The following is a 45037-nucleotide window of genomic DNA, read 5'->3' on the forward strand; positions in this document are numbered from 1 at the left end:
CTTGCGGCGCGCTATCGGGCACTGTCGGCGGATCATCTCGAGTACATGACGGAGGACGATGCCATCGCGATGGCGCAGTCCGGCACCGTCGCCGTGCTCCTGCCGGGCGCGTTCTACATGTTGCGTGAAACCCAAGTGCCGCCCATCGACGCGCTGCGGCGTCATCGCGTGCCGATCGCGCTCGCGAGCGATCTGAATCCCGGTACGTCGCCGGCGCTATCGTTGCGCATGATGCTCAACATGGGATGCACACTGTTTCGCCTGACGCCGGAAGAAGCGCTCGCCGGCGTGACGATTAATGCGGCGAGCGCGCTCGGACTGCGATCGACGCACGGCTCGCTCGAAGCAGGAAAGGCCGCGGATTTTGTCGCCTGGCGGATCGACAGGCCTGCTGAGCTTTCGTATTGGCTCGGCGGCGCGCTGCAAAATCGCGTCGTGCGTGGCGGCGCGGAGACTGATTTCGAGCGCATCGCGCGATGAAACAAAACGCCTCGTCCGGGCCGGGACGAGGCGTTGCGCCAGAAAAGAAACGATGAAGCGTGGCGTTACGTGCGCTTGCGGATCATTCCCCAGACGACGAGCAGGATGATGGCGCCGAGCACCGAGGCGATCCATCCCGCTGGCTGTCCCGGCTGATACCAGCCGAGCGCCCGGCCCACGTACCCCGCGATGAGCGAGCCGGCGATGCCGAGGATGATGGTCATGATCCAGCCCATGTTGTCGTCGCCCGGTTTGAGCGCGCGCGCGATGAGCCCGATGACGAGTCCGACGATCAAAGTGCCGATGAATGCAAACATGCGGTTGCTCCTTGACAGAGTTTTACAGTTTCTTGATTGCGTTGCCGATGGATTCCGGACGGTCCCGGTACGTTCAAAGTAGCACGGCGCAATGCGTTTGGGTAAGACACTGGCCGTCTGGCCAATCCTTGAAGCACGAACGATGCCCCGTGCATCGCCCAAGGTAAAATTCGTCGCATTGCCTCAATCCGTGCCTTGCTACGATATGACCGATTCCGAATTCCCCTCCAACGACGATACGATCCACGAAGATCGCCTCTGGCGCGACGACGGCTGGACCGCGCGCGTGATCAAGAACGAGGACGACGACGGCTGGGCCGTCGAGATGATTCAGGCGGGCGAGACGGAGCCCGCGCTCGTCGGACCGTGGACGATGGGCCGCGACAAGAAAAATCCAAAGCCGCTCGACGCAAACGCGTTTCGAACATTAGTCAAGACGGCGTCGGAAGTCTTGCGCCGGCACGAACAGCAGCGTCATGCAATGCTGAACAAGAATGTCACCGTCGATCTGCGGGGCGAGGACATTACCGTCACGCTGGAGATCGTTCCCGATGAGGACGATCCCTACGCGAATCTCAAAGCCTTCGATGCGTACGGCGCGCAGCTCGCGCACGTGCGCGTGTCCCCTTCATTCAAACTCAGCAAGGCGAGCGCCGAGCGATGGGCCGAGAACGAGTTCGCGAAGCCCAACTGAATCGCCCATTGTGCTCATCGCGCATGCCTAAAAGGAAAACGCCGTCTCACTTTCGTGAGACGGCGTCGGGAGAAGGATGCCGTGAGTCGGATCGGATCTCAGCGTTTCCTGACGACGAACTCGATCCGTCGATTGGCGAAACGTCCGCTCGCAGTATCGTTGTCGGCAATCGGATTGGCGTCGCCAAAGCCCGTGGCCGTGAGCGATTGCGGCGGTACGCCGTTTCGCACCAGGTAGCCCCGGACAGCCTCAGCGCGTTCCTTCGATACTTCGAGCTTCGCCGCTGCTGCACCTTGCGCATCCGAATAGCCCGCAATTTCGAGATTCACGATCGAACCCTTGGCGGCGCAGCTCTTGAGCAACTGCGCCGTCTCGCCGAGCGTGGAGTACGCGCTTTCCGGCACCTGTGCACTCGAGCGCGCGAAGTTGACAACCTGAAGGTCGAGTACCCGCGTCAGCTTGTCGCCAGAGCACGGCGTGTCAGTGGCGAGCAGGCTCTTCATCGCGTTGCGAAAGGATTGCGTTGCGGTGGCGACGGCGCCGTCTACGTCGAACGCCGCAACCTGGAACATGCCGCCGAGCGTGCCTTTCAGACGATCGGTCCAGCCGAGCTTCCCGTTCGCCGCCGTGCCGCTCAACTCGACTTTCGAGCCGCTGACCTTCGCTTCCGCACCAGGCACGGCCATGAGCGGGAAGAAGTCGTTCAGGCGCGAGAGCCAGGTTGCCGGGCGGGTTTCGGGAATGACCGAAACGTCCGCCGTGTAGGCCTTTCCGAAGCGGGCGGTCAACGTGTCGACCAGATGCTTCTTCTCTGCTTGCGTGCCCACGGTCGCCTCGATCGCCGGCACGCCTGCCGCGTTGACGCTGAACAACAACTGCGCGTCTTTCCAGGAGGCGGGCGCGGCCTTCGGCGCCGAGGCCGTTTCCGGCTCTGCCGCGGTTGCGACCGGCGTGTTCACAGGTGCCGCTACCGGCGCAGTGTCGGTGACCGGCGTAGTCGATAGCGCTGCGGACGACGCCGGCATTGACATGTCCGTGACGTGCTGCGTGGCCGGCGCGGCGCTCAGATCCACGCTGTCGCCATGCGTGAAGCCGCGGTAATAAACCAGCGCGAGAACGGCGGCCAGCACGGCAAAGAGCAGCCAGATCCACTTGTTCGAGCGTTTCGGCGCGGGTTTGCGCACCGGTGCGCGCATCGGGGGCGGCGCGGATTTTGAAGCTGGCGCAGTTTGCACGGGCGGAGCGGTCTGCATAACGGGCGCGGGCGCGGGTGCAACTGCCGCGGCCATCGCTACATCGCCATCCGTACGCGGCTCGAGGCTCGATGCGACCGTATCGAGCCGCGGCGTGATGCAACTCGTGAAGCCTTCTGTGTTACCGACGCCGATGGCTGTCGCGACCGCGTTCGACATCGACGAATTGATTTCGCCGACCTGATCGCGCAGCAGCTTGGGCACCTGCGGCAGTCCCCACTGCGCGAGCAGGAAGTGGCGCTTCATGATGCCGAACAGCACGGCGGCGACGATGCCCGCGAGCGCCGACGTGGCTTGCGTGGGAACGCCGGTTTCGGCCGAAACAGCGTCGGTCAGCGCATCGACGCGCTGGCCCGTCGCGAGCGCGGCAAGCGAATGACCATTGGCTTCGAGCTGCTTGAGTCCGCCGGTGGTCGCGATCACCTTGGATAAGTGATCCGCGATGTGGGCGTTGGTCTCCGACTGCATGATGACGGAATACACCGACTGCGAGCCGGGTACGAGCGTCGCCCGATCCATCAGCGATGCGACCAGGCCGGGCGCGATGCGTATCACGAGCTGCCGGACGATCTGACCGGGAATGCCGAATTGTTGCGACAACTGCTCGGCGATGGGTTCCGAGATCGCGGCATTGACCGCCTGGACCAGATTGATGCTCATCGACTGAGATTCCTTTCTACATGAACGCTTAACGCAAGCGCAAGTACGTAGCGGATTCTATATGCACAGGTATCCTAAAAAGAACCGTGCAAACTTCTTTACGAAAACGGTGCTTAAATGCGATTCGCGTTGTGCTTTTTAACGTGCGCGCAGGCTCAGTTCCGAGAAGAATCTGACGACGCGTCTGGCGGCGGCGCCGAGCGAGCCCGGCTCCGCGGGCGCGGGTTGCGCTTCCTTCACGGCAAGCGCGACGAACGACAGTATGGAATGCGACTGGATGAGCGTGCGGTACGACGCGTCGAGCGGCGACGTCCACGCGCAGCTGCGGCAATCGTGCTTGGGGCACGCGTTGCAGGGAGGTTGATTGCGGTTCATGGCGGAATCCTTCTGGGTATCCGCATATGATCTTCGATACGCTATCGTTAGGCGATCAGATACTTCCGATTGAACTCTTGGTTTTCATCTCGGAAATAGGACAAACTAACTCGATGAATCCGGGACTGTTTCAGCGCAAGGAGGCGGCGATGCACTATTTGTTGATTTACGATCTCTGTTCAGACTATCTGGAGCGCCGCGCGCAATTTCGCGACGCGCATCTCGCCCTTGCATGGGCTGCGGTCGAGCGGGGAGACATCGTGCTCGCTGGTGCGCTCGATGCCCCCGCCGATCGCGCGATGCTGCTGTTTCACAGCAATTCGCCCGCCGTCGCGGAAGACTTCGCAAAAAACGATCCGTACGTGACGAACGGGCTGGTCGAGCGCTGGGAAGTGCGCAAGTGGAACACGGTCGTGGGCACGAATGCGGCCACGCCCGTGAGATAGCGCGGCGCGGGCATCACGCGCCGGCGGTTTCTTCCTCGGGACGATCCCGGCGGGTGGGGCCGCGGCGCTGCGCCGAACGATAAAGGCTCGTCAGCGTGTCGTCGATTTGCTGCGAGCGCTCGAAGAGCGCCGCGAGCCAGTCGACGAACACCGACACGCGCGGCGTTGCCTGACGGCTTTTCAGAAACGCCACCGATACCTTGAGCGGCGGCGACTTCCATTGCGGCAGCAATTCGCGCAGTTGCCCCGAGCGCAGATACGGCTGCGCCGCGATGCGCAGCGGCTGGATCATCCCCAGCCCTTCGATGCCGCATGCGAGGTACGCATGCTCGTCGGCGACCTGCACGAAGCCGCGCATCTTCATGGTGACGGGCGCGCCGTCGACATCGAAATCGAAGTCGGCGGGGCGGCCGCTTTTCTCGGAGATGCAATTGACCGCGACGTGCTGCGCGAGATCGTCGAGTGTTTCCGGCGTGCCGTGCTTCTCCAGGTACGCCGGACTTGCGCACGTCACCTGTTCGAGCACGCCGAGCCGGCGCGCGATCAGACCCGAATCGGGCAATTCGCCGAGCTGCACGCTGCAATCGACACCTTCGCCGACGAGATCCACATTGCGATTGCCGATGCCGATCGACAGCTCGATCTGCGGATAGCGCGCATGAAACTCCGGCAGCGCGGGCACGACGATCGAGGTCGCGACGGTATCCGGCATCTCGACGCGCAGCCGTCCGCGCAGACGCTCCTCGCCCGCGCCGAAGCCGGATTCGAGCTCGTCGATATCGGCGAGGATTTGCGCGCAACGCTCGTAATAAGCGGCGCCATCGACGGTGAGATTCAGGCGCCGTGTCGTACGTGCGAGCAATTGCACGCCGACCAGCGCTTCGAGTTGTTGCACGGTCGTCGAAACACTCGCGCGCGGCATGCCGAGCGACTCGGCCGCACGCGTGAAGCTGTTCGTATCGACGACACGCGTGAAGACACGCATGGCATGGACGCGATCGATCACGTTGTGTTTTCCTTTTATGACGATTGAATGGCGATGCGCGAAAAAAAGCGTATCCACCGCGGCTATGAAGCGGCGGAAAAAAGGCGCATCGGCGATGGTTAGATCGTACGGACGGGAAGCGTCAACGTGAATACACAAAAATGGAGGATTCTTGCCTGATCCTTTCTGACGGCGCGAATCGCGCCATTTACAGCGCCGGCATTTCGCCGCGCAGACGGCCCGCGAAACCGGTCATGTCGGCGCCGGAGGGTGCCTGATAAAGGCGCAGCCCCATTTCCGGCAGGATCGACAGCAGATGATCGAATACGTCGCCCTGAATGCGCTCGTATTGGGTCCACGCGGTCGTCGCGGTGAAACAATAGACTTCGACCGGGATGCCCTCCGATTGCGGTTCCATCATGCGGACCATGATCGCCATGTCCTGGCGGATTTCCGGATGGCGTTGCAGATAAGCGAGCCCGTACGCGCGAAACGTGCCGATATTCGTGAGCCGCCGCCGGTTCGCAGGCTCGTTCGCGAGTTCGCCGAGATTGCGGTTCGCCTGCTCGACCTCGGTCTGCTTCTGTTCCAGATAATCGTGCAGCAGCCGAAAGCGCTTCAGGCGTGCGGTCTCTTCCTCGGTGAGAAAGCGCACGCATTGCGCGTCGATGCGCAAGGTACGCTTGATGCGCCGTCCGCCCGATTCGAACATGTGCCGATAGTTGCGATAGCTCTCCGAAAAGAGCTTGTACGTCGGCACGGTGGTCACGGTGTTGTCCCAGTTCTGGACCTTGACCGTATGCAGCGCGATGTCCTTCACGAAGCCATCGGCGGCGGCTTGCGGCATTTCGATCCAGTCGCCGATCCGCAGCATGTCGTTCGATGTCAGTTGCGTGCTCGCGACGAGCGACAGCAGCGTGTCCTTGAAGACGAGCAGCAGCACCGCGGACAACGCGCCGAGACCGGAGAGCATCCAGAGCGGCGAGCGGTCGATGAGAATGGACAGCACGAGCACGCCGCACACGAGCGCGAGCGCCAGCTTGCCGATCTGGATATAGCCCTTGATCGAGCGCGTCTGTGCTTCCTTGCTTTCCGCATAGACGTCCTGCCACGCGGACAGCGCGCTGCCCGCGGCGAAAAACAAGCAGACCCACGCGCCGCCGTGCGCGACGCGGCCGATGACCGTGGCCCAGTGGCCGATGCGCGGCACGTCGTCGATGCCGAGCGCGACGGTCGCGAACGGCACCGCGTACCAGAGGCGATGATAGGCGCGATGCTTGATGCACGCGCGGTCCCACTTCTGATGACCGGCGAGCACGAGCAGCCGATGTGCGACATACAGCACGATGCGCGCGACCACCCATTGCAGGAAGAGCGCGATCAGCGCGAGCGCGACGAGACCCGCGACGAGTTGCGCCCACGGATGAGCGGCGAGCAGATGCGGCAGGGGATCGGGAAGGAAGTCGAAATTCATACCGTTCGGTCAGGACTGGGAAGCGTGCGCATCGTGCGTCCTTTGCGACGCGACGCGCACCGTATTGTGCATGATCGTGCACGTTCGATGCATCGGTCGCGGCACGCTCGCGCGCCTTATCGAAAACCCGAGTTCGATGAAAATGAATTTTTTTTGGCGGGCTTTTCGAGTAAATATACTTTCATCGCGTTTGATTGCCATGAGGCCGCAGCGCATTCCATGTCCCGTTCACTATCGGTTCGTGCACCGGCGAGCACCGACGTTCTGATTTCCGCGCGCATCGCAGCGGCCATGCCGACGCTCACGCCCATCCACCGGCGCATGGGTGCGTTCGTGCTGGCGAACCTGTTCCGTTCCGCGACGATGCGCATCGACGAACTGGCGGGCGCCGTGGGCGCGTCGGTGGCGACGGCGAACCGTTTCGCGCGGGCGCTCGGTTTCTCGGGCTATCCGGCGTTTCGCGAGGCGCTCGTGCGCGGCTTCGAGGCGACCATCGCGCCGGTCGAGCGCTTGCGCACCGCGCTCGAATCGCCGGCGAGCGGCGCCGAAGTTTTCGATGCATCGCTCGCGCAGGCGGCAGCGAATCTGCGTCTTGCCCAAACATCCGTCGATGGCGCGAAGGCCGGCGCAATCGTCGACATGATCCTCGCCGCGCCGCGCGTCTTCGTGGTCGGCTATGGCGCGAGCGCGTTCCTCGCGGGACTGATGGAGCACGGACTCACGCCGTATTGCGCGAACGTCCAGTCGCTCGCGCTGATGGGCGGACCGTCGCATGCGGCGCGCAGGCTCTTCACGGCGTCGCGGGGCGATGTGCTGATCGCGATCGCGTTCCCGCGTTATGTCGACGACACCATCACGCTGGCGCGGCTTGCGCGCGATCACGGCTTGCGCGTCATCGCACTCACGGACAGCGCCGCGTCGCCGCTCGCGCCGGTCGCCGACGTGCTGCTCGCGATTCAGGCCGAGCGCAGGCTCGCGGCGAATTGCGACACGGCGGTGCTCGCCGTCATCGAAGCACTCTGCGATGCGGTCGCGCATCGGGCGAAACGCTCGGTCGAGGCGGCATCGGGATTGACCGAATTCGTGCTGCCGTGGCTCGTCGCGCCGTCGATCGTCAAAGCGCCACCGACGGTCCCCGCGCCGCGCCGTACGGCCGCGAAACGACACACTCACACGGAACCGCGCGAGACATGAACGCAACACCAGTCATTGCCGTTCACGGCGGGGCAGGCACGCTCCTGCGCCACGCCATGAACGCCGAAACGGAAGGGCGCTACCACGCGGCGCTCGGCGAAATCCTGAGCGCGGGCGAGCGCATTCTCGCCGCCGGCGGCAGCGCGCTCGACGCCGTCACCGAAGCCGTTCGTCTGCTCGAAGACTGCCCGCTCTTCAACGCGGGCCACGGCGCGGTGTTCACGGCAGCCGGCACGCACGAGCTCGATGCATCCGTGATGGACGGCGCGACGCTCGAAGCCGGCGCGATCAGTTGCGTGACGCGCGTGAAGAATCCCGTGCTCGCCGCGCGCCGCGTGCTCGACGTGAGCGACCACGTGATGTTCACGGCAGCGGGCGCGGAAGCGTTCGCCGCGGCGCAAGGGCTCGACTTCGTCGATCCCTCGTACTTCCGCACGGAAGCGCGTTATCAGCAATGGCTCAAGGCGCGCGGCACGTCGGGCACGATGCTCGATCACGATGCGATGACGAAGTTCGCGTTCGACAGCGATCCCATCGATCCCGACAGGAAGTTCGGCACTGTCGGCGCCGTCGCGCTCGATGCGAACGGCCATCTGGCGGCCGCGACATCGACGGGCGGCATCACCAACAAGCAGGCGGGCCGCGTCGGCGATGCGCCGCTGATCGGCGCGGGCTGTTACGCGAACGACGCGACTTGCGCCGTCTCGACCACCGGCACGGGCGAGATGTTCATCCGCATGCTCGCGGCGTACGACGTATCGGCGCAGATGGAATATCGCGGCGTGTCGCTTGAGGACGCGGCACACGATGTCGTGATGAACAAGTTGCCGCGCATCGAAGGACGCGGCGGCCTCGTCGCCGTCGACGCGAAGGGCAACGTCGTGCTGCCGTTCAACACGGAAGGCATGTATCGCGGCTATGCGCGAGCAGGCGAAGCGCCCGTCACGGCGATCTATCGATGATGAACGAGAGCTTGCCCGATTCCCGCGTGATCGACGTGCGCGACCTGTCGGTCTCGTTCCGTTCGCGCTCGCGCACGATCGAAGCCGTGCGCAACATCGCGTTTTCCGTGGATCGCGGCGAAACGCTCGCGATCGTCGGCGAATCGGGTTCGGGGAAATCGGTCACTTCGCTCGCGCTGATGCGTCTCGTCGAGCATGGCGGCGGGCGGATCGTCTCGGGCAGCATCGCGTTCAGGCGGCGCAACGGGCAAGTGCTGGACCTCGCGAAGGCGTCATCCGCGGCGATGCGCAGCGTGCGTGGCGCGGACATCGCGATGATCTTCCAGGAGCCGATGACATCGCTCAATCCCGTATTCACGGTCGGCGACCAGATCGCGGAAGCCATCGCGCTGCATCAGGGCAAGAGCCGCTCCGAGGCCCGCGCGGAAGCGCTGCGTCTGCTCGATCTCGTGCGCATTCCCGAATCGAAGCGCGTGTTCGCGCGCTATCCGCATCAGTTGTCGGGCGGCATGCGCCAGCGCGTGATGATCGCGATGGCGCTTTCGTGCAAGCCCGCGCTCCTGATCGCCGATGAGCCGACCACTGCGCTCGACGTCACGATTCAGGCGCAGATCCTGCAACTCGTGCGCGGGCTGCAGGACGAAATGAACATGGGCGTGATCTTTATCACGCACGACATGGGCGTGGTCGCGGAGGTCGCCGATCGCGTGCTCGTGATGTATCGCGGCGAAAAGGTGGAGGAAGCGCCTTCGGATACGCTGTTTCATGCGCCGACGCATCCCTACACGAAGGCGCTGCTCGCCGCCGTGCCGACGCTCGGCGCGATGCACGGCACGGATCGCCCCGCGAAATTCCCGATTCTCGGAGTCGAGCCGGCGGATATCGCGCCCGACGATGCAAGCGCGTTGCGGCCATCGGAAGCGGTCGAGAAGGAAACGCAGCCTGCCGTCGATGAAACCATCCGGCCGATTCTGCGCGTACGCGACCTGGTCACGCGCTTTCCGGTGAAGAGCGGTTTATTCGGCCGCACGACGGCGGCGGTCCATGCGGTCGAGCGCGTCAGCTTCGACCTGCGCCCTGGTGAGACACTCGCGCTCGTCGGCGAATCGGGTTGCGGCAAATCGACGACGGGACGTTCGTTGCTGCGGCTCGTCGAAAGCCAGAGCGGTTCGATCGAATTCGACGGACGCGACATCAGCAAGCTCGAAGGCCATGCGCTGCAGACACTGCGGCGCAATATCCAGTTCATCTTTCAGGACCCGTTTGCTTCGCTCAATCCGCGTCTGACAGTCGGCTTCTCCGTGATGGAGCCGTTGCTCGTGCATCGCGTCGCGAGCGGAAAGGAAGCACAGGCGCGGGTCGACTGGCTGCTCGAAAAGGTCGGCTTGCCGCCCGAAGCGGCGCAGCGGTATCCGCACGAATTCTCGGGCGGTCAAAGACAGCGCATCGCGATCGCACGAGCGCTCGCGCTGAATCCGAAAGTCGTGATCGCCGACGAATCCGTCTCCGCGCTCGATGTCTCCGTGCGCGCGCAGATCGTCAATCTGATGCTCGATCTTCAGCGCGAGCTGGGCGTGGCGTATCTCTTCATCTCGCACGACATGGCAGTCGTGGAACGTGTGAGTCATCGCGTGGCGGTGATGTATCTCGGGCAGATCGTCGAGATAGGACCGCGCGCCGCCGTGTTCGAAGCGCCGCGGCATCCGTACACGCGCAAGCTGATGAGCGCGGTGCCGGTCGCCGACCCGTCGCGCAGACATGCGAAACGCATGCTCGCCGCCGACGAGATTCCGAGCCCGATCCGCAAGCTCGGCGACGAGCCGACCGTCGCGAAACTCGTAGCCGTAGGACCAGACCATTACGTTGCCGAGCATCACGTAGGCGGCGCGTATTGATAACACCATGACGTCAAGCCAAGGAGTCCAACGATGCCGTCTTTCAAACTGCGCTCGATTCTCGCTGCAAGCGCATTCGCCGCACTGACCTCACTCGCGCCTGTCGCGTCGCATGCGCAAAGCACCGCCGTGATGGCCGTCGCTTCGACCTTCACGACGATGGATCCGTACGACGCGAACGACACGCTCTCGCAGGCGGTGGCGAAGTCCTTCTACGAGGGCCTCTTCGGGTTCGACAAGGACATGAAGATCCGCAACGTGCTCGCGACGAGCTACGAGGCGAGCCCCGACGCGAAGGTCTACACGATCCATCTGCGCAAGGATGTGAAGTTCCAGGACGGCACCGATTTCAACGCGGACGCGGTGAAGGCCGTCTTCGACCGCGTGACGAACCCGGACAACAAGCTCAAGCGCTACAACCTCTTCAACAAGATCGACAAGACCGAAGTGGTCGATCCATACACGGTGAAGATCACGCTGAAGATTCCTTTCTCGGCGTTCATCAACGTGCTCGCGCATCCGTCGGCGGTGATGATCTCGCCGACCGCGCTCCAGAAGTACGGCAAGGACATCGCGTTTCATCCGGTCGGCACGGGTCCGTTCGAGTTCGTCGAATGGAAGCAGACCGACGACCTGAAGGTGAAGAAGTTCGCGGGCTACTGGCGCAAGGGCTTGCCGAAGATCGACATGATCGACTGGAAGCCCGTGGTCGATAACAACACGCGCGCCGCGCTCATGCAGACCGGCGAAGCGGACTTCGCGTTCTCGATTCCCTTCGAGCAGGCCGCGACGCTCAAGGCGAGCCCGAAGGTCGACCTGATCGCGGCGCCGTCAATCATTCAGCGCTACGTGAGCATGAACGTGCTGCAAAAGCCCTTCGATAACCCGAAGGTGCGCGAGGCGATGAACTACGCGATCAACAAGGAAGCGCTCGTCAAGGTTGCGTTCGCAGGTTATGCCGTGCCGGCCGAAGGCGTCGTGCCGCCGGGCGTCGAGTATGCGACGAAGCTCGGGCCGTGGAAATACGATCCCGCGAAAGCGCGCGAGCTGCTGAAGGAAGCGGGTTATCCGAACGGCTTCGAAACCGTACTGTGGTCGGGTTATAACCACACGACGGCGCAAAAGATCATCCAGTTCGTGCAGCAGCAACTCGCGCAAGTCGGCGTGAAAGCAACGGTCGAAGCGCTCGAAGCGGGCCAGCGCGTGCAGCGCATCGAGAGCGCGCCCGATCCGAAGACGGCGCCGGTTCGCATGCTCTATATCGGCTGGTCGTCCTCGACGGGCGAAGCGGACTGGGCGATCTCGCCGCTGCTCGGGGGCACGTCGTTTCCGCCGAAGCTCTTCAATACCGCGTACTACAAGAGCGATCAGGTCGACGACGATCTCTCGAAGGCACTCGCCACGACGGATCGCGGCGAGAAAGCGAAGCTCTATGCCGATGCGCAAAAACGCATCTGGGCGGACGCGCCGTGGATCTTCCTCGTCACGGAGAAGGTCGTGTATGCGCGCAGCAAGCGTCTTTCCGGCGCATACGTGATGCCCGACGGCTCGTTCAGCTTCGACGAGATCGCGATCAAGTAATCGCTTTCGGCCGGGCTCCATCGCCCGGCCGCATCTGACTCAAAACGATGCTCAACTTCATCGCCAAACGCCTGTTAGGTCTTCTGCCGACGCTTTTCATCGTCGCGGTGCTGGTGTTCTTCTTCGTGCACATGCTGCCGGGCGATCCCGCACGGCTCGCCGCGGGCGGAGAAGCCGACGAAGCGACGGTCGCGCTCGTGCGCGCGGATCTCGGCCTCGACAAGCCGCTGCCGCAACAGCTCGTGAGCTTCTTCGGCAAGGTCGTGCATTTCGACTTCGGCATGTCTACGCGCAGCAAGCGGCCCGTGTCGACGGAAATCGCCGAGCGCTTCATGCCGACGTTGTGGCTCACGCTCGCGAGCATGGTGTGGGCAGTGATCTTCGGCATGGGCATCGGCATCGTGTCGGCGGTGTGGCGCAATCGCTGGCCGGATCGGCTGGGCATGACGCTCGCGGTATCGGGCATATCGTTTCCGGCCTTCGCGCTCGGCATGCTGCTGATGGAAATTTTCTCGGTGAAGCTCGGATGGCTGCCCATCGTCAATGACGGCACATGGAAGGGCTATGTGCTGCCGTCGATCACGCTCGGGGCCGCCGTCGCCGCCGTGATGGCGCGCTTCACGCGTGCTTCGTTCGTCGAGGTGCTCGGCGAGGACTTCGTGCGCACCGCGCGCGCGAAGGGTGTGCATGAACCGATGGTCATCGTGAAGCATTGCCTGCGCAACGCGATGATCCCCGTCGTCACGATGATGGGGCTGCAATTCGGCTTTCTGCTCGGCGGCTCGATCGTCGTGGAGAAGGTGTTCAACTGGCCGGGGCTGGGCCGCCTGCTCGTGGATGCGGTCGAGATGCGCGACTACCCCGTGATCCAGGCGGAAGTGCTGCTGTTCTCGCTGGAATTCATCGTCATCAATCTGATCGTGGATGTGCTGTACGCGATCATCAATCCGACCATTCGTTTCAAGTGAGGACGCGATGAGCGTGACAGCCGAAAGCGCGGTGCATGCGCCGCAAGAAATCCGCACGCCGTGGACGGAGTTCTGGCGCAAGTTCAGGCAACAGCACGTCGCGATGGTCGCGGCCGTGTTCGTGTTGCTGCTGGTCGTCATCGCGATCATCGCGCCGTATATCGCGCCATACGATCCGGAAAATTACTTCGATTACGATGCGCTCAACGCCGGTCCCTCGGCCGCGCACTGGTTCGGTGTCGATTCATTGGGCCGCGACATTCTGAGCCGCATACTCGTGGGCAGCCGCATTTCGCTGACGGCGGGGCTGGTCTCCGTCGTGCTCGGTGCGGTGATCGGCACGTTCTTCGGTCTGCTCGCGGGCTACTACGAAGGCTGGTGGGACCGCATCGTGATGCGCATTGCGGACGTGCTGTTCGCGTTTCCGGGCATTCTGCTTGCGATCGGCGTCGTCGCGATTCTCGGCAACGGCATGGTCAATGTGGTGTGCGCGGTCGCGATCTTCAGCATTCCCGCGTTCGCGCGGCTCGTGCGCGGCAATACGCTCGCGCTGAAGCATCTCACATACATTGAGGCGGCGAAGAGCATCGGCGCATCGGACTGGACGATACTCGCGCGGCATATTCTGCCGGGCACGATTTCGTCGGTGGTCGTGTACTTCACGATGCGCATCGGCACATCGATCATCACCGCGGCGAGTCTGTCGTTCCTCGGACTCGGCGCGCAGCCGCCTACGCCCGAGTGGGGCGCGATGCTCAACGAAGCGCGCGCCGACATGGCGATGGCGCCGCACGTCGCAATCTTTCCGAGCCTCGCGATCTTCTTCACGGTGCTCGCGTTCAATCTGCTCGGCGACGGCCTGCGCGACGCGCTCGATCCGAAGCTCGACCGGCCATGACGCATATCGGTTCGCTCGAAGCGGGTCCGCGCGGCACGATCGCCGACGTTGCGGGCGTGACGGTCGGTCATTGCACGCTCTCTGAGGGCGCGGTGCAAACGGGCGTCACGGTGATCCGACCGCACGATGGCGATGTCTATCGCGACAAGGTGCCGGCTGCCGCGTGCGTGATCAATGGCTTCGGCAAGAGCGTCGGGCTCGTGCAACTGGACGAACTCGGCGTGATCGAAACGCCGGTCGCGCTGACCAATACCTTCGGCGTCGGCACCATCGCAAACGCGCAGATTCGCGCGGCGATCGCGGCGAATCCGCGCATCGGGCGCGAGGATCCGAGCGTGAATCCGCTCGTGTTCGAATGCAACGATGGCTACCTCAACGACATGCAGGCGCTCGCGATTCACGAAGCGCATTACATGAGCGCACTCGATGCGTGCAGCGTCGATTTCGAACGCGGTGCGGTCGGAGCGGGGCGCGGCATGTCGTGCTTCGAACTGAAAGGCGGTATCGGTTCGGCATCGCGCGTCGTGCGGGTCAACGAGCGCGCGTACACGACAGGCGCGCTCGTGCTCGCAAACTTCGGCCGTCTGCCGCAACTCGTGATCGGGGGAGATGCCGTCGGAAAGACGCTGACGAAAGAAGCGAACGTGAAGCCCGAACAAGGCTCGATCATCATGCTGATCGCAACCGATGCGCCGCTCGACGCGCGTCGATTGCGCCGCCTCGCGATGCGCTCTGCCGCCGGCCTCGCGCGCACGGGTTCGGTGTACGGTCATGGCAGCGGCGACATCGCGCTCGCTTTCACGACCGCTTACACCGTGCCGCACGAGGCGGACTTCATCGCGGTGCCGCCGCTTGTCAGCGACACGCGGCTCGATCCTCTCTTTCAGGCCGCGGCCGACAGCATTGAACAAGCGATTCTCGATGCGCTCTTCAGCGCGGAGACGGTTGCCGGGCGCGACGGCCATCGGCGCATATCGCTCAAGGACGCATTGAGAACAAGACCATGAAAGTGCTGATCTCGGTGGATATCGAAGGCATCGCGGGCGTGTTTCATCCGGAGCAGACGCGTGCGGGCAACGCCGAATACGAGCAGGCGCGCCGCTGGATGACGCGCGAAGCGAATGCGGCTGCGCAAGGCGCGTTCGATGGCGGCGCATCCCAGGTGTGGATCAACGATTCGCACGGCGGCTTTCGCAACCTGTTGCCCGACCTGCTCGATCCGCGCGCGCGCCTCGTGCTCGGCAAGCCGCGCACGTTCGGCATGATGGCGGGACTGGAGGCATCGCCGGAAGTGGTCTTCATGATCGGCTATCACGCGCGCGCGCAAAGCCGCGGCATTCTCGCGCATACGATCAACAGCGCCGCGTTCGCGCGCGTCACGCTTGACGGCGAGGAAGTCGGCGAGGCGGGCCTTTACGGCAGGCTCGCCGAGGAACACGGCGCGTGCGTCGCGCTGCTCACAGGCGACGACGTGTTCGGCGCCCAGACGCTGCCCGCGTTTCCCGGCGCGCGCTTTCTATGCGTGAAGACCGCGCACGGCTATTCGAGCGGCGTGACCGAAACGCCCGCCGCGGCATGCGACGCGATCCGGCTCGCCGCGCGGGAGACGATCGAAGCAGCGGCGTCTTCAGTGCATGCCAAGCGTGCGGCGATCACCGGGCATCGCTGCGAACTGCGCGCGCAGACGACCGCGTTCGCCGATCTCTTTTGCCAATGGCCGACACTCGAGCGCATCGATGCCGTGACGCTCGCTTTCGATGCGCCTTGCGTCGAACATGTCGTACGGATACTCAACTGCCTTTCGGCAATGTCCTTCATGATACGGTGAGCGTTTGGACGCAGGGCCTGCGAGTATCGTTAGAATGGAGCCATTCGCGAGACTGGCTCCGGTCTTGACGTGTTTTTGCAGACGACGCTCATGCACACGGTGAAGCTCGAACACAATGACGACGAGGTGCTCGACCCCGCCGATCCCCAGCTCGTGGTGCGCGGCTCGCTTTTCATCGACGGCCACGATGCCGGGTGCTGGGAACAACGGCGCGACGGCACGTGGGTGGCGCATGTGCGGCACAGGGTCGGCTGGATCGTCGAGACGAGTCGAGGCGCACTGATCGACCGGCTCGCTCGCGAGGCATAACGCAGTTAATTTCGAATCGAACTCACACAAGTCATGTATCTGTCGATCATCGCCGTGGGGCTCGGCGGCGGCCTGGGATCGCTGCTCAGATGGGTCCTCGGCCTGCGCCTGAATGCGATTTTTCCGAATCTGCCGCTCGGCACGTTCGCGGCGAACGTCATCGCGGGCTACATCATTGGCGTGGCGGTCGCCTTCTTCGCACGCTTTCCGGATATCTCGATTGAATGGCGGCTATTCATCATCACCGGACTGATGGGCGGGCTCTCCACGTTTTCCACGTTTTCGGCCGAAGTGGTCGCGCATTTGCAGCAAGGGCGGCTCGGCTGGGCGCTCACTGAGATCGCGCTCCACGTTTGCGCATCGCTCGTGATGACCGCGCTCGGCATCGCGACGGTGGCAGTGGCTTCCTGAAGGACTCGCCGACCGCGCACTTCCCGCATCCGGTTTCCTCCGATTAGAACGTTTGCGCGCGCCCGTTTCCGATTCAATCCCGTACAGATTCCCGCGTTATCAACGCTAGACCCTCGCTGCCTCCGCAGCGGTTTTTTTATTGACAGTAAACGAAGGTGAAGAAATGCCAGGCCTGCCGCTCATCGAAGTCAGACCGTATCGTGCGAGCGATCTCGACGGTGTGATCGATCTGTTTCAACGCGCCGTTCGCGAAACGGCATCCGCCGATTACAACGAGGCGCAGATCGAAGCGTGGGCGCAAGCCGACCGGGACGAATGGGAACTCGCCCGCGCGAGCCGCCCGACCTGGATCGGGCTCGTCGACGGCGAACTCGCGGGCTTTGCCGATCTCGAAAAGAACGGTCTCATCGACATGATGTTCGTCGATCCGCTGCATCAGCGCAAAAGCGTGGCGACGTCGCTGCTCGCGCGCATCGAGGCCGAAGCCGACGAAGCCGGTCTGCAAACGCTGCATACCTACTCGAGCGTGACCGCGCGGCCGTTCTTCGAGTATTGCGGGTTCACGATGCTGCTGGCGCGGGCGGTCATCGTGCGCGAGCAGCGCTTCGTCCAGTTCGTGATGGAAAAGGTCTTGTAACGTCAAATCTGTATAGACAAGACGTGTCATGCTTGCCGGGATGATCCTAGTGATATCCCGGATATCCCCTTGTTTCGTCCTTCGAGCCCGTTTAGACTTGAGTCTAACTTGTATAGACAGGACGAATCATGATCACGCTTACGCCCGGAAAACTGACGCTCCCGCAACTGCGCCGCATCGCGCGCGGCTCGGATCCGCTTCAACTCGATCCGGCCAGCTTCGATGCCATCGACGCGAGCGCGCGCGCCGTCGCCGCGATCGCCGCGAAGGGCGATCCGGCCTACGGCATCAATACGGGCTTCGGGCGGCTCGCCAATACGCACATTCCGGCCGATCAGCTGGAGCTGCTGCAGAAAAATCTCGTGCTGTCTCATGCGGTGGGCGTCGGCGAGCCGATGTCGCGGCCGGTTGTGCGTCTGTTGATGGCGCTCAAGCTGTCGAGTCTCGGGCGCGGTCATTCGGGCATCCGCCGTGAAGTCATCGACGCGCTCATCACGCTCTTCAACGCCGACGTGCTGCCGATCATCCCGATCAAGGGCTCGGTCGGCGCATCGGGCGATCTCGCGCCACTCGCGCATATGTCGACGGTCCTGCTCGGCATCGGCGAGGTCACCATTCGCGGTGAGCGCGCGAGTGCGCTCGACGGCCTCGCGGTCGCGGGCCTCAAGCCGCTCACGCTGCAGGCGAAGGAAGGTCTCGCGCTGCTGAACGGCACGCAGGCGTCGGCGGCGCTCGCGCTCTACAACCTCTTCGCGATCGAGGATCTGTTCCGTACCGGACTCGTCGCGGGCGCGCTGTCCGTCGATGCGGCGGCGGGTTCCGTCGTCCCGTTCGATGCGCGCATCCACGAGCTGCGCGGCCATCGCGGGCAGATGGAGGCGGCGGCGGCCTACCGCACCCTGTTGAAGGGCTCGGGCATCAATCTGTCGCACGCGGACTGCGAGAAGGTGCAGGACCCGTACAGCCTGCGCTGTCAGCCGCAAGTGATGGGCGCGTGCCTCGACCAGATGCGCCACGCGGCCGACGTCCTCCTGATCGAATCGAATGCCGTCTCCGATAACCCGCTGATCTTCCCCGACACCGGCGAAGTGCTGTCGGGCGGCAACTTCCACGCGGAGCCGGTGGCGTTCGCGGCCGACAACCTCGCCCTCGCGGCCGCCGAAATCGGCGCACTCGCGGAGCGCCGCATCGCGTTGCTGATCGACGCCACGCTTTCGGGCCTGCCGCCGTTCCTCGTCCGCGATGGCGGCGTCAACTCGGGCTTCATGATCGCGCACGTGACGGCTGCCGCGCTCGCATCGGAGAACAAGACGCTTGCGCATCCTGCATCGGTGGATTCCCTGCCGACTTCCGCGAACCAGGAAGACCACGTTTCCATGGCGACGTTCGCCGCGCGCAAGCTCGGCGACATCGCGAGCAACACGGCGAACATTCTCGCGATCGAACTGCTTGCGGCCGCGCAAGGGGTCGATCTGCGCGCGCCGCATCGGACGAGCGCGCCCTTGCTCGAAGTGATGAAGACGCTGCGCGCGCACGTGGCGCATTACGACCTCGATCACTACTTCGCGCCGGACATCGCCGCGATCGCGACGCTCGTGCAGGAAGGCGCGATCGCGCAGCACAGCCCGTTCGCGTTCGCGTCGGAACAGCCTGTATGAGCACGCCTGCGTATCAGGAGATCAAGGACTACATTCTCCAGCGCATTCATATCGGCGAATGGAAGGAGGGCGATCTGGTGCCCTCCGAGAACGAGCTCGCACGCGAGTTCAAGGTCGCGCGCATGACCGTGAACCGCGCGGTGCGGGAGCTGACCGCCGAGCAGGTGCTGACGCGGGTGCAGGGCGCGGGCACCTTCGTCGCGCAGCCGAAATACGCGTCGACGCTCGTCGAGATTCGCAGCATCTCCGATGAAATCGTCGCGCGCGGCCACGTGTATCGCGCGCAGGTGCTGCATCTGGGCGCATCGATCGTCGATGATGCGCTCGCCGACGAAATGCATCTCGCGCTGGGCAGCCCGGTGTTTCATTCGCGCGTGCTGCACTTCGAGAACGACGAGCCGGTTCAGATGGAAGAGCGCTACGTGAATCCCGCGCTCGCGCCGGAATACGCGCGCCAGGATTTCACGACGATCACGCCGAACCAGTACCTGATGACGGCCGCGCCGTTGCAGCGCGTCGAATACCGGATCGAGGCCTCGGTGCCGTCGGCCGAGATCCGGCTCGCGCTCGCGATGGCGGAGCATGAGCCGTGTCTGTTGCTGCATCGGCGCACGTGGTCGCGTGACGCGGTCGCATCGGTCGCGAATCTCTGGCATCCGGGCGATCGTTATCAATTCACGGGGCACTTCTGAACGCCATGATCATTCGAGCCGATTCGCTCACGGCTACGCGCTGGAAGAACGGCGGCGGCATGACGCGCGAGATCGCGGCGGGGCCGCCGGGCGCGTCGCTCGATGCGTTCGCATGGCGTCTGTCGCTGGCCGATGTGGCGTCCGATGGCGCATTCTCGAGTTTCGCGGGCGTCGATCGCGTGCTCGTGCTGCTCGATGGCGCGGGCATGCGTCTGACGGAAGCGGAAGGCCGCGTGCATACGCTCGATGCGCCGCTCGCGATCGCGCGCTTTGCCGGCGAAACGCCGATTCACGCGACGCTGATCGACGGCCCGACGCGCGATTTCAACGTGATGGTGCGCCGCGATCGCGCCCGCGCGACGGTGCATGCCCGGCGCGCGTCGTGCTCGCTCGATGCCGGCCACGATCTGACCTTCATCTTTTGCGTGCTTGGAAGGATCGATATCAAGGCCGCCGCAGACACGCGTCATACGCTCGAAACAGGCGATACGCTGTGTCTCGATCGTGGGGCAGAACTGCATTGCGAGGCGTCGGACGATACGTCGTGGCTGCACATCGGCATCGACAATGTGTGAGCAGCCGCGCGTCGTATGAAAAGGGAGACAGGAAGATGAGCGCATTCTTCGCGGATCATGCGCGCCTCGCCGGCGGCTGGCGGCGCGACGTGCTGCTCGAATGGGACGACGACGGCACGTTGCTGCGCGTCGAGCCGGACAGCGCTGCGCCCGCGGGCGTCGAGCGGGCGAAAGGGCCGGTCGTGCCCGGCATGCCGAATCTGCACTCCCACGCGTTCCAGCGGGCGATGGCCGGCCTCACCGAATATCGCGCGAGCGTCAACGATACGTTCTGGAGCTGGCGCGACCTCATGTATCGCTTCGCCGCGCGGATCGGCCCGGAGTCGCTCGCGGACATCGCCCACTGGCTCTACATCGAGATGCTCAAGGCGGGCTACACGTCGGTGTGCGAGTTTCACTACGTGCATCACGCACCCGGCGGCGCGCCTTATGCGAATCGCGCAGAACTCGCCGAGCGTGTCGTCGATGCGGCCGGGCGCGCGGGCATCGGCATCACGATGTTGCCGGTGCTGTACGAGCACGGCGGTTTCAACCAGGCTGCGCCGCGCGAGGATCAGCGCCGCTTTCTCAATACGCCCGACACGCTGCTCGCGCTCATCGACACGCTCGCCCGCGCGCGGCCCGAAAACGGCGCGCGGCGTTACGGCGTCGCGCCGCATTCGCTGCGAGCGGTGTCGGGCGAATCGCTCGCGGCGGTGATCGAAGGGTTCGACGCGCGCTTCGTCCGTGCGCCGGTGCATATCCATGTGGCGGAGCAGACCGCCGAAGTCGAGGCGTGCGTGGCGGCGACGGGGCATCGCCCGGTTCAATGGCTGCTCGATCATTTCAACGTCGACGAGCGCTGGTGCCTCGTGCACGCGACGCATATCGATGCAAACGAGTGCGCGCGTCTCGCGTTGAGCGGCGCGGTCGCGGGCCTGTGTCTCACGACCGAGGCGAATCTCGGCGACGGCGTATTTCCGTCGCGCGATTATCTCGATGCCGGCGGACGCATCGGCGTCGGCTCGGATAGTCATGTGGGCGTGGACTGGCGCTCCGAGCTGCGTCTGCTCGAGTATGGCCAGCGCCTGTGCCGCCAGCAGCGCAACGTGCTTGCGTCGCCGACGCAGAGCCGTCCCGCCGATCGTCTCTTCGATGCCGCGCTCGACGGCGGCGCGCACGCCACAGGACGGCCCGTCGGCGCGCTCGCGCAGGGATCGCGCGCCGACTGGCTCGTGCTCGACGACGCGCATCCGGGCATCGGCGGCCATGCGCCCGAAACGTGGCTTTCGAGCGCGGTCTTCTGCGAACACGGCGACACGCCGATCCGCGATGTTTTCGTCTCCGGCCGCAAGGTGATCGACGCGCGCCGCCACGCGCAGGAAGACGAAGCGCTCGCGCGCTATCGCGCCGCGTTGCGCGGCTTGCTCGATTGAGGTCATCCATGAACGAGTCTTCGATTTTCACGCTGGAACGCGGCGGCGCGCCGCTGCTGATTTCGATTCCGCACCGGGGCACGAGCATTCCCTGCGCGCTCGCCGACGAGATGACGCCCATCGCGAAACTCACCGAGGATTGCGACTGGCATCTCGAGCGGCTTTACGCGTTCGCGCGCGAACTGGGCGCATCGATACTGACGCCGCAATACGCGCGATATGTCGTCGATCTGAACCGTCCGCCCGATGACGCGAACCTCTATCCCGGCCGCGACACGACGGGCCTGTGTCCGGTCGATACCTTCGACAAGGCGCCGCTATACAAGCCCGGCCACGAGCCGTCGCGCGAGCAGATCGATGCGCGTCGCGCGATGTACTGGCAGCCGTATCACGATGCGCTCGCAAGTGAACTCGACGCGTTGCGGGCGTCGCATGGCCGCGTGCTCCTTTGGGAAGCGCATTCGATTCGCTCGGTCGTGCCGCGTTTCTTCGACGGGCGCCTGACCGATTTCAACTTCGGCACGGCGGACGGCGCGTCGGCGGCGCCGGGGCTCGCCGAGTACCTTGCGGGGATCGTCGAGCGCGACGGCCGCTTCTCGACGGTGGCCAACGGGCGCTTCAAGGGCGGCTATATCACACGGCGATACGGCGAGCCTGAGAAGGGCGTTCACGCAGTGCAACTGGAGCTGACGCAGATCAGCTACATGGAGGAATCGTCGCCTTTCGCTTACGACGAAGCCAAGGCGACCGCGATCCAACCTTTGCTGCGCGAACTCCTGATTTCCGCGATGACCTACGCGACGGCCGCGTAGAAGCTGACATCTGAATGGCGATTGGCTGGCGATATCGTAATGGCGATGCGTTGCCGCGATCCGTCCTGCGCGTCTGAATATCGATATAAATCAATTATTTAGATGGTCGTAAGGGCTCTCGACGCGATTCGTGACGCGAAACGGATTGTTGCTGACTCGACAATTATGTTTCGTGCAAATTGGGGTTTCCCCTAAGACGACCACCTCCTACACTGTCTTCAAGCGAAACGAAATCAGAAACCGCTTAAAAAGCTTCCGATTTCAGTTTCGATTTCAAAACAAGACTACTGGAGGTTCATCATGATCAAGGCATTCGTTCCCGCACTCGTCATCGCCACCGCTCTGGCCGCTCCGACTTTCGCGTCTGCGCAAAGCAACGGCCCGGTGACCCGCGCTCAAGTGCGTGCGGAACTGGTTCAACTGGAAAAGGCCGGCTACAACCCGTCGACCGATCGCGTGGACTATCCGCAAAACATTCAGGCGGCACAAGCGCGTGTGAACGCCGAAAACGGTAGCTCGGCCTACGGTCCTTCGACGGCTGGTACTTCGCAATCGGGCGCAGCGGCGCCGGTCGCGCGCGCTAACGTGTCGATGTCGGATCGCAACTCGGTCTACTTCGGTCATTGATCGGAGTTCGAAGTCGAGCTCGACGAAAAGCAGGTGGCAGTGAGCAGTAGCAGCGGTAGATGGTGCAGCAAGCGTTGGCAGTAGCAATATCTTGCGAGAAATGCAGTAGCAGTACCGCAGTTGGCAGCACCGCAGTCACGCAGTGAAGCATCACAGCAGCAAGCAGCAAGCAGCAAGTCGAACGCCGGCCGCTATCGAGCGACCGGCGTTTTTTATTGCGCGTCCTCTTTCGCTTCGACGCGCGGCGACACCGCGCCGCATGCGCGGATCACGAGTCGCACGACTTCTTCCGTCTGCTCATCGAAGGCCTTGCGCGTCAGTGCCCGCTTGCCCTTCAATGCGCGGATCTGCGCATCGAAGTCGGCGTAGTGCTGCGTGATCGCCCAGATCATGAACATGAACGTGTCCGGCTCGACCGGCGCGAGCAGGCCGCGCGCGATCCAGCTCTCGATCACGATGACGCGCGTATCGAGCCACGGCTTCACCCGCTCGTTGAGAATGTCCTGCATGTGATGCGCGCCGTGAATGATCTCGCTCGCCCACACCTTCGAGCCGAGCGGCCGACGTCTCGACAATTCCATCTTCGCGCGCACATAACCGCCGATCGCTTCCACCGGATCGTCGCTGCATTCGAAGGTGTCCGCCGCGCGATGCCAGTCTTCGAACAAATCTTCGAGCACGCGGCGATAGAGCGCGAGCTTCGTCGGGAAGTAGTAATGCAGGTTGGCCTTCGGCAGTCCGGCACGCTCGGCGATCATCGCCGTGCTCGCGCCTTCCAGTCCTTTCTCGGCGAACACTTCTTCGGCGCACGCCAGAAGCTGCGCTTCGTTGCTCTCGCGGATCTGCGCCTTGCGTCGCCGCAAAGGTGTTGCGGCATGCTCGCGCTCGGTAATGTCGTCAGCCGCGTCGTCGTGTCTCATCGTCGAATTTTTCTGTCGTGTGTGCCGCATCGTGCCTCATTCGCGCCGTTCATGCACGCGGCGCTGCATCGCGTCGAAAACGCCGCCGCGCCCAGTGCCCGCCGATGCTGCATTGCAATGGCACGCTTATCGCTTCATTTCGCTCCGTGTTTGTCCGCACACGAAAGACGTTGATTTGCTTATTTTAATCGGCTACAACCTGTCCATTCGGACAGGATTTGAGAAGCGCTCGAAGTATTGAAGAAGCGTGTCGTTCGCATCATTCATCGCATAACAGAAACGTGCACCGGGCGCGTGCGGCATCGCACCGCAAACGCCCGGCATGCACGAAACGAAGTCACTCACATACGAAGTCGATCGTAAGGAGCGAGGCGAATGAACGTCGTAACGGATGCAATCAGAGAGGCCGGTCTCGATACGTCCATCAAGGTGAATGGTCGACGTCTCTGGGACAGCCTGATGACGATGGCCAGGATCGGCGCGACACCCAAGGGCGGCGTGTGCCGGCTCGCGCTCACCGATCTCGACAAGGAAGGGCGCGATCTCATCGTCAGTTGGGCGAAGGAAGCGGGTTGCACGGTGAGCATCGATCAGATGGGCAATGTGTTCATGCGTCGCGCCGGGCGCAACCTCGAGGCGCTGCCGGTCATGACAGGCTCCCATGCGGATTCGCAACCCACGGGCGGGCGCTTCGACGGCATCTACGGTGTGCTCGGCGGACTCGAAGTGATCCGCTCGCTCAACGATCGCGGCATCGAGACCGAGCATCCGATCGAAGTCGTCATCTGGACCAACGAGGAAGGTTCGCGCTTCGCGCCCGCGATGGTCGCATCGGGCGTCTTCGCGGGCGTGTTCCCGCTCGACTACGGCCTCTCGCGCAAGGACGTCGACGGCAAGACGATCGGCGAAGAGTTGAAGCGCATCGGGTACGCCGGCGATCTGCCGTGCGGCGGCCGCAAGCTGCACGCGGCGTTCGAGTTGCACATCGAGCAAGGTCCGATTCTCGAAGCCGAGAACAAGACGATCGGCGTCGTCACCGACGCGCAAGGCCAGCGCTGGTACGAGATCACGCTCACGGGCCAGGAAGCGCACGCGGGCCCGACGCCCATGCCGCGCCGCAAGGACGCGCTGCTCGGCGCAGCGCGCGTCGTGGACCTCGTGAACCGCATCGGCCTCGACAACGCGCCGCTCGCCTGCGCGACGGTCGGCATGATGCAGGTGCATCCGAACTCGCGCAACGTGATTCCGGGCCGCGTGTTCTTCACCGTCGATTTCCGTCATCCCGACGATGCCGTGCTCGCGCGCATGGACGCCGCGTTGCGCGAGGGTGTCGCGCGTATCGCCGCAGAGATCGGCTTGCAGACCGAACTGGAGCAGATCTTCTATTACGCGCCCGTCAGATTCGACGCCGCCTGCGTCGCGTCCGTGCGCGCGGCGGCGCAGCGCTTCGGCTATTCGCATCGCGACATGGTGTCGGGCGCGGGCCATGATGCGTGCTATCTCGCGCAAGTCGCGCCCACATCGATGGTGTTCGTGCCGTGCGTCGACGGCATCAGCCATAACGAAATCGAAGACGCGTCTCAGGAGTGGATCGAGGCGGGCGCGAACGTGCTTCTGCACGCGATGCTCGAGCGCGCGTCGGAACCGGCTTCGTAGAAACAGCGCGCTTCGTCTCACGTTCAGTGTCGTCCGGGCCAATGCGCGCGGATGACGGGCACTCGTACGTCCTCACATGGAACGCACATGACCACAAAAACGACCGGCGATATCGCGAGCCATCGCCTCACGCACGAACAGCTCGCATGCGAGTTCTCGGATGTCGCGCCGTTGCTCGACGCCACCGCCGCGGCTGCCGCCGCGAGCCGCTGCCACTACTGCTACGACGCGCCGTGCGTGCAGGCCTGCCCGACGAGCATCGACATACCGAGCTTCATCCGCAAGATCGGCAACGGCAATCTGAAAGGCGCGGCGGTCGATATCCTGTCCGCCAATCCGCTCGGCGGCATGTGCGCGCGCGTGTGCCCGACCGAGATTCTCTGCGAGGGTAGTTGCGTACGCAACCATCCGGGCGATGCGCCCGTGAAAATCGGCGCATTGCAGCGTCATGCGACGGACTGGGCAATGGCAAAAGGCGAGCCGCTTTTCAAACGCGCGCCGGAGACGGGCAGGCGCGTGGCGATCGTCGGCGCGGGGCCGGCGGGGCTCGCGTGTGCATATCGGCTCGCGCTGGCGGGACATCGCGCGGTGATTTTCGATGCGCGCGAGAAACCCGGCGGCCTGAACGAATACGGCATCGCCGCCTACAAGACGGTCGAGGATTACGCGCAGCGCGAAATCGAATGGCTGCATTCGATCGGCGGCATCGAGATCAAGGCGGGTCACGCGCTCGGCCGTGACTTCACGCTGGAGGAGCTGCGCAAGCAATACGACGCGGTGTTCATCGGCTTCGGTCTTGCGGGCGTGCGCGAACTGGCGCTCGAAGGCGAAGCGCTCGACGGCGTGATGAACGCGGTCGATTTCATCGAGCAGGTGCGCGAGGCCGACGATCTCGCGAATGTGCCGGTCGGTCGGCGCGTCGTCGTGATCGGCGGCGGCAACACGGCCGTCGATGCGTGCGTGCAGGCCGCGAAGCTCGGCGCAACGAACGTGACGATGGTGTACCGGCGCGGCGTCGAGAACATGAGCGCGACGTGGGCCGAGCGCGAGTTCGCGCAGACCAATGGCGTGAGCATCGTCACGCACGCGAAGCCGACGCGTCTGATCGGCGTTGACGGGCACGTGACCGGCGTCGAGTTCGAGCGCGACGCGGAGCGCTTCGTCATCGATGCGGACATGGTGCTGAAGGCGATCGGTCAGACGCTCGTGCCCATCGGCATCGACCGGGCGTTGCTGACGCTCGACGGCGGGCGCATCGTCACCGACGAGAATCGACAGACGACGCTCGCGAAAGTGTGGGCCGGCGGCGATTGCGCGACGCATGAAGGACTCGATCTCACCGTGCAGGCCGTGCAGGACGGCAAGCTCGCGGCTGCGTCCATCGACGCGTCGTTCGAGCTGACTTCGATCAAAGCCGCCTGACGAACATAAGGAGCCGCCTCAACATGGCCGATCTGACTTGCAACATCGCCGGCATTACATCGCCGAATCCTTTCTGGCTCGCGTCCGCGCCGCCGACGGACAAGGCCTTCAACGTCAACCGCGCCTTCGAGGCGGGCTGGGGCGGTGTGGTGTGGAAGACGCTCGGGCTCGATCCGCACGTCGTCAACGTGAGCTCGCGTTATGGCGCGGTGCAATGGAACGGGCAGCGCATCGCGGGACTGAACAACATCGAACTGATCACCGATCGCCCGCTCGACGTGAACCTGCGCGAGATCGAACAAGTGAAGCGCGACTGGCCGGACCGCGCGCTGATCGTCTCGCTGATGGTCCCGTGCAATGAGAAGGACTGGAAGTGGATCTTGACGCAAGTCGAGGACACCGGCGCGGATGCGGTCGAACTGAACTTCGGCTGCCCGCATGGCATGAGCGAGCGCGGCATGGGCGCGGCGGTGGGACAGGTGCCCGAGTATGTCGAAATGGTCACGCGCTGGGTGAAGGAAGGCACGAAGCTGCCGTGCCTCGTGAAGCTCACGCCGAACATCAGCGATATTCGCATGGGTTCGCGCGCCGCGTTCAAGGGCGGCGCGGACGGCGTGTCGCTCATCAACACGATCAACTCGATCGTCGCGGTCGATCTCGACCAGATGGCGCCGATGCCGGCCGTCGATGGCAAAGGGACGCACGGCGGTTATTGCGGTCCCGCCGTGAAGCCGATCGCACTCAATATGGTCGCGGAGATCGCGCGCGATCCAGAGACGCCGAATCTGCCGATCTCGGGCATCGGCGGCATTTCATCTTGGCGCGATGCGGCGGAATTCATGGTGCTGGGCGCAGGCAGTGTGCAGGTGTGCACGGCGGCCATGCACTACGGCTTTCGTATCGTCTCCGATCTCGCCGATGGCCTTTCGAACTGGATGGACGAGAAAGGCTACGCGACGCTCGATGACATCCGCGGCCGCGCCGTGCCGAACGTCACGGACTGGAAGTATCTCAATCTCAAGTACGACATCAAGGCGCGTATCGATCAGGACAAGTGCATTCAGTGCGGGCTGTGTCATATCGCGTGCGAGGATACATCGCATCAGGCGATCCTGAAGGAGAAGGACGGCAAGCGGCATTTCGAAGTGGTCGATTCGGAATGCGTCGGCTGCAATCTCTGCATGCATGTGTGCCCGGTCGAGCAGTGCATCACGATGGAACGCGTCGATGCGGGCGAATACGCGAACTGGACCACGCACCCGAACAATCCCGCTCGCGTGGATGCGGAGGAACCCGCTAAAGCGGCATAAACATCATGCAGCGCTCGTCGTCGTTGAACCCTCATGATCAACCGCACAGTCAAACGGAGTGCATCCGATGAATCAGACAGCGCATAACGTCGAGACGAGCAGCCTGTATAACGACGATCTCGCGCCGACCGGCCCGGCGCAGCGTACCTGGAAGTGGTATCACTTCGCGGCGTTGTGGGTCGGGATGGTGATGAACATCGCTTCGTACATGCTGGCCGCGGGTCTCACCGATCAGGGCATGTCGCCGTGGCAGGCCGTGTTGACGGTCCTGCTCGGCAACCTGATCGTGCTCGTGCCGATGTTGCTGATCGGTCATGCGGGCGCGAAGCACGGCATTCCGTATGCGGTGCTCGTGCGCTCGTCGTTCGGCACGCAGGGCGCGAAGCTGCCCGCGATGCTGCGCGCGATCGTCGCGTGCGGCTGGTACGGCATTCAGACGTGGCTGGGCGGCAGCGCGATCTATACGCTCGCGAATATCCTCACGGGCAATGCCTTGCATGGCGCGGCGCTGCCGCTCATCGACATCTCGGTCGGACAGCTCGCGTGCTTTCTCGTGTTCTGGGCGTTGCAGCTCTACTTCATCTGGCATGGCACGGATTCGATCCGCTGGCTCGAAAGCTGGTCTGCGCCGATCAAGGTCGTGATGTGCGTCGCGCTCGTCTGGTGGGCGACGAGCAAGGCGGGCGGACTCGGTTCGATGCTTTCGTCGCCGTCGCAGTTCGTCGCGGGCGGCAAGAAGGAAGGGCTCTTCTGGGCGACGTTCTGGCCGGGTCTCACCGCGATGGTCGGCTTCTGGGCGACGCTCGCGCTCAACATTCCCGACTTCACGCGCTTCGCGCGCACGCAACGCGATCAGATGATCGGGCAGACGATCGGCTTGCCCGTACCGATGGCGTTGCTCTCGGTCATCTCCGTCGTGGTCACGTCGGCGACGGTCGTGATCTACGGCAAGGCGATCTGGGACCCTATCGATCTCACGAGCCGCATGACGGGCATAGGCGTGGGCATCGCCCTCGTCATCCTTACGCTCGACACGATGTGCTGCAATCTCGCGGCGAATCTCGTTGGACCCGCGTATGACTTTTCGAGCCTGTGGCCGAAGGGCATTTCGTATCGCGCGGGCGGCATGATCACGGCGACGATCGCCATTGTCATGATGCCGTGGAAGATTCTTGCGACTACGCAGGGCTATATCTTCACGTGGCTCGTCGGGTATTCGGCGCTGCTCGGGCCGGTTGCGGGGATTCTGATGGTCGATTACTTCTTCATTCGCGGCACGCGGCTCGATCAGCGCGAGCTTTTCGACGAGGACGGCGAGTATTCGTATAGCGGTGGATGGAACGTGGCGGCGGTGGTGGCGTTGCTCGTCGGTGTGTTGCCGAATCTGCCGGGGTTTCTGCATACGGCGTTTCCTGCATCGTTTCCAGGTGTGCCTGTGTTCTTCAATACGCTCTACACGTATGCGTGGTTCGTTGGCCTCGTGCTTGCCGCGATCGTTTATGGGTCTTGGATGAAGTTGCGGGGTAGTCCGAGGGCTGGGGTTTTGAGTGCTTGATTTTTTGTTTTTCGGCGGATCCCGTTTTGTTATTGGTTTATTAGCGTTGCCCCTATGCGGGGCGGCAGTCACTTTCTTTGCTGCTGCAAAGAAAGTAACCAAAGAAAGCAGCTTGTTAGGCCCGCGGTCACACGCAGTTTGGCCATGCTTGCCATGTGATCGTGGGCTGCCTAAGTGTCGCCCTCAAAGGCCCAACCGGGCGTGGATCGCACACGGTCTGACGAGCTAGCCCTCTAAGGAGACTGGTGCAGCACGAAATAGCGCCGGCACAGCGCTACGCGCTGCCGCCGGGTCTGCAAGGGAAACCAACGGATAACCAATGCAGTGAGATAGAGGCGCTAGTAAGGAAGCACGAGCGGACCCGATTGACCGGTCGGCCGCGAAGCGGGCCGGAGCCATTTGGTGCTGAACCGCTCCGCCATGCGACGCGAGGCGACAGACCGTGCGCGAGCCAAGCCGATTAGTCTTGTGAGGGCGACACTTAGGCAGCCCACGATCACATGGCACGCGTGGCCAAACTGCGTGTGACCGCGGGCCTAACAAGCTGCTTTCTTTGGTTACTTTCTTTGCAGCAGCAAAGAAAGTGACTGCCGCCCCGCACAGGGGCAGAGCAAATAGACCGACACGAACACAGGATTTCACGAACGCAAAGCACAGCGAAGCAAAGCAAAGCAAAGCGAACGAAACAAAGCCAAGGAGGACACCACAATGCCAACATTGATTCGCGGCGGCACGATCATCGACGCAGACCGCACCTACCGCGCCGACGTGCTATGCGCCGACCCCCAAGCGGGCGGGACCATCCTCGCCATCGGCACCGATCTCGACATGCCCGCGGACACGCGTATCGTCGATGCCGGCGGCCAATACGTCATGCCCGGCGGCATCGATCCGCATACGCATATGGAACTGCCCTTCATGGGCACGACCGCCAGCGACGACTTCTACACCGGCACCGCGGCGGGGCTCTCGGGCGGCACGACGAGCATCATCGACTTCGTGATTCCAAGCCCGAAGCAGCCGCTCATGGACGCATTCAAGGAATGGCGCGGCTGGGCGGAGAAGGCGTCGGCGGACTACGGCTTTCACGTCGCGGTGACGTGGTGGGGCGAGTCCGTGCACCGCGAGATGGGGCTGCTCGTGCACGAACACGGCGTGTCGAGCTTCAAGCACTTCATGGCGTACAAGAACGCAATCATGGCCGACGATGAAGTGCTCGTGAACAGCTTCACGCGCTCGCTCGAACTCGGCGCGCTGCCGACCGTGCACGCGGAAAACGGCGAGCTCGTCTTTCAGTTGCAGAAGCAGCTATTGGCCAAGGGCTTCAAGGGACCGGAGGCGCATCCCTTGTCGCGTCCGCCCGAAGTGGAGGGCGAGGCGGCGAATCGTGCGATCCGCATCGCGCAGGTGCTCGGCGTGCCGCTCTATATCGTGCACGTTTCGGCGAAGGATGCCGTCGATGTGATCGCCAAGGCGCGCAACGACGGACTGCGTGTGTTCGGCGAAGTGCTTCCGGGGCATCTCGTGATCGACGAATCGGTATATCGCGATCCCGACTGGACGCGCGCCGCCGCGCATGTGATGAGCCCCCCGTTTCGCACGAGCGAGCATCGCGAGGCGTTGTGGCGCGGCTTGCAGTCCGGCCAACTGCACACGACCGCGACCGATCACTGCGTGTTCTGCGCATCGCAGAAGGCGATGGGTCGCGAGGACTTCACCCGGATTCCCAACGGCTGCGGCGGTGTAGAGGATCGCATGTCGGTGCTGTGGCATCACGGTGTGAACATGGGGCGTCTCACGCCGAACGAGTTCGTGCGCGTGACGTCGACCAATGCCGCGCAGATCTTCAATCTCTATCCGCGAAAAGGCGCGGTGCAGGTGGGTGCGGACGCGGATCTCGTCGTGTGGGATCCGGCAGCGACACGCACGATCTCCGTGAAGACGCATCATCAGAAGGTGGACTTCAACGTATTCGAAGGCATGACGGTGCAAGGCGTCGCGACGCACACGCTCGCGCGCGGCGCGCTCGCGTGGGCGAACGGCGATCTGCGCGCGGAGCGCGGCGCGGGTCAATATCTCAAGCGTCCGCCGAACGCGTCCTACTTCGAGGCGGCGCGCGTCGCGAACAAGCTGAAGGAACCGCATCCGGTGAATCGCGCGTCAGTGGCCTGAGGCGCGCCTGAACGCAAAGCCCCGCATCCCTGCGATGCGGGGCTTTGTCACATTTCGAGTGCTTTCACATGTGTGCAAGCAAAATCTGGCAGGCTGTCTAGTTATGCGCAGCCGGATCATGCCGATGAAAATCACGATCAGACTTCGCCGTCTCGCCGCAATCGGCGTCCTCTGCTTGCCGCTCGCATGCGCGGCGAACCCGAACGCGCTGTGGGAGATCGTCCATGACTATTGCGAGCCGGCGGCCGAAGGCGCGCACGTTCAGCAGAAATGCGCGGATGTAAATCTCGCGGGCGGCTATGCGGTGTTGAAAGATATCGTCGGCGTCGCGCAGTATCTGCTGATTCCGACTGCGCGCGTGAGCGGCATCGAAAGTCCCGCGCTGCTCGAACCCGATGCGCCGAACTATTTCCGCGACGCGTGGCACGCGCGCGGCTATGTGGATCGCGCATTGCGCCGGACGTTGCCGCGCGATGAAGTTTCGCTTGCAATCAATTCCGCGAGCGGGCGCACGCAGAATCAGTTCCACATTCATATCGATTGCCTCGCGTCCGATGTCGCGCAGACGCTGCGCGAAGTGGGGCCGGGCATCGGCACAGAGTGGAAGCCGCTGCCGGTGAGACTGCGCGGTCATGTCTACAGCGCGATGCGCATCGACGATGCCGATCTCACCCACGTCGATCCCTTCAAGCTGCTCGCGCCCTACGCCGCCAGTCGCGGTCAGACGATGGGCGAACAGACGCTGCTGCTCGCGGGCGCTGTGCGCAGCGATGGCGCACCGGCGTTCTTTCTGCTCAACGATCACGTTCAACCAGGCGACTGGGCGTCGTCCGAGGAGCTTCAGGATCACACGTGCGCGCTGGCTAATCGTTCTATAGAAAAGCCTTGAGGCTTTGCAGAAGAATGAAGTGACGCGAATGATTCGGAGTTCGGATTAAAAGACGATCCACAAATCAGAACTCTCGTGCCTTGTCACGTCTACTTTGGATCATCCTGATCTGATCGAGCGATTGAAAACATGAGTGGTCAGCTCCCGCCGCGCGCGCATGCCCGATGCGCGAACACGCGCGGCGCGATTCCCTCGACACGCGCTTCCGGCAGCACGCGTTTCAGCGTGCGCAACGTAAAGGCGAGATCTTCACTCGCCGTATCGAATTCGAGTCGCAATTCGCAGCCTTCTCGCTGCGCCTGACTCACATAAATGCCAAGCGGCGAATGAAACAGCGCGCGTATGCGCTCCCGCGACGCCTCGCTATCCGCGAAATGCGCCAGCGCCAGAACGCGCACTCGCTGGCACGTGCCGAACCCTTCATCGTGTAATGTTCCGCGGCTGGCAACCCACGCAAGCGACATATCCATGACCGTTGCTCCATCACGTTTTCCTTGTGTAGAAGCATAGGTCGGGTTTCGTCAACGTCACGCTAAGAGAGCGCCGCGGCGTGTAAAAAACGTATCAATCGAAACCCGGGAACACGGCATCGTCCGGGCCGATGGAAGCAGGCGACTTCCACGCCGCGTCGCGCATCGAATGACGCACCTGATGCTCGACCCCCAGCAGCACCGCGAAGATCGCCATGCGCACGGCAATGCCGTTGTCGGTCTGGCGAAAGATGGCGAGGCGCGAGTCGTGATTCAGATCGGTGGCGAGATCGTTCGCCCCTGGGCGGCTGTCGCGCGGCAGCGGATGCATGATGAGCGTATCGCGTCCGCACGCATCATCGACGAGCGCCTGGTTGATCTGAAAATCGGGCGTATAACCTTCGATGGGTTCGTCGGCGAAACGCTCTTTCTGAATGCGCGTTGCGTACACGACGTCCGCGCCCGCGAGCCCCGCGCGCAGGTCGCTCGTTTGTTCGATCACGTGATCGCCACGCGCGATGCGCTCGACGATATGCGCCGGCATTTCGAGCGAACGCGGCGAGACGAGCGTGAACTTCAGCCCCTTGTAAAGCGAGAGCAGCTTGGCGAGCGAATGCACGGTGCGGCCGTACTTCAGGTCACCGACCATCGCGATATGCGCGCCATCGACGATCTTCCCGAGACGCGAAAACTCGCGCTGGATCGTGTAGAGATCGAGCAGCGCCTGGCTGGGATGCTCGCCCGGACCGTCGCCGGCGTTGATGACAGGAATGTTCGTCGCGCGCGCGAATTCCGCGACGGAGCCTTGCTCGGGATGCCGCACGACGATCGCATCCGCGTAACCGCTGATGACGCGGCTCGTGTCGTAAATCGACTCGCCCTTGGCCATCGACGAAAACGTGAATCCCGTGGTGTCGCAGACCGAGCCGCCGAGACGCGCGAACGCCGCGCCGAAACTCACTCGCGTGCGCGTGCTGGCCTCGAAGAACAGGTTGGCCAGCACCGCGCCTTCCAGTACGCGCGTGATCTTCTTGCGGCGCGCGATGGGCTGCATCATGTCGGCCGTGCGAAACAGCGCCTCGGCGGATTCGCGCGAAAACTGGTCGATCGAGAGCAGTTGCGGGCGGCCTTCGAATTCGATTGTCTGATATGCGCTTTGCGTATATGTACCCGCTTCCGGCATGCCGCCCAGAATCTCGCCGACATAGCGCGCCGCAATTTCCGGCATCGCCCGCGATTCCGGCGATTCGTCCGGCAGCAGCCACGTATCGAGCGCCCGCCGTGTCACGCCGATGCGCGACGCGAAGGCATCGCGGGTCATGTTCAGACGCCGCATGGCGTCACGAAGAATCGTCTGCTGCTGAAGGTCCTGAGTCACCGTCACCGCTCCCTGAATATACGCGGTGCGTATATTAGGTCACTCGCCGATCAGATGCAAGACGAGCTCGCGCTGATGCTGCGCCGTCCGATGCTCGAAGATGTAGATGCCTTGCCACGTGCCGAGCACCATGCGGCCCGCCTCGACGGGAATCGAAAGCTGCACGGAGGTGAGGGCGGTGCGCAGGTGCGCGGGCATGTCGTCGGGGCCTTCGGTGTCGTGCACGTAGCGGCCGGGCGCTTCGGGCGCCACCGCCTCGAAGTAGCGCTCGAGGTCCGCGCGCACGTCGGGATCGGCGTTCTCCTGAATCAGCAGCGATGCCGACGTATGCCGGCAAAACAGCGTGAGCAGGCCGGTGCGAATGTCCTGAAGATCGATCCAGCGGTCGATGTCGCGGGTGACTTCGTGCAGGCCGCGCGAGCCTGTCGCGACCGTCAGATGGTGGAGTGCCTGTTTCATGTCGGTCTCGGTGCGAGAAATGGGCGATGCGCCGCCTCCTGAGTTTACCGGCTTCCCGCGCGCCGGTTCGTTCCGATTCCATGAACTATGCTGTCTGGACGATGGCTCGATGCAAGGCGCGCACGATGGTCCGAATGCTTTCAGAGAGAAAAACGCTCGCGTTCATCGTCGTGCTGGCGGCGTCGTCGCTCACGTGCGCCGCCGACGACGAACGCGAGAATCGCGGCAACGATCCCTTCCTGCACGTATCGAGCGCCATCGCCGATTGCGCCGCGCCGCGCGGCCCGTTCGAAACCCCGCACGAATGGCTGGAGGAAGCGCATTACCGGATCGAGCGCGGCAATAGCTGCTGGATCGCGGGCCGCTGCCGCCTTTCGAACAGCTATCTCTACGACAAGGAGATCGCCGAAAGCGTGACGCGCCGCCTGAATTCGCTGAACGCGTCGCTGCAATGGCGCGAGAAGACGAGCCTCTGGCTCACGCTGCAGCGCCGCTTCATCTATCTCGACGGCTGCGTGTCGCGCGATTTCGACACGGCGCGCTTCGTGTCGGCACTCGGTGAGACGGCCGATGTCGAAAAAGTCATCGATCGCACGACACGGCGGCCGTGATTTCGCAATTGACCTAAGCTAAAAGAGAGACCAAACGAGGAACCGCCGCGCACGCGCGCGCCCGGTTTTCGCCGATGAGAACGAACCTCGCCGACTGGCTGTGGACTTGCGCACGCTGCGCGCTGTTGCTGATCGGGTTTGCACTCGCGCCGATGAGCGCGCCCGCCGCCGCGACCGCGCCGGTCGTCGTGATTCCGCTGAAGGGTGCGATCGGCCCGGCTAGCGCGGATTTCGTCGTGCGCGCGCTTGCCCGGGCAGCGGACGAGCGCGCGCAGCTCGCCGTGCTGGAACTCGATACGCCGGGCGGGCTCGATCTCTCGATGCGCTCGATCATCCAGGCGATCCTTGCGTCCCCGGTGCCGGTGGCCGCGTTCATTGCGCCGAGCGGTGCGCGTGCGGCGAGCGCCGGCACGTACATCACCTACGCGAGCCACGTCGCGGCGATGGCGCCGGGCACGAACCTCGGCGCGGCGTCGCCGGTGCAGCTCGGCTTGGGCGGACCGGAGCGCGAGCCGGCGGGCACGGGCAAGGCCGCATCGGGCGCACGCGCCGAACCCGCCGGGCAATCGACCGAAACCCGCAAGCAGATGCAGGACGCCGCCGCCTACATCCGCGGCCTCGCGCAACTGCGCGGACGCAACGCGCAATGGGCGGAGCGCGCGGTGCGCGAGGCGGTCGCGCTGTCGGCGACGGAAGCGCTGGCGCAGAACGTCATCGACCTCACCGCCAACGATGTTCCCGACCTGCTCGCCAAGCTCGACGGCCGTCGTGTCAAAACCGTGAGCGGCGATCACGTTCTCGCGACGAAACACGCGCCGCTCGTCGTCGTGCAACCCGACTGGCGCAGCCGCTTTCTCGCGACGATCACGGACCCGAGCGTCGCGCTGATTCTGATGATGATCGGCATGTACGGGCTCTTCTTCGAGTTCGCGAATCCCGGCATGGTGCTGCCGGGCGTGGCGGGCGCGATCTGCCTGCTCGTCGGATTGTTTGCTCTGCAACTATTGCCGATCAGTTTCGTCGGACTCGGCTTGATCGTGCTCGGCATGGGCTTTCTGGTCGCGGAAATGTTTCTGCCGACGTTCGGCTCGCTCGGCATCGGCGGCGTCATCGCGTTCGCGATCGGCGCGCTCATGCTGATCGATACGGACGTGCCGGGCTTCGGCATTCCCATCGGCGTCGTCATCGGGCTCGCGCTTTTCACGGCGCTGTTCGTTTTCACCGTGTCGGGCGTCGCGTTGCGGGCGCGCAAGCGGCCTGTCGTGAGCGGCGGCGAAGCGATGCTCGGCAGCATCGGCGTGATGCTGGCGCACGAGTCCGAAAGCGGCTGGGCGCGCGTGCGGGGCGAACGATGGCGCGTGCAGCCGGCCGCGTCGCGGGCGTTGCCGCACGAAGGCGCGCGCGTGCGCGTGATCTCGCGTCAAGGCCTGACGCTGACCGTCGAGCCGATCGACGGCGAACGCGAGGCCGGTCATTCCTGAACACATCGACGAAGAGGCTTGGAAAATGGGGCTTACCTTTGGTTTCAGCGGCATCCTGATTGCGTTCGTCATCTTCATCGTCGCATCGGCGGTGCGCATCTTTCGCGAGTACGAGCGCGGCGTCGTGTTCATGCTCGGCCGCTTCTGGAAAGTGAAAGGACCGGGGCTCGTGCTGATCATTCCGGTCGTGCAGCAGGTCGTGCGCATGGACTTGCGCACCGTCGTGTTCGACGTGCCGCCGCAGGACGTCATCACGCGCGACAACGTCTCGGTGAAAGTGAATGCGGTCGTGTACTTTCGTGTCGTCGATCCGGAGAAGGCGGTGATCCAGGTCGCCCGCTTTCTCGAAGCGACGAGCCAGCTCGCGCAGACCACGCTGCGCGCGATCCTCGGCAAGCACGAGCTAGACGAACTGCTGTCCGAGCGCGAGCGCCTCAACGCCGACATTCAGCGTGTGCTCGATTCGCAGACCGACGCGTGGGGCATCAAGGTATCGAACGTCGAGATCAAAGACGTCGACATCAACGAGACGATGATCCGCGCGATCGCCCGACAGGCCGAAGCGGAGCGCGAGCGCCGCGCGAAGATCATTCATGCGGAAGGGGAGTTGCAGGCGTCCGAAAAGCTCTTGCAGGCCGCGCAGATGCTCGCGCAGGCGCCGCAGGCGATGCAACTGCGCTATCTGCAAACCCTGACGTCGATCGCCGGCGACAAGAACTCGACGATCATCTTTCCGGTGCCGGTCGATCTCGTGAGTTCCGTCATCGACCGGTTGACCAAGGGCTCGGCGTAGCTCAGACGAGCGCCGGGAAGTCGAGCGTCGTGTCGTTCACGCGATTCACGAGGTTCGTGAAGTTGATGACGCTCATCGCGAACAGCGTGTCGATGACTTGCGCCTCCGTGTAGCCCGCTTCGCGCACTTCATTCAGACGCGCCGCATCGACCGTGCCGGTGGAACCCGCGACGTGCCGCACGAAGCGCACGAGCGCGTCGCGCTTCGCATTGCCGGTCGCTTCGCCCGCGCGGATCTGCTGCGTTTCCCGTTGCGAGAGCCCGACCATCTTGCCGACGACAGTGTGCGCGGCGGCACAGTAGTCACAACCCACGAGTTCGCTGACGGCGAGCTTGATCGCTTCGACGTCGGCCTTGTCGAGGCTGCTCTTCGCGAGAATCGCATCGCCGTTGAGCGCGGCGCCGAGCGCGGCGGGGCTGTGCGTGCCGATGGTCGCGTAAGCATTCGGCACGCGGCCGGCGGCCTTCTTGATGGCGGCGAAAAGGTCGGCGGTAGCGCCCGTTGCTTCGTTGACGTTGATCTGGGATAGACGTGACATGGTGTGCTCCTTCGTTCAGTGGTTGGCCATCGCGATGGCATGGATCGAACTTTAGGCGCATGCGTCTTTCGCGTGAATGCTCGCGCGGCTCGTTAAGCCGCGCGATCGTCTCATCGTGCGAAGGCAGCCGCTTCATGCCATGATCGAGGCTCTGCGCGCGCATCACGATCACGCACATGGACTATCTGACGAGCCTGAAGGTGTTTTGCACGGTGGTCGAAGCGAAGAGCTTCGCGCGTGCGGCCGACATACTCGGCTTGTCGCCGCCCGTCGTGTCGCGCGCGATCGCGGGCCTCGAAGAGCGACTCGGCAGCCGGCTTTTCAATCGCACGACGCGGCAGATTTCATTGACCGAGACCGCGGAACGCTTCTTCTCCGACTGCTCGCGCCTGCTCGACGAACTCCAGGCGATGGAAGAGCGCGCATCGAACCGCGCGAGCGAGGCGACGGGGCTGTTGCGGCTCGTGGCGCACACGACGGTGATGACGAGCCGCTATGCGCCGCTCGTCGCGAGTTTCCGGCGCGCGCATCCGCAGGTGCGCCTCGACGTGACGCTGACAGAGCGGCCCATCGATCTCGTCGGCGAGGGCTACGATCTCGCGATCGTGCTGCCGTTCATGCTCTCCACCGATACGGCCGTCACGCGCCTGCTCGAAACCATTCCGCTCGTCCTCGTCGCGAGTCCCGCGTATCTCGCGCAGCGTCCCGCGCCGCGTCACCCGTCCGAACTCGTCGATCATGTGTTCGTGCCGATGTCGCCGTCGATCCGCAAGCCCGCGCTCACGTTTCGCATCGGCGGCGAGGAATTGCGCGTGCCGCTCGATCACGACATCGCGTCGAACAGCGCGGTGTTCAATCGCGAGATGGTGCTGCAGGGATTCGGCATCGGCGTGTTGCCGACGGCGCTCATCGCGCAGGAAGTCGGGGCGGGGCGGCTCGTCACGCTGCTCGACGCGTATGAGCGCGTCGATTCCGCCATCGAGATTCGCATCGCCTACAGCACGCGCGCGCTCCTGCCGGCCAAGGTGCGCGCGTTCGTCGAGCATGCGGTGCGCTTTTGCGCCGACGAAGGCGTGCTGTCCGGCGAGCCAAAAACTGGCCTGCAAGCCTTGTGACGCAAGGCTCGCCGCGATTCTTTCCGCCAGCGTTATTCATTCGTGCGCGCCGTGACGGTTGACGTGGTGCATATGCACATCTAGTCTTCCGGGCTATGACGGGCAGCGGATTTGCCCTTTCTTCAATTCAGATTGTGCATATGCACTATAACCACAAATGACGACACCTACGACGAATATTCCATCGGTCGCGGCGCCGGCCCTCGCGCGGCCGGCGCGCAAGATTCCCTGGATGCTGCTCGCGCTCGGGCTGGTCGGGCTCGCGCTGATCGCCGCGGCGACCTGGTGGGCGCTCGTGCTGCGCTTCGTTCAGACGACCGACGATGCCTACGTGGGCGGCGATGTCACGGTGCTCGCGCCGAAGGTCAACGGCTTCGTCACCGATGTGCTCGTGCAGGACAACCAGCGCGTGAAGGCCGGACAGGTGCTGATCCGCCTCGATGCGCGCGACTACGACGCACGCCTCGCGCAAGCCGACGCCGAATTGGCGGGCGCGCGTGCGGCGGTGATCGAGTTGCAGGCGAAGGATGCGTTGCAGGCGGCCGTCATCAACCAGCAGCAGGCGGAAGTGCGCGCTTCGTCGGCGGAACTCACGCGCAGCGCACAGGATCGCTCGCGTTATCGCGAGCTCGTGAAGGACGATGCGGTGTCGAACCAGATCGTCGAACGCGCGGACGCCGACTATACGAAGGCGCAGGCGGCGGTGGATCGAAGCGGCGCGTCGCTGGTGGCGGCCAAGCGCCAGTCGAGCGTGATCGAAGCGCAGATCGCGGATGCCCAGGCGCGCGTTGCGACGGCCGAAGCGGCACGCCGCGTCGCGCAACTGAATGTCGAGTACACGACGATCCGCTCGCCCGTCGATGGCTACGTCGGCAATCGCACGGCGCGCGTGGGCGTGCTCGCGAACGTCGGTACTTCGCTCCTGACCATCGTGCCTTCCAGCGGCCTTTGGGTCGATGCGAACTTCAAGGAAGACCAGCTGAAGAAGATGCGCGCGGGCGACGAAGCGGACATCGAGCTGGACGCATCGAGCGTGCCGCTCACCGGCCACGTCGACAGTCTCGCGCCTGCCACGGGCGCCACCTTCAGTGTGTTGCCGGCGGAGAATGCAACCGGCAACTTCACGAAGATCGTGCAGCGCGTGCCCGTGCGCATCCGTCTCGATGTGCCGAAGGGCATGGAATCGGTCCTGCGTCCCGGCCTTTCGGCGACCGTCAAGGTTCATCTCGGCAAGCAGTCGAACGGCTGAGGAGCGCGGCGATGACCCACACCATTCCCTCCGATCCCGCGAGCCAGCCGATAAAACAGCGCGTGTTCGCGTTCGCGCTGATGTGCCTCGGCTTCTTCATGGCGACGCTGGATATTCAGATCGTGGCCTCGTCGCTGAAGGATATCGGCGGCGGCTTGTCCGCGAGCCAGGATGAGCTGTCCTGGGTGCAGACGTCGTATCTGATCGCGGAAATTCTCGTCATTCCGATGTCGGGCTGGCTCTCGAAAGTGTTCTCCACGCGCTGGCTCTTCGTTGCCTCGGCGGTCGGCTTCACGATCACGAGCATGCTGTGCGGCATGGCCTGGGACATCAACTCGATGATCCTCTTTCGCGGCCTGCAAGGCGCGCTCGGCGCCGCGATGATCCCGACCGTGTTCACGACCGCGTTCGTGCTCTTTCCCGGCAAGCAGCGATTGATTGCATCGACCACGATCGGCGCGCTGGCGTCGCTCGCGCCCGCGATCGGACCCGTGATCGGCGGATGGATCACCGATCAATGGTCGTGGCACTGGCTCTTCTATCTGAACGTCGTGCCGGGTCTCGTCGTCGCGCTGCTCGTGCCGAAGTACGTGCATGTCGATGCGCCCGATCTTTCGCTGCTGAAAAAAGGCGACTATCTCGGCATCGTGTTGATGTCGGGCTTTCTCGGCTGTCTGGAATACGTGCTCGAGGAAGGGCCGCGCAAGAACTGGTTCGGCGATGAGGTGATCATCGCGTGTACGTGGATTTCGGCGATCTGCGGATTCCTGTTCCTCGTGCATGCATTCACGGCGAAGGACCCGATCGTCGATCTGCGTGCGCTCGCCGTGCGCAACTTCGCGATCGGCAGTGTGCTGTCGTTCGTGACGGGCATCGGCATCTTCGTGTCGGTGTTCCTGACGCCGGTGTTTCTCGCCCGCGTGCGGGGCTTCGATTCGCTGGATACCGGTCTCGCGCTGCTGTCGGTCGGCTGCTTCCAGTTGCTTTCCATCGGCGTGTACGGTTTCGCGTCGCGTTTCATCGACATGCGCGTGCTGCTCGCATTCGGGCTGCTCTGCTTTGGCGCGGGCTGTTACTTCTATACGCCGCTGACGCACGACTGGGGCTGGCAACAGTTCCTTCTTCCTCAGGCACTGCGCGGCATCGGTCAGCAATTCGCGGTGCCGCCCATCGTGACGATGGCCCTCGGTTCGCTGCCGCCGTCGCGGCTCAAGTCGGCGAGCGGGCTCTTCAATCTGATGCGCAATCTCGGCGGCGCGATCGGCATCGCGGTGAGCGCGACGATGCTCAACGATCGCCTCAACCTGCATTACCTGCGCCTGAATGAGAACGTGACGATCGGCAGGCCTGTCATCGACGATCTGCTCTCGCGCAGCTCCGCGCATCTGGCATCCGTCGCGGGCGATGCGCTGAATGCGTCGCAGGCGGGTCTGGCATCGCTGCATGCGCTCGTGATGCGCGAAGCCCTCGTGCTGACCTTCGCCGATTGCTTCTACGTGCTCGCCCTGTGCTTTCTTTTCGGCCTGATGACGGTGATGTTCGCCAAGCCGATCACGAGCGCGCCGCCTTCCTCGGATGCGCATTGAACCGGATGCTTCGATCATGAAGAAACTTCTCGCCCACATACTTGCAGGCGTGACATGTCTGACGCTCGCCGCGTGCGCCGTGCAGCCCGAGACGCACGCCGATCTTCCCGCGACCGTGAACGCGACCGCGCCCGCGGACTGGAGTGTCGATGTGCCGAAACAGGCCGTCGATCCCGCTACATGGTGGAATCAGTTCAACGATCCGGTCATGCATGAACTGGTCGCGTCGGTGTTGAACGACAACCTCGATGTTCAGGCGGCGGTCGAGCGCGTGAAGCAGGCGGAGGCGCTCACGACGCAACGGCGCGCGGCCTTGCTGCCGCAACTGGATGCGGGCGCGGGCGGATCGTACTCGCGCCAGAACACGCCGCCGCCGCTCGGCTATGTGAAGCAGGCGGGCTTCGGCCTGACGTTGAGCTGGACGCCCGATGTGTTCGGCGGCGAGCGCCTGGAATTGCTCGCATCGCAGGCGCAGCTCGTCGGGCGTGAACACGCGGCCGATCACATCAGGCTCGCGCTCGCCGCCGACACGGCCGCCGCGTATGTCGATCTGCGCTGGGCGCAAGCCGAACTGAAGATCCTGCAAGACAACCTGGAGATTCGCGAGCGCGCGTTGAAGCTCACGCAACGTCGTCTGCAATACGGTCTCTCGACGAAGCTCGATGTCGCGCGGGCGCAGAATCAGTTGAGCGATCTGCAATCGCGCGTACCGCGCACGCAGGCGACGATTCAGCATCAGTTGAGCCTGATCGCGGTGTATTCGGGACGCACGCCGGAATCCATCGACAAGCTGATGCTCGCGAATCCGGGCGCGGCGCCCGTCATTCCGGTGCCCGCGAGCGGCGCGCCGCAGATGTTGCCGTCCGAAGCGTTGTTGCGCCGTCCCGATGTGCTCGTCGCGTACGCGACCGTGCAGCAGCGCGCGGCGGAAGTCGGGGTCGCGCGTGCGGAGCGCTATCCGAAGTTTTCGCTTCGACTGTCGGATGGCTTGCTCGCATCGTCGTATCTCGGCTTGCCGACGCTGACTGACAACCTGTTCTCGGCCGCGCTCAACGCGACGAGCCCGATCTTCAACGCCGGGCGCATCACGGCGCAGATCGAGCAGAACCAGAGCAAGATGCGTGAATCGGAACTGCGTCTGCGTCAGACGATGCTCGAAGCCCTGAAGGATGTCGAGGATACGCGCAGCGATCTCGTCAGCACGACCGAATCGACCGCGCGCCTGACCGATGCGCTCTCTGCATCGGGCCAGTCGCTGACGCTCTCGACGCAGTTGTACAAGGGCGGCGCGGCCAGTTTTCTCGATGTGCTCGACGCCCAGCAATCCTATCTGCGCGACGCCGATGCGCTGAATCAATCGAAACGCGAACACGCGCTCGCGGCGGTGGCGCTTTATCGCTCGCTGGGCGGCGGCTGGAGCGTGACCGGCGACGACGACGTAATCAAGACCGCCAGCGAAAAAACGGAGACGACGAAATGAGCCTGATCGAAGAAACCGCCGCCGGCCTCGACGGCCTCGCGCAACTGCGCAAGCTGATCGCGTGCGCACGCAAGCCGGGCATCATGGTGTCGCTGGATTTCGAGTTCATCGAAGTGGAGGCGGGCAGGGCGGTGTTCGTGGGCGTGCCCGGCGATCACGCGTATAACCCGATCGGCACCGTGCACGGCGGCTATGCGGCGACGCTGCTCGATTCCGCGTGCGGCTGCTCGGTGCATTCGTGCCTGACCGCGACGCAAGCCTATACGACGCTCGAGTTGAAGGTCGCGTATCACAAGGCGCTCACGCGCGATACGGGTTTGCTGCGCGCGGAGGGTCGCGTGCTGTCGATCGGACGCCGCGCCGCGTTCGCCGAAGCGACCTTGAGGGATGCGAGCGGCAGATTGTTCGCATCGGCGACATCGACGTTGCTCGTCATGGAGCGATGAAAGAAAAAAGCCCGGTGCCTCGTCGCGAGGAACCGGGCTGTCGGCTCGACGAGAAAGCCGCTTATTTCACGCTTTCCAGCGCCTTCCTCACCGTGCCGAAGATCTGGTCGATCTGATCGTCTTCGATGATGAGCGGCGGCGAGAACGCGAGGATATCGCCCGTATAGCGCACGAGCACGCCCGCCTCGAAGCACTTGACGAAGACTTCATACGCACGCGCGCCCGGCGCGCCGGGGGGGGGGTGGGGGGGGGGGCGGGGGGGGGGGGGGCGGGGGGGGGGGGGCGGGGGGGGGGCCCCCGGCCGCCGCGCGGGGGGGGGGGGGTGGGGGGGGGGGGGGGGGGGTGGGGGCGGGGGTGCGGG

44 protein-coding genes and 1 pseudogene (1 of these 45 only partly in view) are annotated in these 45037 nt (G+C 63.9%); 34 read left to right on the forward strand and 11 right to left on the reverse strand.

Going from position 1 to position 45037, the window contains the following annotated elements; genetic code table 11:
* A protein-coding gene (gene hutI / locus NCT32_RS15765; protein ID WP_061118183.1) for an imidazolonepropionase crosses the window boundary here: on the forward strand, positions 1–480 show its end. The gene continues 741 nt to the left of window position 1, outside the view; only the last 480 of its 1221 coding nucleotides appear in the window; its start codon lies beyond the left edge, outside the window; the stop codon is at positions 478–480.
* 65 nt (positions 481–545) lie between these two features.
* Here the strand turns inward: hutI and NCT32_RS15770 are convergent, their stop codons facing one another.
* Positions 546–797 (reverse strand): GlsB/YeaQ/YmgE family stress response membrane protein, encoded by a 252-nt coding sequence (locus tag NCT32_RS15770; protein WP_061118182.1) that lies wholly within the window; start codon positions 795–797, stop codon positions 546–548.
* Positions 798–1002: 205 nt separating this feature from the next.
* Between NCT32_RS15770 and NCT32_RS15775 the strand changes: the two genes are divergently transcribed.
* Positions 1003–1491, forward strand: a complete 489-nt coding sequence (locus NCT32_RS15775; protein WP_061118181.1) for a hypothetical protein — start codon at positions 1003–1005, stop codon at positions 1489–1491.
* Positions 1492–1589: 98 nt separating this feature from the next.
* On the opposite strand, the gene NCT32_RS15780 is transcribed toward NCT32_RS15775, so the two are convergent.
* Together NCT32_RS15780 and NCT32_RS15785 are read right to left on the reverse strand one after the other, a co-directional pair.
* The gene (locus tag NCT32_RS15780; protein ID WP_061118180.1) at positions 1590–3404 is read right to left on the reverse strand and encodes an OmpA family protein; all 1815 of its coding nucleotides are present in this window, start codon (positions 3402–3404) and stop codon (positions 1590–1592) included.
* 138 nt (positions 3405–3542) lie between these two features.
* Positions 3543–3779, reverse strand: a complete 237-nt coding sequence (locus NCT32_RS15785; protein WP_061118179.1) for a hypothetical protein — start codon at positions 3777–3779, stop codon at positions 3543–3545.
* A 149-nt stretch (positions 3780–3928) separates the two neighbouring features.
* Here NCT32_RS15785 and NCT32_RS15790 point away from each other — a divergent pair, with 149 nt between their 5' ends.
* On the forward strand, positions 3929–4225 hold the full coding sequence (locus NCT32_RS15790) for a YciI-like protein (RefSeq protein WP_061118347.1): 297 nt from the start codon (positions 3929–3931) through the stop codon (positions 4223–4225).
* 13 nt (positions 4226–4238) lie between these two features.
* On the opposite strand, the gene NCT32_RS15795 is transcribed toward NCT32_RS15790, so the two are convergent.
* Positions 4239–5231 carry a LysR family transcriptional regulator gene (locus NCT32_RS15795; RefSeq protein ID WP_061118346.1) on the reverse strand — a complete coding sequence of 331 codons (993 nt, stop codon included), beginning with the start codon at positions 5229–5231 and terminating at the stop codon, positions 4239–4241.
* A 187-nt stretch (positions 5232–5418) separates the two neighbouring features.
* A complete protein-coding gene (locus tag NCT32_RS15800; protein ID WP_061118178.1) occupies positions 5419–6684 on the reverse strand; it encodes a mechanosensitive ion channel family protein in 1266 nt (421 codons plus the stop codon).
* Between the two features lie 219 nt (positions 6685–6903).
* On the opposite strand from NCT32_RS15800, the gene NCT32_RS15805 reads away from it, so the two are divergent.
* The 17 genes from NCT32_RS15805 to NCT32_RS15885 all read left to right on the forward strand — a co-directional run bounded on the left by NCT32_RS15805 (position 6904) and on the right by NCT32_RS15885 (position 23146).
* A complete protein-coding gene (locus tag NCT32_RS15805; protein ID WP_061118345.1) occupies positions 6904–7878 on the forward strand; it encodes a MurR/RpiR family transcriptional regulator in 975 nt (324 codons plus the stop codon).
* Positions 7875–8840, forward strand: a complete 966-nt coding sequence (locus tag NCT32_RS15810) for an isoaspartyl peptidase/L-asparaginase family protein (protein ID WP_061118177.1) — start codon at positions 7875–7877, stop codon at positions 8838–8840. The genes NCT32_RS15805 and NCT32_RS15810 overlap by 4 nt, the downstream gene beginning before the upstream one ends.
* Complete coding sequence (locus tag NCT32_RS15815; RefSeq protein ID WP_061118176.1) at positions 8837–10735, forward strand: dipeptide ABC transporter ATP-binding protein; 1899 nt, start codon at positions 8837–8839, stop codon at positions 10733–10735. The genes NCT32_RS15810 and NCT32_RS15815 overlap by 4 nt, the downstream gene beginning before the upstream one ends.
* A gap of 33 nt (positions 10736–10768) precedes the next feature.
* Positions 10769–12316 (forward strand): glutathione ABC transporter substrate-binding protein GsiB, encoded by a 1548-nt coding sequence (gene gsiB, locus NCT32_RS15820; RefSeq protein WP_061118175.1) that lies wholly within the window; start codon positions 10769–10771, stop codon positions 12314–12316.
* 47 nt (positions 12317–12363) lie between these two features.
* Positions 12364–13284 (forward strand): glutathione ABC transporter permease GsiC, encoded by a 921-nt coding sequence (gene gsiC, locus NCT32_RS15825; protein WP_061118174.1) that lies wholly within the window; start codon positions 12364–12366, stop codon positions 13282–13284.
* A gap of 7 nt (positions 13285–13291) precedes the next feature.
* Entirely contained in the window at positions 13292–14182 is an 891-nt protein-coding gene (gene gsiD / locus NCT32_RS15830; protein ID WP_061118173.1) for a glutathione ABC transporter permease GsiD, read from the forward strand.
* A complete protein-coding gene (locus tag NCT32_RS15835) occupies positions 14179–15189 on the forward strand; it encodes a P1 family peptidase (RefSeq protein ID WP_061118172.1) in 1011 nt (336 codons plus the stop codon). The genes gsiD and NCT32_RS15835 overlap by 4 nt, the downstream gene beginning before the upstream one ends.
* Positions 15186–16010, forward strand: coding sequence for a M55 family metallopeptidase (locus NCT32_RS15840; protein ID WP_061118171.1), 825 nt, complete (start codon positions 15186–15188; stop codon positions 16008–16010). The genes NCT32_RS15835 and NCT32_RS15840 overlap by 4 nt, the downstream gene beginning before the upstream one ends.
* 90 nt (positions 16011–16100) lie before the next feature.
* Complete coding sequence (locus NCT32_RS15845; RefSeq protein ID WP_061118344.1) at positions 16101–16319, forward strand: hypothetical protein; 219 nt, start codon at positions 16101–16103, stop codon at positions 16317–16319.
* A 33-nt stretch (positions 16320–16352) separates the two neighbouring features.
* Complete coding sequence (crcB, locus tag NCT32_RS15850) at positions 16353–16730, forward strand: fluoride efflux transporter CrcB (protein WP_061118170.1); 378 nt, start codon at positions 16353–16355, stop codon at positions 16728–16730.
* A gap of 163 nt (positions 16731–16893) precedes the next feature.
* Positions 16894–17367: a GNAT family N-acetyltransferase gene (locus tag NCT32_RS15855; protein ID WP_061118169.1), complete on the forward strand. Its 474-nt coding sequence runs from the start codon at positions 16894–16896 to the stop codon at positions 17365–17367.
* Between the two features lie 128 nt (positions 17368–17495).
* Positions 17496–19025, forward strand: a complete 1530-nt coding sequence (gene hutH, locus NCT32_RS15860) for a histidine ammonia-lyase (protein WP_061118168.1) — start codon at positions 17496–17498, stop codon at positions 19023–19025.
* Positions 19022–19717, forward strand: a complete 696-nt coding sequence (gene hutC, locus NCT32_RS15865) for a histidine utilization repressor (protein ID WP_061118167.1) — start codon at positions 19022–19024, stop codon at positions 19715–19717. Before hutH ends, hutC begins: the two co-directional genes overlap by 4 nt.
* A gap of 5 nt (positions 19718–19722) precedes the next feature.
* On the forward strand, positions 19723–20292 hold the full coding sequence (locus tag NCT32_RS15870) for a HutD family protein (protein WP_086961034.1): 570 nt from the start codon (positions 19723–19725) through the stop codon (positions 20290–20292).
* Positions 20293–20327: 35 nt separating this feature from the next.
* The gene (locus NCT32_RS15875) at positions 20328–21707 is read left to right on the forward strand and encodes a formimidoylglutamate deiminase (protein ID WP_061118343.1); all 1380 of its coding nucleotides are present in this window, start codon (positions 20328–20330) and stop codon (positions 21705–21707) included.
* A gap of 8 nt (positions 21708–21715) precedes the next feature.
* Positions 21716–22519 carry an N-formylglutamate deformylase gene (gene hutG / locus NCT32_RS15880; RefSeq protein WP_061118165.1) on the forward strand — a complete coding sequence of 268 codons (804 nt, stop codon included), beginning with the start codon at positions 21716–21718 and terminating at the stop codon, positions 22517–22519.
* Positions 22520–22822: 303 nt separating this feature from the next.
* On the forward strand, positions 22823–23146 hold the full coding sequence (locus tag NCT32_RS15885; protein WP_061118342.1) for a DUF4148 domain-containing protein: 324 nt from the start codon (positions 22823–22825) through the stop codon (positions 23144–23146).
* 212 nt (positions 23147–23358) lie between these two features.
* Here the strand turns inward: NCT32_RS15885 and NCT32_RS15890 are convergent, their stop codons facing one another.
* A complete protein-coding gene (locus tag NCT32_RS15890) occupies positions 23359–24066 on the reverse strand; it encodes a TetR/AcrR family transcriptional regulator (protein ID WP_061118164.1) in 708 nt (235 codons plus the stop codon).
* 375 nt (positions 24067–24441) lie between these two features.
* On the opposite strand from NCT32_RS15890, the gene NCT32_RS15895 reads away from it, so the two are divergent.
* From NCT32_RS15895 to NCT32_RS15920, 6 genes are all read left to right on the forward strand, one after another.
* The gene (locus NCT32_RS15895) at positions 24442–25722 is read left to right on the forward strand and encodes a Zn-dependent hydrolase (RefSeq protein WP_061118163.1); all 1281 of its coding nucleotides are present in this window, start codon (positions 24442–24444) and stop codon (positions 25720–25722) included.
* 87 nt (positions 25723–25809) lie between these two features.
* Positions 25810–27144: an NAD(P)-dependent oxidoreductase gene (locus tag NCT32_RS15900; RefSeq protein WP_061118162.1), complete on the forward strand. Its 1335-nt coding sequence runs from the start codon at positions 25810–25812 to the stop codon at positions 27142–27144.
* A gap of 23 nt (positions 27145–27167) precedes the next feature.
* A complete protein-coding gene (gene preA / locus NCT32_RS15905; protein ID WP_061118161.1) occupies positions 27168–28454 on the forward strand; it encodes an NAD-dependent dihydropyrimidine dehydrogenase subunit PreA in 1287 nt (428 codons plus the stop codon).
* A 67-nt stretch (positions 28455–28521) separates the two neighbouring features.
* Positions 28522–30009 (forward strand): NCS1 family nucleobase:cation symporter-1, encoded by a 1488-nt coding sequence (locus NCT32_RS15910; protein WP_061118160.1) that lies wholly within the window; start codon positions 28522–28524, stop codon positions 30007–30009.
* A gap of 708 nt (positions 30010–30717) precedes the next feature.
* Entirely contained in the window at positions 30718–32181 is a 1464-nt protein-coding gene (gene hydA / locus NCT32_RS15915; protein ID WP_061118159.1) for a dihydropyrimidinase, read from the forward strand.
* A 124-nt stretch (positions 32182–32305) separates the two neighbouring features.
* A complete protein-coding gene (locus tag NCT32_RS15920) occupies positions 32306–33070 on the forward strand; it encodes a CDP-diacylglycerol diphosphatase (protein ID WP_250490432.1) in 765 nt (254 codons plus the stop codon).
* Between the two features lie 137 nt (positions 33071–33207).
* Here the strand turns inward: NCT32_RS15920 and NCT32_RS15925 are convergent, their stop codons facing one another.
* From NCT32_RS15925 to NCT32_RS15935, 3 genes are all read right to left on the reverse strand, one after another.
* Positions 33208–33540 carry a hypothetical protein gene (locus NCT32_RS15925; RefSeq protein ID WP_061116043.1) on the reverse strand — a complete coding sequence of 111 codons (333 nt, stop codon included), beginning with the start codon at positions 33538–33540 and terminating at the stop codon, positions 33208–33210.
* Positions 33541–33634: 94 nt separating this feature from the next.
* Positions 33635–34876, reverse strand: a complete 1242-nt coding sequence (locus tag NCT32_RS15930; RefSeq protein ID WP_061116042.1) for an aspartate carbamoyltransferase — start codon at positions 34874–34876, stop codon at positions 33635–33637.
* A gap of 81 nt (positions 34877–34957) precedes the next feature.
* A complete protein-coding gene (locus tag NCT32_RS15935) occupies positions 34958–35377 on the reverse strand; it encodes a secondary thiamine-phosphate synthase enzyme YjbQ (RefSeq protein ID WP_061116041.1) in 420 nt (139 codons plus the stop codon).
* A gap of 125 nt (positions 35378–35502) precedes the next feature.
* On the opposite strand from NCT32_RS15935, the gene NCT32_RS15940 reads away from it, so the two are divergent.
* From NCT32_RS15940 to NCT32_RS15950, 3 genes are all read left to right on the forward strand, one after another.
* Positions 35503–35988 (forward strand): hypothetical protein, encoded by a 486-nt coding sequence (locus tag NCT32_RS15940; protein WP_061116128.1) that lies wholly within the window; start codon positions 35503–35505, stop codon positions 35986–35988.
* Positions 35989–36062: 74 nt separating this feature from the next.
* Complete coding sequence (locus NCT32_RS15945) at positions 36063–37469, forward strand: nodulation protein NfeD (protein WP_061116040.1); 1407 nt, start codon at positions 36063–36065, stop codon at positions 37467–37469.
* A 25-nt stretch (positions 37470–37494) separates the two neighbouring features.
* Positions 37495–38262: a slipin family protein gene (locus NCT32_RS15950; protein WP_061116039.1), complete on the forward strand. Its 768-nt coding sequence runs from the start codon at positions 37495–37497 to the stop codon at positions 38260–38262.
* A 1-nt stretch (position 38263) separates the two neighbouring features.
* Here NCT32_RS15950 and NCT32_RS15955 read toward each other — a convergent pair whose 3' ends face one another.
* Entirely contained in the window at positions 38264–38800 is a 537-nt protein-coding gene (locus NCT32_RS15955) for a carboxymuconolactone decarboxylase family protein (RefSeq protein ID WP_061116038.1), read from the reverse strand.
* 176 nt (positions 38801–38976) lie between these two features.
* Between NCT32_RS15955 and NCT32_RS15960 the strand changes: the two genes are divergently transcribed.
* The 5 genes from NCT32_RS15960 to NCT32_RS15980 all read left to right on the forward strand — a co-directional run bounded on the left by NCT32_RS15960 (position 38977) and on the right by NCT32_RS15980 (position 44676).
* Positions 38977–39915: a LysR family transcriptional regulator gene (locus NCT32_RS15960; protein WP_061116037.1), complete on the forward strand. Its 939-nt coding sequence runs from the start codon at positions 38977–38979 to the stop codon at positions 39913–39915.
* A gap of 157 nt (positions 39916–40072) precedes the next feature.
* Complete coding sequence (locus tag NCT32_RS15965) at positions 40073–41164, forward strand: HlyD family secretion protein (RefSeq protein WP_061116036.1); 1092 nt, start codon at positions 40073–40075, stop codon at positions 41162–41164.
* A gap of 11 nt (positions 41165–41175) precedes the next feature.
* On the forward strand, positions 41176–42750 hold the full coding sequence (locus NCT32_RS15970; protein ID WP_061116035.1) for a DHA2 family efflux MFS transporter permease subunit: 1575 nt from the start codon (positions 41176–41178) through the stop codon (positions 42748–42750).
* Positions 42751–42766: 16 nt separating this feature from the next.
* On the forward strand, positions 42767–44230 hold the full coding sequence (locus NCT32_RS15975; protein ID WP_061116127.1) for an efflux transporter outer membrane subunit: 1464 nt from the start codon (positions 42767–42769) through the stop codon (positions 44228–44230).
* Positions 44227–44676 carry a PaaI family thioesterase gene (locus tag NCT32_RS15980; RefSeq protein ID WP_061116034.1) on the forward strand — a complete coding sequence of 150 codons (450 nt, stop codon included), beginning with the start codon at positions 44227–44229 and terminating at the stop codon, positions 44674–44676. The genes NCT32_RS15975 and NCT32_RS15980 overlap by 4 nt, the downstream gene beginning before the upstream one ends.
* Positions 44677–44737: 61 nt before the next feature.
* Here the strand turns inward: NCT32_RS15980 and NCT32_RS15985 are convergent.
* A pseudogene (locus NCT32_RS15985) lies at positions 44738–44917 on the reverse strand (aspartate aminotransferase family protein); the annotation flags it as partial.
* Between the last annotated feature and the right edge of the window lie 120 nt (positions 44918–45037).

This window comes from Caballeronia sp. INML2 (genome assembly GCF_023631365.1).
Taxonomy (GTDB): domain Bacteria; phylum Pseudomonadota; class Gammaproteobacteria; order Burkholderiales; family Burkholderiaceae; genus Caballeronia; species Caballeronia turbans.

Coding starts and splice junctions, on each gene's coding strand:
- NCT32_RS15770 (WP_061118182.1), bottom strand. CDS start 797: ATGTTTGCATTCATCGGCACTTTGATCGTCGGACTCGTCATCGGGCTC.
- NCT32_RS15775 (WP_061118181.1), top strand. CDS start 1,003: ATGACCGATTCCGAATTCCCCTCCAACGACGATACGATCCACGAAGAT.
- NCT32_RS15780 (WP_061118180.1), bottom strand. CDS start 3,404: ATGAGCATCAATCTGGTCCAGGCGGTCAATGCCGCGATCTCGGAACCC.
- NCT32_RS15785 (WP_061118179.1), bottom strand. CDS start 3,779: ATGAACCGCAATCAACCTCCCTGCAACGCGTGCCCCAAGCACGATTGC.
- NCT32_RS15790 (WP_061118347.1), top strand. CDS start 3,929: ATGCACTATTTGTTGATTTACGATCTCTGTTCAGACTATCTGGAGCGC.
- NCT32_RS15800 (WP_061118178.1), bottom strand. CDS start 6,684: ATGAATTTCGACTTCCTTCCCGATCCCCTGCCGCATCTGCTCGCCGCT.
- NCT32_RS15805 (WP_061118345.1), top strand. CDS start 6,904: ATGTCCCGTTCACTATCGGTTCGTGCACCGGCGAGCACCGACGTTCTG.
- NCT32_RS15810 (WP_061118177.1), top strand. CDS start 7,875: ATGAACGCAACACCAGTCATTGCCGTTCACGGCGGGGCAGGCACGCTC.
- NCT32_RS15815 (WP_061118176.1), top strand. CDS start 8,837: ATGATGAACGAGAGCTTGCCCGATTCCCGCGTGATCGACGTGCGCGAC.
- gsiB (WP_061118175.1), top strand. CDS start 10,769: ATGCCGTCTTTCAAACTGCGCTCGATTCTCGCTGCAAGCGCATTCGCC.
- gsiC (WP_061118174.1), top strand. CDS start 12,364: ATGCTCAACTTCATCGCCAAACGCCTGTTAGGTCTTCTGCCGACGCTT.
- gsiD (WP_061118173.1), top strand. CDS start 13,292: ATGAGCGTGACAGCCGAAAGCGCGGTGCATGCGCCGCAAGAAATCCGC.
- NCT32_RS15835 (WP_061118172.1), top strand. CDS start 14,179: ATGACGCATATCGGTTCGCTCGAAGCGGGTCCGCGCGGCACGATCGCC.
- NCT32_RS15840 (WP_061118171.1), top strand. CDS start 15,186: ATGAAAGTGCTGATCTCGGTGGATATCGAAGGCATCGCGGGCGTGTTT.
- NCT32_RS15845 (WP_061118344.1), top strand. CDS start 16,101: ATGCACACGGTGAAGCTCGAACACAATGACGACGAGGTGCTCGACCCC.
- crcB (WP_061118170.1), top strand. CDS start 16,353: ATGTATCTGTCGATCATCGCCGTGGGGCTCGGCGGCGGCCTGGGATCG.
- NCT32_RS15855 (WP_061118169.1), top strand. CDS start 16,894: ATGCCAGGCCTGCCGCTCATCGAAGTCAGACCGTATCGTGCGAGCGAT.
- hutH (WP_061118168.1), top strand. CDS start 17,496: ATGATCACGCTTACGCCCGGAAAACTGACGCTCCCGCAACTGCGCCGC.
- hutC (WP_061118167.1), top strand. CDS start 19,022: ATGAGCACGCCTGCGTATCAGGAGATCAAGGACTACATTCTCCAGCGC.
- NCT32_RS15870 (WP_086961034.1), top strand. CDS start 19,723: ATGATCATTCGAGCCGATTCGCTCACGGCTACGCGCTGGAAGAACGGC.
- NCT32_RS15875 (WP_061118343.1), top strand. CDS start 20,328: ATGAGCGCATTCTTCGCGGATCATGCGCGCCTCGCCGGCGGCTGGCGG.
- hutG (WP_061118165.1), top strand. CDS start 21,716: ATGAACGAGTCTTCGATTTTCACGCTGGAACGCGGCGGCGCGCCGCTG.
- NCT32_RS15890 (WP_061118164.1), bottom strand. CDS start 24,066: ATGAGACACGACGACGCGGCTGACGACATTACCGAGCGCGAGCATGCC.
- NCT32_RS15895 (WP_061118163.1), top strand. CDS start 24,442: ATGAACGTCGTAACGGATGCAATCAGAGAGGCCGGTCTCGATACGTCC.
- NCT32_RS15900 (WP_061118162.1), top strand. CDS start 25,810: ATGACCACAAAAACGACCGGCGATATCGCGAGCCATCGCCTCACGCAC.
- preA (WP_061118161.1), top strand. CDS start 27,168: ATGGCCGATCTGACTTGCAACATCGCCGGCATTACATCGCCGAATCCT.
- NCT32_RS15910 (WP_061118160.1), top strand. CDS start 28,522: ATGAATCAGACAGCGCATAACGTCGAGACGAGCAGCCTGTATAACGAC.
- hydA (WP_061118159.1), top strand. CDS start 30,718: ATGCCAACATTGATTCGCGGCGGCACGATCATCGACGCAGACCGCACC.
- NCT32_RS15920 (WP_250490432.1), top strand. CDS start 32,306: ATGAAAATCACGATCAGACTTCGCCGTCTCGCCGCAATCGGCGTCCTC.
- NCT32_RS15925 (WP_061116043.1), bottom strand. CDS start 33,540: ATGGATATGTCGCTTGCGTGGGTTGCCAGCCGCGGAACATTACACGAT.
- NCT32_RS15930 (WP_061116042.1), bottom strand. CDS start 34,876: ATGCGGCGTCTGAACATGACCCGCGATGCCTTCGCGTCGCGCATCGGC.
- NCT32_RS15935 (WP_061116041.1), bottom strand. CDS start 35,377: ATGAAACAGGCACTCCACCATCTGACGGTCGCGACAGGCTCGCGCGGC.
- NCT32_RS15940 (WP_061116128.1), top strand. CDS start 35,503: ATGGTCCGAATGCTTTCAGAGAGAAAAACGCTCGCGTTCATCGTCGTG.
- NCT32_RS15945 (WP_061116040.1), top strand. CDS start 36,063: ATGAGAACGAACCTCGCCGACTGGCTGTGGACTTGCGCACGCTGCGCG.
- NCT32_RS15950 (WP_061116039.1), top strand. CDS start 37,495: ATGGGGCTTACCTTTGGTTTCAGCGGCATCCTGATTGCGTTCGTCATC.
- NCT32_RS15955 (WP_061116038.1), bottom strand. CDS start 38,800: ATGTCACGTCTATCCCAGATCAACGTCAACGAAGCAACGGGCGCTACC.
- NCT32_RS15960 (WP_061116037.1), top strand. CDS start 38,977: ATGGACTATCTGACGAGCCTGAAGGTGTTTTGCACGGTGGTCGAAGCG.
- NCT32_RS15965 (WP_061116036.1), top strand. CDS start 40,073: ATGACGACACCTACGACGAATATTCCATCGGTCGCGGCGCCGGCCCTC.
- NCT32_RS15970 (WP_061116035.1), top strand. CDS start 41,176: ATGACCCACACCATTCCCTCCGATCCCGCGAGCCAGCCGATAAAACAG.
- NCT32_RS15975 (WP_061116127.1), top strand. CDS start 42,767: ATGAAGAAACTTCTCGCCCACATACTTGCAGGCGTGACATGTCTGACG.
- NCT32_RS15980 (WP_061116034.1), top strand. CDS start 44,227: ATGAGCCTGATCGAAGAAACCGCCGCCGGCCTCGACGGCCTCGCGCAA.